The organism is Mesorhizobium sp. B1-1-7, assembly GCF_006442705.1.
GTDB lineage: Bacteria > Pseudomonadota > Alphaproteobacteria > Rhizobiales > Rhizobiaceae > Mesorhizobium > Mesorhizobium opportunistum.
On sequence record NZ_VFWQ01000022.1, the window covers coordinates 1 to 54,977 of the forward strand.

The 54,977-nt window shown below is 63.8% G+C and carries 57 protein-coding genes and 1 pseudogene (1 of these 58 running past the window's edge); 26 read left to right on the top strand and 32 right to left on the bottom strand.

The annotated features are described in order from the left end of the window. Together FJ978_RS32985 and FJ978_RS28595 are read left to right on the top strand one after the other, a co-directional pair. Window positions 1-189: hypothetical protein (locus FJ978_RS32985; protein ID WP_140576012.1), on the top strand; the 189-nt coding region annotated here is incomplete at its 5' end. Window positions 190-227: 38 nt separating this feature from the next. Further along, the gene (locus FJ978_RS28595) at window positions 228-1,187 is read left to right on the top strand and encodes an EamA family transporter (RefSeq protein ID WP_013894379.1); all 960 of its coding nucleotides are present in this window, start codon (window positions 228-230) and stop codon (window positions 1,185-1,187) included. Between the two features lie 96 nt (window positions 1,188-1,283). Here FJ978_RS28595 and FJ978_RS28600 read toward each other — a convergent pair whose 3' ends face one another. The 8 genes from FJ978_RS28600 to FJ978_RS28635 all read right to left on the bottom strand — a co-directional run bounded on the left by FJ978_RS28600 (window position 1,284) and on the right by FJ978_RS28635 (window position 5,803). Further along, entirely contained in the window at window positions 1,284-1,433 is a 150-nt protein-coding gene (locus FJ978_RS28600; protein ID WP_013894378.1) for a hypothetical protein, read from the bottom strand. Beyond that, the gene (locus FJ978_RS28605; protein WP_013894377.1) at window positions 1,430-1,759 is read right to left on the bottom strand and encodes a DUF2934 domain-containing protein; all 330 of its coding nucleotides are present in this window, start codon (window positions 1,757-1,759) and stop codon (window positions 1,430-1,432) included. Before FJ978_RS28605 ends, FJ978_RS28600 begins: the two co-directional genes overlap by 4 nt. Before the next feature lie 103 nt (window positions 1,760-1,862). Next, on the bottom strand, window positions 1,863-2,450 hold the full coding sequence (locus tag FJ978_RS28610; RefSeq protein ID WP_013894376.1) for a BA14K family protein: 588 nt from the start codon (window positions 2,448-2,450) through the stop codon (window positions 1,863-1,865). Between the two features lie 180 nt (window positions 2,451-2,630). Continuing rightward, the gene (locus FJ978_RS28615) at window positions 2,631-2,885 is read right to left on the bottom strand and encodes a DUF680 domain-containing protein (protein ID WP_013894375.1); all 255 of its coding nucleotides are present in this window, start codon (window positions 2,883-2,885) and stop codon (window positions 2,631-2,633) included. A gap of 307 nt (window positions 2,886-3,192) precedes the next feature. Next, window positions 3,193-3,717: a DoxX family protein gene (locus FJ978_RS28620; protein ID WP_013894374.1), complete on the bottom strand. Its 525-nt coding sequence runs from the start codon at window positions 3,715-3,717 to the stop codon at window positions 3,193-3,195. Between the two features lie 262 nt (window positions 3,718-3,979). Beyond that, window positions 3,980-4,459 carry a tetratricopeptide repeat protein gene (locus tag FJ978_RS28625; RefSeq protein WP_013894373.1) on the bottom strand — a complete coding sequence of 160 codons (480 nt, stop codon included), beginning with the start codon at window positions 4,457-4,459 and terminating at the stop codon, window positions 3,980-3,982. A gap of 28 nt (window positions 4,460-4,487) precedes the next feature. Beyond that, a complete protein-coding gene (locus FJ978_RS28630; protein ID WP_013894372.1) occupies window positions 4,488-5,459 on the bottom strand; it encodes an MBL fold metallo-hydrolase in 972 nt (323 codons plus the stop codon). Between the two features lie 128 nt (window positions 5,460-5,587). Beyond that, window positions 5,588-5,803: a DUF680 domain-containing protein gene (locus tag FJ978_RS28635; protein ID WP_013894371.1), complete on the bottom strand. Its 216-nt coding sequence runs from the start codon at window positions 5,801-5,803 to the stop codon at window positions 5,588-5,590. Between the two features lie 464 nt (window positions 5,804-6,267). On the opposite strand from FJ978_RS28635, the gene FJ978_RS28640 reads away from it, so the two are divergent. Genes FJ978_RS28640 through FJ978_RS28650 form a run of 3 tightly spaced genes read left to right on the top strand, consistent with a single transcriptional unit; the run spans window position 6,268 to window position 11,514 of the window. After that, a complete protein-coding gene (locus FJ978_RS28640) occupies window positions 6,268-10,374 on the top strand; it encodes a Pls/PosA family non-ribosomal peptide synthetase (RefSeq protein WP_041164153.1) in 4,107 nt (1,368 codons plus the stop codon). After that, entirely contained in the window at window positions 10,361-10,849 is a 489-nt protein-coding gene (locus tag FJ978_RS28645) for a GNAT family N-acetyltransferase (protein WP_224731689.1), read from the top strand. Before FJ978_RS28640 ends, FJ978_RS28645 begins: the two co-directional genes overlap by 14 nt. Then, window positions 10,846-11,514 (top strand): 4'-phosphopantetheinyl transferase superfamily protein, encoded by a 669-nt coding sequence (locus tag FJ978_RS28650; protein WP_013894368.1) that lies wholly within the window; start codon window positions 10,846-10,848, stop codon window positions 11,512-11,514. Before FJ978_RS28645 ends, FJ978_RS28650 begins: the two co-directional genes overlap by 4 nt. 27 nt (window positions 11,515-11,541) lie before the next feature. Here the strand turns inward: FJ978_RS28650 and FJ978_RS28655 are convergent, their stop codons facing one another. The 3 genes from FJ978_RS28655 to FJ978_RS28665 all read right to left on the bottom strand — a co-directional run bounded on the left by FJ978_RS28655 (window position 11,542) and on the right by FJ978_RS28665 (window position 13,873). Then, complete coding sequence (locus FJ978_RS28655) at window positions 11,542-12,642, bottom strand: KamA family radical SAM protein (protein WP_013894367.1); 1,101 nt, start codon at window positions 12,640-12,642, stop codon at window positions 11,542-11,544. Between the two features lie 161 nt (window positions 12,643-12,803). Continuing rightward, window positions 12,804-13,700 (bottom strand): NmrA family NAD(P)-binding protein, encoded by an 897-nt coding sequence (locus FJ978_RS28660; RefSeq protein ID WP_013894366.1) that lies wholly within the window; start codon window positions 13,698-13,700, stop codon window positions 12,804-12,806. After that, entirely contained in the window at window positions 13,697-13,873 is a 177-nt protein-coding gene (locus tag FJ978_RS28665) for a DUF1127 domain-containing protein (RefSeq protein ID WP_013894365.1), read from the bottom strand. Before FJ978_RS28665 ends, FJ978_RS28660 begins: the two co-directional genes overlap by 4 nt. A 216-nt stretch (window positions 13,874-14,089) precedes the next feature. Between FJ978_RS28665 and FJ978_RS28670 the strand changes: the two genes are divergently transcribed. Further along, window positions 14,090-15,001, top strand: coding sequence for a transcriptional regulator GcvA (locus FJ978_RS28670; RefSeq protein WP_140576015.1), 912 nt, complete (start codon window positions 14,090-14,092; stop codon window positions 14,999-15,001). Between the two features lie 204 nt (window positions 15,002-15,205). Here FJ978_RS28670 and FJ978_RS28675 read toward each other — a convergent pair whose 3' ends face one another. Further along, window positions 15,206-15,418 carry a 4-oxalocrotonate tautomerase family protein gene (locus tag FJ978_RS28675; RefSeq protein ID WP_127263805.1) on the bottom strand — a complete coding sequence of 71 codons (213 nt, stop codon included), beginning with the start codon at window positions 15,416-15,418 and terminating at the stop codon, window positions 15,206-15,208. 87 nt (window positions 15,419-15,505) lie between these two features. Further along, window positions 15,506-16,246, bottom strand: a complete 741-nt coding sequence (locus FJ978_RS28680) for an SDR family oxidoreductase (protein WP_140576016.1) — start codon at window positions 16,244-16,246, stop codon at window positions 15,506-15,508. A gap of 104 nt (window positions 16,247-16,350) precedes the next feature. Here FJ978_RS28680 and FJ978_RS28685 point away from each other — a divergent pair, with 104 nt between their 5' ends. Next, window positions 16,351-17,244 (top strand): LysR family transcriptional regulator, encoded by an 894-nt coding sequence (locus FJ978_RS28685; RefSeq protein WP_140576018.1) that lies wholly within the window; start codon window positions 16,351-16,353, stop codon window positions 17,242-17,244. Window positions 17,245-17,430: 186 nt separating this feature from the next. On the opposite strand, the gene FJ978_RS28690 is transcribed toward FJ978_RS28685, so the two are convergent. Then, window positions 17,431-18,264, bottom strand: a complete 834-nt coding sequence (locus FJ978_RS28690; RefSeq protein ID WP_013894359.1) for an inositol monophosphatase — start codon at window positions 18,262-18,264, stop codon at window positions 17,431-17,433. 206 nt (window positions 18,265-18,470) lie between these two features. On the opposite strand from FJ978_RS28690, the gene FJ978_RS28695 reads away from it, so the two are divergent. From FJ978_RS28695 to htpG, 5 genes are all read left to right on the top strand, one after another. Next, window positions 18,471-19,496 carry a substrate-binding domain-containing protein gene (locus FJ978_RS28695; RefSeq protein ID WP_140576020.1) on the top strand — a complete coding sequence of 342 codons (1,026 nt, stop codon included), beginning with the start codon at window positions 18,471-18,473 and terminating at the stop codon, window positions 19,494-19,496. Window positions 19,497-19,533: 37 nt separating this feature from the next. Next, on the top strand, window positions 19,534-19,719 hold the full coding sequence (locus tag FJ978_RS28700) for a cytidylate kinase-like family protein (RefSeq protein WP_140576022.1): 186 nt from the start codon (window positions 19,534-19,536) through the stop codon (window positions 19,717-19,719). Between the two features lie 124 nt (window positions 19,720-19,843). Next, complete coding sequence (locus tag FJ978_RS28705) at window positions 19,844-21,499, top strand: acyl-CoA synthetase (protein WP_140576024.1); 1,656 nt, start codon at window positions 19,844-19,846, stop codon at window positions 21,497-21,499. Window positions 21,500-21,568: 69 nt separating this feature from the next. Then, window positions 21,569-22,456 carry a hypothetical protein gene (locus FJ978_RS28710; RefSeq protein WP_140576025.1) on the top strand — a complete coding sequence of 296 codons (888 nt, stop codon included), beginning with the start codon at window positions 21,569-21,571 and terminating at the stop codon, window positions 22,454-22,456. 427 nt (window positions 22,457-22,883) lie between these two features. Next, a complete protein-coding gene (htpG, locus tag FJ978_RS28715; RefSeq protein WP_140576026.1) occupies window positions 22,884-24,770 on the top strand; it encodes a molecular chaperone HtpG in 1,887 nt (628 codons plus the stop codon). A gap of 42 nt (window positions 24,771-24,812) precedes the next feature. On the opposite strand, the gene FJ978_RS28720 is transcribed toward htpG, so the two are convergent. Then, the gene (locus FJ978_RS28720) at window positions 24,813-25,352 is read right to left on the bottom strand and encodes a class I SAM-dependent methyltransferase (protein ID WP_246678219.1); all 540 of its coding nucleotides are present in this window, start codon (window positions 25,350-25,352) and stop codon (window positions 24,813-24,815) included. Between the two features lie 314 nt (window positions 25,353-25,666). Between FJ978_RS28720 and FJ978_RS28725 the strand changes: the two genes are divergently transcribed. Then, a complete protein-coding gene (locus FJ978_RS28725) occupies window positions 25,667-27,205 on the top strand; it encodes an alpha/beta hydrolase (RefSeq protein ID WP_140576030.1) in 1,539 nt (512 codons plus the stop codon). Between the two features lie 36 nt (window positions 27,206-27,241). On the opposite strand, the gene plsY is transcribed toward FJ978_RS28725, so the two are convergent. Next, window positions 27,242-27,934: a glycerol-3-phosphate 1-O-acyltransferase PlsY gene (gene plsY, locus FJ978_RS28730; protein ID WP_140576098.1), complete on the bottom strand. Its 693-nt coding sequence runs from the start codon at window positions 27,932-27,934 to the stop codon at window positions 27,242-27,244. 227 nt (window positions 27,935-28,161) lie between these two features. On the opposite strand from plsY, the gene FJ978_RS28735 reads away from it, so the two are divergent. Both FJ978_RS28735 and FJ978_RS28740 read left to right on the top strand, forming a co-directional pair. Continuing rightward, complete coding sequence (locus FJ978_RS28735) at window positions 28,162-29,706, top strand: FAD-dependent monooxygenase (RefSeq protein WP_140576032.1); 1,545 nt, start codon at window positions 28,162-28,164, stop codon at window positions 29,704-29,706. A gap of 286 nt (window positions 29,707-29,992) precedes the next feature. After that, on the top strand, window positions 29,993-30,679 hold the full coding sequence (locus FJ978_RS28740; protein WP_181176876.1) for a glutathione S-transferase family protein: 687 nt from the start codon (window positions 29,993-29,995) through the stop codon (window positions 30,677-30,679). Window positions 30,680-30,806: 127 nt separating this feature from the next. On the opposite strand, the gene FJ978_RS28745 is transcribed toward FJ978_RS28740, so the two are convergent. Continuing rightward, the gene (locus FJ978_RS28745; protein WP_041164152.1) at window positions 30,807-31,169 is read right to left on the bottom strand and encodes a hypothetical protein; all 363 of its coding nucleotides are present in this window, start codon (window positions 31,167-31,169) and stop codon (window positions 30,807-30,809) included. Between the two features lie 276 nt (window positions 31,170-31,445). Here FJ978_RS28745 and FJ978_RS28750 point away from each other — a divergent pair, with 276 nt between their 5' ends. Then, window positions 31,446-31,886 (top strand): hypothetical protein, encoded by a 441-nt coding sequence (locus FJ978_RS28750; RefSeq protein WP_140576034.1) that lies wholly within the window; start codon window positions 31,446-31,448, stop codon window positions 31,884-31,886. Between the two features lie 4 nt (window positions 31,887-31,890). Here the strand turns inward: FJ978_RS28750 and FJ978_RS28755 are convergent, their stop codons facing one another. Beyond that, window positions 31,891-33,513 carry an ABC-F family ATP-binding cassette domain-containing protein gene (locus FJ978_RS28755; protein ID WP_140576036.1) on the bottom strand — a complete coding sequence of 541 codons (1,623 nt, stop codon included), beginning with the start codon at window positions 33,511-33,513 and terminating at the stop codon, window positions 31,891-31,893. Window positions 33,514-33,823: 310 nt separating this feature from the next. Between FJ978_RS28755 and FJ978_RS28760 the strand changes: the two genes are divergently transcribed. Next, on the top strand, window positions 33,824-34,081 hold the full coding sequence (locus FJ978_RS28760) for a hypothetical protein (RefSeq protein WP_318013303.1): 258 nt from the start codon (window positions 33,824-33,826) through the stop codon (window positions 34,079-34,081). Window positions 34,082-34,166: 85 nt separating this feature from the next. On the opposite strand, the gene FJ978_RS28765 is transcribed toward FJ978_RS28760, so the two are convergent. Continuing rightward, window positions 34,167-35,258, bottom strand: a complete 1,092-nt coding sequence (locus FJ978_RS28765; protein WP_140576038.1) for a transporter substrate-binding domain-containing protein — start codon at window positions 35,256-35,258, stop codon at window positions 34,167-34,169. Window positions 35,259-35,542: 284 nt separating this feature from the next. Then, entirely contained in the window at window positions 35,543-36,142 is a 600-nt protein-coding gene (locus FJ978_RS28770; RefSeq protein ID WP_140576039.1) for a YdeI family protein, read from the bottom strand. 196 nt (window positions 36,143-36,338) lie between these two features. Here FJ978_RS28770 and FJ978_RS28775 point away from each other — a divergent pair, with 196 nt between their 5' ends. From FJ978_RS28775 to FJ978_RS28790, 4 genes and pseudogenes are all read left to right on the top strand, one after another. Continuing rightward, complete coding sequence (locus FJ978_RS28775) at window positions 36,339-36,683, top strand: VOC family protein (protein ID WP_140576041.1); 345 nt, start codon at window positions 36,339-36,341, stop codon at window positions 36,681-36,683. Between the two features lie 91 nt (window positions 36,684-36,774). Continuing rightward, on the top strand, window positions 36,775-37,386 hold the full coding sequence (locus tag FJ978_RS28780; RefSeq protein WP_140576043.1) for a hypothetical protein: 612 nt from the start codon (window positions 36,775-36,777) through the stop codon (window positions 37,384-37,386). Between the two features lie 115 nt (window positions 37,387-37,501). Then, window positions 37,502-38,113, top strand: a complete 612-nt coding sequence (locus tag FJ978_RS28785) for a hypothetical protein (RefSeq protein WP_140576045.1) — start codon at window positions 37,502-37,504, stop codon at window positions 38,111-38,113. A 206-nt stretch (window positions 38,114-38,319) separates the two neighbouring features. Beyond that, a pseudogene (locus FJ978_RS28790) lies at window positions 38,320-39,037 on the top strand (SDR family oxidoreductase). 119 nt (window positions 39,038-39,156) lie between these two features. Here the strand turns inward: FJ978_RS28790 and FJ978_RS28795 are convergent. The 4 genes from FJ978_RS28795 to FJ978_RS28810 all read right to left on the bottom strand — a co-directional run bounded on the left by FJ978_RS28795 (window position 39,157) and on the right by FJ978_RS28810 (window position 43,178). Next, window positions 39,157-39,627: a cupin domain-containing protein gene (locus FJ978_RS28795; protein WP_140576047.1), complete on the bottom strand. Its 471-nt coding sequence runs from the start codon at window positions 39,625-39,627 to the stop codon at window positions 39,157-39,159. Window positions 39,628-39,841: 214 nt separating this feature from the next. Next, window positions 39,842-40,972 carry a sulfite oxidase gene (locus tag FJ978_RS28800; protein WP_246678220.1) on the bottom strand — a complete coding sequence of 377 codons (1,131 nt, stop codon included), beginning with the start codon at window positions 40,970-40,972 and terminating at the stop codon, window positions 39,842-39,844. A 318-nt stretch (window positions 40,973-41,290) separates the two neighbouring features. Beyond that, window positions 41,291-42,250, bottom strand: coding sequence for a LysR family transcriptional regulator (locus FJ978_RS28805; RefSeq protein ID WP_140576049.1), 960 nt, complete (start codon window positions 42,248-42,250; stop codon window positions 41,291-41,293). A gap of 22 nt (window positions 42,251-42,272) precedes the next feature. Beyond that, a complete protein-coding gene (locus tag FJ978_RS28810; RefSeq protein ID WP_023780715.1) occupies window positions 42,273-43,178 on the bottom strand; it encodes a S1C family serine protease in 906 nt (301 codons plus the stop codon). A 428-nt stretch (window positions 43,179-43,606) separates the two neighbouring features. On the opposite strand from FJ978_RS28810, the gene yghU reads away from it, so the two are divergent. Beyond that, window positions 43,607-44,473 (top strand): glutathione-dependent disulfide-bond oxidoreductase, encoded by an 867-nt coding sequence (yghU, locus tag FJ978_RS28815; RefSeq protein ID WP_140576051.1) that lies wholly within the window; start codon window positions 43,607-43,609, stop codon window positions 44,471-44,473. A gap of 116 nt (window positions 44,474-44,589) precedes the next feature. Here yghU and FJ978_RS28820 read toward each other — a convergent pair whose 3' ends face one another. Together FJ978_RS28820 and FJ978_RS28825 are read right to left on the bottom strand one after the other, a co-directional pair. Further along, the gene (locus FJ978_RS28820) at window positions 44,590-44,892 is read right to left on the bottom strand and encodes a DUF1236 domain-containing protein (protein ID WP_013894334.1); all 303 of its coding nucleotides are present in this window, start codon (window positions 44,890-44,892) and stop codon (window positions 44,590-44,592) included. Window positions 44,893-45,489: 597 nt separating this feature from the next. Further along, window positions 45,490-45,708, bottom strand: a complete 219-nt coding sequence (locus tag FJ978_RS28825) for an exopolysaccharide production repressor protein (protein WP_246678221.1) — start codon at window positions 45,706-45,708, stop codon at window positions 45,490-45,492. Window positions 45,709-45,952: 244 nt separating this feature from the next. Between FJ978_RS28825 and FJ978_RS28830 the strand changes: the two genes are divergently transcribed. The 4 genes from FJ978_RS28830 to FJ978_RS32995 all read left to right on the top strand — a co-directional run bounded on the left by FJ978_RS28830 (window position 45,953) and on the right by FJ978_RS32995 (window position 48,721). Beyond that, a complete protein-coding gene (locus FJ978_RS28830) occupies window positions 45,953-46,693 on the top strand; it encodes a sulfotransferase family protein (RefSeq protein WP_013894332.1) in 741 nt (246 codons plus the stop codon). A 109-nt stretch (window positions 46,694-46,802) separates the two neighbouring features. Continuing rightward, window positions 46,803-47,090, top strand: coding sequence for a hypothetical protein (locus FJ978_RS28835; protein WP_140576055.1), 288 nt, complete (start codon window positions 46,803-46,805; stop codon window positions 47,088-47,090). Window positions 47,091-48,464: 1,374 nt separating this feature from the next. After that, on the top strand, window positions 48,465-48,563 hold the full coding sequence (locus FJ978_RS32990; RefSeq protein WP_210160833.1) for a putative RiPP precursor: 99 nt from the start codon (window positions 48,465-48,467) through the stop codon (window positions 48,561-48,563). 50 nt (window positions 48,564-48,613) lie between these two features. Further along, window positions 48,614-48,721: a putative RiPP precursor gene (locus tag FJ978_RS32995; protein WP_210241452.1), complete on the top strand. Its 108-nt coding sequence runs from the start codon at window positions 48,614-48,616 to the stop codon at window positions 48,719-48,721. A 1-nt stretch (window position 48,722) separates the two neighbouring features. Here FJ978_RS32995 and FJ978_RS28845 read toward each other — a convergent pair whose 3' ends face one another. The 6 genes from FJ978_RS28845 to ligD all read right to left on the bottom strand — a co-directional run. After that, window positions 48,723-49,916, bottom strand: a complete 1,194-nt coding sequence (locus FJ978_RS28845) for a hypothetical protein (protein ID WP_140576057.1) — start codon at window positions 49,914-49,916, stop codon at window positions 48,723-48,725. A gap of 140 nt (window positions 49,917-50,056) precedes the next feature. After that, entirely contained in the window at window positions 50,057-50,827 is a 771-nt protein-coding gene (locus tag FJ978_RS28850) for an exodeoxyribonuclease III (protein WP_140576058.1), read from the bottom strand. Between the two features lie 427 nt (window positions 50,828-51,254). Next, window positions 51,255-51,938: an alpha/beta fold hydrolase gene (locus tag FJ978_RS28855; RefSeq protein ID WP_140576060.1), complete on the bottom strand. Its 684-nt coding sequence runs from the start codon at window positions 51,936-51,938 to the stop codon at window positions 51,255-51,257. A gap of 88 nt (window positions 51,939-52,026) precedes the next feature. Further along, window positions 52,027-53,151: a tetratricopeptide repeat protein gene (locus tag FJ978_RS28860; protein ID WP_140576061.1), complete on the bottom strand. Its 1,125-nt coding sequence runs from the start codon at window positions 53,149-53,151 to the stop codon at window positions 52,027-52,029. Further along, the gene (locus tag FJ978_RS28865; RefSeq protein WP_140576063.1) at window positions 53,148-54,053 is read right to left on the bottom strand and encodes a Ku protein; all 906 of its coding nucleotides are present in this window, start codon (window positions 54,051-54,053) and stop codon (window positions 53,148-53,150) included. The genes FJ978_RS28860 and FJ978_RS28865 overlap by 4 nt, the downstream gene beginning before the upstream one ends. Before the next feature lie 419 nt (window positions 54,054-54,472). Beyond that, window positions 54,473-54,977: the final stretch of a DNA ligase D gene (ligD, locus tag FJ978_RS28870; protein WP_140576064.1), read on the bottom strand. Its footprint extends 1,994 nt past the window's final position; only the last 505 of its 2,499 coding nucleotides appear in the window; its start codon lies off the right edge, out of view; its stop codon occupies window positions 54,473-54,475.

Here is a 54,977-nt window from a genome sequence, read left to right on the forward strand (position 1 = left end):
GCCGATCCCGCCGACCGGATGGACGAGATCAGCGAGAAGTATGACGAGGCGCAGCACCGGTTCGAGGAGCTCGACGGATACGAGCGGCGACAGCCACGATGCTGTTCTCGTCAGGCGACGGGACAGCTACCTTTAACGGCCGAAATGAGGCGCAAAGCCGCCATTGTACTCGGCGGAGATGGCCATTAGGAGTAGTACGGCCGAGGTCATCGAAGGGGAGGCATGACATGCAGGCAATGCCGATAGCGCATCAAGCCGCGCAACCCGTGCTCGGCCCCATATCCTCCATGACCGGCTATCCGGCCGCAGTCCTGTGCTGGCTGCTTTCGGCTGGCGTCTATATCGCGGCCAAATGGGTGGCGCCTGAAATGCCGCCCTGGGGCCTCTGCTTCTGGCGGCTGACGCTTGCTTGCGCCATCCTGCTGCCGATCGTGCACCGTCATCACGACGCGATGATCGGCCTTTTGCGAACGCGCGCCGTGGAGGTCGTCGCCGTCGGGGCGATCGGCCTGACGCTCTGCCAGGGCATGATCTACCATGGCCTCAGCCACACCGACGCCACCACGGCGGGCATCATCATGGCGCTGTCGCCTGTCATGACGATGGTGCTCGCCCGTTTCGTGCTTGGCGAGCCGCTCGGGCTGTGGAAGTCGCTTGGCGCCCTGGTTGCGCTTGCCGGGATGATTTTCATCGTTGCCCACGGCAACCTGGCGGCGCTGCTGCAACTCAAGGTCAACGCCGGCGAGTTGTGGATCGTCGGCAGCGCGTTCTGCTGGGGTCTGTACACCGTGCTTTTGCGCCGTGCCAAATTCGGCATCGAACTCCTGCCGATGGTCGTGCTGCTGCTCGGCGCCGGTGCGCTGGTCGCCTTGCCTTTCCATGTGTGGGAATTGTTCAACGACGAACGCTCCGCCATGGACATCGACAGCGTCCTCGCGCTCGCCTATCTGGCAGGCCCCGGCGGCGCCTTGATGTACTATCTCTACAACAAAAGCGTGGAAACGCTCGGCGCGAGCCGGGCGAGCATGCTGCTCTACCTGCAGACGGTGTTCGTCGCCATGCTCGCCTATCTGCTGCTTGGCGAGGGCTTGCACGATTACGATCTGGTCGGTGCTGCCTTCATTGTCGCCGGCATCGTACTCGCCACCGTGGTCAAATCCAGGCCAGCTCAACCCCGCGTGGCGTAGAAATCCTGACGGGATCAGGCGCAAAGCCGCCTTTGTATTCAGCGGAAGTAACCAGTCTCAGTGGTGCGTCACCGTCGCGACAGTCAGAGGTACCCCTCAATGCCGCTTGAAATACTGCACCTCCCGCTCATGCTTCTCCGCCGCCTCGCGCGTCTCGAATGTGCCCAGGTTCCGCCGCTTCCCGGTCTTCTCATCCTTCTTGCGCGAATAGAGCCGGTATTTCCCGTCCTTGAGTTTCCTGATCATTTCGCCTGGCCCTCCTGAGGCGTGCGCCGCCTTTTGAGACTGCGCGCGGCTTGTTCAAGGGCGGCGCGGTCGGTGCCCAGGCGATCGATCAGGTCCTGCGCCTCGTCGCCCGATATGCCGGTGCGCACCGCCAGTTCCTCCACCGTCAGCACGTCGGCGCTGGCGATCTCACGCGGCAACGCGTCACCGGCCGTCAACGGCAGTGCCGCCTCGCGATCGATCTCGGCTTCGGCCCGGTGCCAGTGATCCTCGGGATCGCCGCCGCCTTCACGCTGCCAGATCTGGTATGCGCGCTGCTGGATCTTCTCGTGCCGGTCATCGTCCATGGTCGTTCCTCCTCTGGGCATTGAGGCCGATCCGAACGATCCCAGAAATCGCGCGGTCGCAGTCGCTCCCGGCGGCCTTCGTCGTGTGCCAGCCCGCTGCCGGCTACTCGCATTGGCGTCTCGGCCCGCCGGAATAGGGCTGGTAGCTGTTGTCTTCCGGCCGATAGGAGCGGTAGCGGCTGAAGCAGGAGGCAACATGGTCGTCGTCGCCGGCGGCCGCGTAAGCGCCCAGCCCCGGGCCCTCGGCATAGCTGGCCTCGGCGGCGGGCGGCGCGGTGCGGTCGGCGGCGAGATAGGGCGAGACGCAGGTGCGCTGCTGCCCGCTATAGGACATGTAGCTGTTGTCGTCGGGATTGTAGGAGCGGTAACGGTTGGCGCACCAGGCGAGATGCGGCGGCGGCAGTTCGGCCGGCGCGATAGCGCCGGTGACGGTGGGATCTGGCTGCTGCTTGGTTGGTTCCTTGGCGGCGATGTCGGCAGGCGCGGGCTGCTCGGCCGGCACGCGTTCGAGGTTCTGTGCCGCCTTGTTCACCGGCCGCGCCTTCTTGGTCCACAGCTCCGCCACGCTGACGGTGGGCCTTGCTTCGCGCGCGGGTTTGGCGGCGAGCAGCCAGGCTGCGAAAACCAACCCGCTGCCGAACACCGCAAGGGTCAGCACGAAGCCACAGACCAGTCCCAAAAATGCTTTCACGCCACGCTCCTTGCGCCCCTGCTAATAGAATGCGGGACGTCAAGGCTTGTTCCAGAAAAGCACGCGCGGCGGGCGCATCGCTGATCGGTCCGCTGGAGCAGGAATGGAGCGAGCCATTCAGGCAGAGAAACGATCCAGGCGGCGACCGCCGCCTGGATGCCGGCCATGGCGGCCGGTTTGTTATCGGTTGCCCCAGATGCCCTGGCCATAGCCCGGTGCGGGCATGCTGGAGTTCGCACTTCCCTCAACCGCGCTGCCGGTGATGCCCTTGGTGCCGCTCATGTCGGGCGCACCGCCGGACATCATCGAATGGGTCGTCGTGGTCGGATAGCTGCCGGCGGCCGGGACATAGTCCGTGCCGAAGTGGTCGCTGCCGGCAAAAGCCGTGCCGGAGGCAAACAGAACCGCGGCAATGGTAAGAACGATCTTCTTCATTTCAATTCTCCATCTTTCTAAAGTTGATGACAGGACCTCAACGCGCCGCCCGCACCGCGTTCCCGAGGCTGTCTCTACATTTTCATCAGGCGAAACCGGCCAGCCGCTATCCCCACGGGGTCCGCGGCGGCAGGTTGCTCAGCGCATGATCGTCTTGGGTTCGTCGTGCGCTGTTGGCCGCTTTATAGGGCCGTGGTGTGTGCGCAAGCGTGGTAGCCGGCGTGGTAGGAACCGCCGCAACAGTGGAATTTTGCGTGGAATGCAGCAGACAAGTGCTGCGCCTGGGCCGCGAGGGTTCGGGCGCCCCTCAAATCGGCAGCTTCACCTCGCCCACCCACATGTGGTTCTCCACCGCCAGCAGCGCCGCCGCCATCTCCTTGTCGCGCTGTCGCTTGTGCAAATAGAGCGCCACCAGCCGGTCCAGCGAGAACCTGCCGGCACCGACGGCGGCCAGCACGAACATGCCGCCGGATATGGCCAGGTCCTTTTCGAAATGCAGTAGCTCGTTCTGGCTGGCGAAGTTGGTGTGGAACAGCATGGCCGTCGCCAGGCAGAACAGGCCGAGCCCGATGGCGCCCAACCGCGTCAGCAGGCCGGATGCGATCGAGAGCCCTGCCCCCAGTTGCAGCGCGATGGTGGCGACGAACAGCGGCAGGCCGACGCCCAATGCCGCCATCGCCTTTGCGGCGGCATCGAAATGGGTGGCGAGCGTTGCGCCCTCATGCAGGAAGATGAGGGACAGAAGCAGGCGGCCGGCAAGCAGGGTCACATCCCCAGCGTGGTATTTCGTGGCGAGCGCGTGCAACCGGGCGATACGTTCGGTCAATGTCATGGTCGGTCTCCGATATTTTGATACAGGCAGGCGCCCGCTCTGCAAGGGCGCTTGCCAGCGTGCGATGTTCGAAAGGGCCGGAGCCGGCTCGAGGGAGAGGCGCCGGCTCCGGCAACGGGCGTCAGCCACGAGCGCCCAAACTGCCCCCGAGGGGAGATGTGGGAAGCGTCAACGTTGGCCCCTCCTCTCCCCTCGGGGAGAGGTCGGATTGCCCCGAATTGTTCTTGGCAATTCGGTCTTGGCAATCCGGGTGAGGGGGAACTTACTGCGTCACCTTGGTGTCGATGGCTTTCTGCAGGTCGGAAAGCTCCTCGCAGCCGGCGGGGCACAGTTTCTGCAGCGACGCCAGTTGCTCCTGCGCCTTGGCCATGTCGCCGGTCTCGACATAGAGCTCGCCCAGATATTCGCGGGCGGCCTTGTGGTCGGGCTTCAGCTCCAGCGCCTTGTTGTAGTAGGTCAGCGCGGTGGTGAAGTCGCCGGTCTTGCGCAGCGTGAAGCCGAGCAGGTTGTAGACATCGGCCTGCTGGTTGTCCTGCGCGAGATCGCGCAAATCGGCCAGCGCGCCCTTGTAGTCCTTGGCGGCGATCTTGGCCTGCACGGCGGTGAGATCGGGCGCATCGGTGCCCTCGATGTCATCGACGGCATAGGCCGGCATGATCGTCGCGACGGGAACCACGGTCAGCACGGCAATGGCGCCGAGCAGACCGTACAGGGCGTGTCTGCCCAAGAAGGATTGTTTCATTGTCTTTCTCGCTTGTCGGTTACCGTGATCAAATCTGCACGGGCGTGAAAGCGTAAGCGCTGCCATCCTTCACGAAGACGCCGGTGCCGGGGAATGGGAAATGCGACCCGGAAATGCGGATGTTGTCCGCGATCACCCGGTCGACGATCTTGTGGCGCGTGGCGATCGCGGTCGGCCCGTCCTGGTCGTAGGCGCCCTGCCACTCCGGATGCGGCGCCAGAAGGGCCGGCACATACATGGTGTCGGCCGAGATCATCAGCTGCTCCCCACCGGAATTGGCGAGGTAGACCGAGTGGCCGGGCGTGTGGCCGGGTGCGGCGATGATCTGGATGCCGGGCGCGACTTCGGCGCCGTCCTCGACCAGCTTCCAGTTCTTCCATTTCGAAAAATTCTCGGCGATGCGCTTGCCCGCCGGCTTGCGGCCCTCGGGCAGCTTGGCCAGCCGGCTGGGGTCGGTCCACCAATTGTATTCGGTGGCGTTGACGATCAGCTCGGCATTGGGGAACACCGGCGTGTTGGTGCCCTTCTCCATCAGGCCCCAGACATGATCGGGGTGGAAATGCGAGATCATGATGGTGTCGATCGCCTTGTAGTCGATGCCGGCGGCGGCCATGTTGGCCGGCAAATGCGTGGCGTTGGCCTGCCACTGGCCGACACCCGAGCCGGCATCCATCATGATCAGCCGACCGCCCATCTTGAGCACGACGACGGTGAGCGGGATGGGCATGAACTCGGTGGGCAGCCCGGCTTTGGCAAGAGCCGCCTTGGTGTCGTCGACCGATACATCCTTGATGAAGGCCGGGTCGTGCGGCTTGCGCCAGATGCCGTCATAGACGGCGGTGACCTCGATATCGCCGACCTTGTATTTGTAGAAGCCTACGGTCGGCTCAACCGGTGTTTGCGCGAAAGCCGGGCGTATGAATTCCAGCTTTCCGGCAAGGCCGAAAGCGGCGGCGGCGGCTGCTGATTGAAGCACTGTGCGACGTGTCATGCTGAACATGGTGGTCTCTCCTTTGGGTTGCGTGGCGGAAGGCAAAAATCGGAAGAAATGACGGAGGGCCAAGCCCCTGGCCCTCCGTCCTGATGCGGTGAGGCGCGCCGTCGGGATCCGGCGCGACGCTCATGAACTCAGCGGCCCCAGATGCCCTGGCCGGGTTCTTCCGCATCGGATTTCATCGACGCCTGCGTGTCGTGCCGAACCATGTCCGCCTCGCGAGTGGAGGCAGTGTAGGTGTTGTCGGTGGTTGCGGTGGCCTGGGTGCTCGTGCCGAAATGGTCGCTGCCGGCAAAGGCAGAACTCGAGGCAAGCAACATCGCAGCCACGCTGAGAGCGAGCTTGGTCATTTCCGATAAATCCTTGTTCCGTTTCTTCAGGTCGCGGGCCGCTGGATTGGCCCCGCTGAAATGAAGACCCGGAAGGGCGGCGCTTTATTCCCGGGCCTCGCAAGATTCTTTGGGAGGAAGGAATCCGGGGCAAAAAAGAGCACCGAGACACAATCCAGAAACAATATTCAACAGTTCGGAAAAACTGGCGAAAAGATCGGATGGCATAAGCGTGTCCCAGCGACCGGGAATCGGCCGCACAGCGCATCGGATTGGGCACGGGCAATGCAACGCGGTTCGAACGGATGGATGTCGCTCGCCGCCAGCGGTGCGTCTGCCTCCGCCCCGCGCCCTGCGCGCCGGTCATTCCACCTTCACCAACAACGTCAAATTGCAGCGGCCGCACAGCCGACAATGCCTGCTTGAGCGGCGGCACGATCGACATGTGCCTGGCACGGTTCGGCTAGGATAAGAAAGTTTTGGAAATGGACCACGGTGTCGATATCGCCGAACTGGACAGGGAAGCGGCAAGATCGGGCGGAGAGCCCGATCGGGCGGGCCTGGATAGCATCGAAGCTCTTGTAAGGATCGCCCCGCGGACAGTGGCGCGCAGCCAGATCCTGGCGGGCGCCGATTTCGCCCGGGCAGGTCAGCCAGATGAGCGGCTCGATGCGGTCTTCGAGCAGCTCGCCGAAAGCTTCGCCACGCTGCCGGCGGTGATCAGCGAGGGACGTGTCTGGACCTATCGCGAGCTCGACAGGCGGGCCAACCAGTTCGCCCGCCTACTGGTCGAGCGTGGCGTGCGGCCGGGTCACCGGGTCGGTCTCATCCTCGACCGGTCGGCGGAGACCTATGTCGCGGTGCTCGCCGTAACGAAGGCCGGAGCCGCCTTCGTGCCGCTGGCCACCGCCTTCCCGCAAGAGCGCATGACCCTCATCATCGAAGACGCCGGCGTGAGCCTGATCGTCACCATCGCCGCCTATGCGGAGCGAGCCGGTCTGCTGCCGGTTCCCCATGTGCTGATCGACAGCGCCGCCACCGACATCTCCGCACGCTCCGACGCAACGCTGCGGCTCGACGCGGCGCCCGCCGACGACATCTGCTACATCCTCTACACGTCGGGCACGACAGGCAGGCCGAAGGGCGTCGCCATCCGGCACCAGAGCTTCGTCAATTTCATCCGCGTCGCCGCCGCATCCTACGGATACCGGCCGGGCGATCGCGTCTACCAGGGCATGACCATCGCCTTCGACTTTTCCTCCGAGGAGATCTGGGTGCCCTTCGTCGCCGGCGCGACGGTGGTGCCGGCACCCGGCCCGCTAACGCTGGTCGGCGAGGAGCTGGCCGATTTCCTGCGCCACCATGAGATCACCTGCATGGCCTGCAGCCCGACCCTGCTGTCGTCCATGGCGAGCGACGTGCCGAGCCTGCGCACGCTGCTGGTGGGCGGCGAGGCCTGCCCGCACAATCTGGTGGTGCGCTGGTCCAGGCCCGGCCGGAAGATCCTCAACACCTATGGCCCGACCGAGGCGACCGTCACCGCGACGATGGGTGAACTGACCCCCGATAAGCCCGTGACCATCGGCGCGCCGCTGCCCACTTATTCCATCGTCATCCTCGACCCCGAAGTGCCGGCACTGGCCGAGCCGGGCGAACTGGGCGAGATCGGCATTGCCGGCATCGGCCTTGCCGTGGGCTACCTCAACAGGCCCGACCTCACCGAACAGAAATTCATCGCCGATTTCCTCGATTTGCCCAACAACCCATCGCGGCGCATCTACCGGACGGGCGACCTTGGCCGGATCAACGACGACGGCGAGATCGAGTATGCCGGCCGCATCGACACCCAGGTGAAGATCCGCGGCTACCGCATCGAGCTGGGCGAGATCGAGGCGGTGCTGCTGGACCAGCCGGAGATCGCGCAGGCCGCCGTCACCACCTGGGAGATCGAGCCCGGCCGCGTCGAACTCGTCGCCTATTTCGCGCCAAAGGCCGGCCTGCCGCCGCTGTCGCGCGCCGATATTGCCAGCACGATGAAGCGGCGCCTGCCGGATTACATGGTGCCCTCCTATCTGGAGGAACTGCCGGCGATCCCGATGACGGTTTCCAACAAGGTCGACCTTCGCCAGCTTCCGAAGCCGACCAGCATCAGGCTTTCCGCCGACCGCGAGATGGTGGCGCCCGGGAATGACGACGAGCGCTTTCTCGCCGAGGCGCTGGCCGCGGTGCTGAAATTCGACGCAGTGTCCGTCGAGGACAATTTCTTCGACGACCTCGGCGCCAACTCCCTGCTGATGGCCCATTTCTGCGCGCGCGTGCGCACCCGGAAGGAATGGGCGACGGCCTCCATGCGCGACATCTATCTCTATCCGACCGTGGCGCGCCTGGCCAAGCACCTGCGCGTGGCCGAAGAGATGACGACCGCCACCAACGAACCTGTCCTCACCCGCCAGGCGTCGAGCCTTGTCTACTGGACTTGCGGTGCCGCGCAGCTCGCCTTCTACGGCCTCTACAGCTATGTCGCGCTATGGGCGGTCAATGACGGCCTCAACTGGGTCTATGACGCGCTCGACGAGCCGCTGCAGCTCTATATCCGGTGCGTGGCGCTCTCGGCCGGCGTGTTCTTCGGCATGTCGGGCTTTGCCGTCGCCGCCAAATGGCTGCTTGTGGGCCGCTGGAAGGCCGAAACGTTCCCCATCTGGGGCCTGCGCTATTATCGCTTCTGGGTCGTCAAGACCTTGATCCGCACCGCGCCCGTGGTCCTGTTCCGCGGCAGCCCGCTCTACAGCATCTACCTGCAGCTGCTTGGAACCAGGATCGGCAAGAACGCGGTCATCGAATCCAAGTCCGTGCCCGTCTGCACCGATCTCATTTCGATCGGCGCCCAGACGATCCTGCGCAAGGAATCGATGATCCTCGGCTATCGGGCCCAGGCCGGCTATATCCACACCGGGCCGCTGACCATCGGCCGCGACGCTTTCGTCGGTGTTGGCTGCACCATCGACATCGACACCAAGATCGGCGACGGCGGCCAGCTCGGCCACTCGTCCTCGCTGCAGCGCGGGCAAAGCATCCCGGACGGCGAACACTGGCATGGATCGCCGGCGGTGCCGACCACGGCGGACTATTGCAAGGTACGCGCCGTCGATCCGTCCAATGTCCGGCGCGTCCTCTACGAAGCGGTTCAGTTGATCGGGTTGTTCGCCATCGTCACCCCGCTGCCGCTCCTGTTCCACAGCTATTGGGAAAATGTCGGCGACGACTATCAGGAGACGATCGGCCTGGTCGCGATCGGCACCACGGTCACGCTTCTCGGATACATCGCCGCGGCCTTCCTCGCCGCGACGGTCGTGCCGCGCCTGATAAGCCTGGTGCTGAAGCCCGGCCGCACCTACTCGCTCTATGGTTTCCGCTACTGGCTGCAGACCGTCGCCGAATTCTCGAGCAACTCGCGCGTGCTCGGCCTGCTGTTCGGCGACAGTTCGGCAATCGTCCACTACATGCGCGCCATCGGCTGGAATCTCAACAAGGTGGTGCAGACGGGTTCCAATTTCGGCTCCAACCAGCAGCACGAAAACCCTCTCCTGTGCGAGATCGGCACCGAGACCATGGTCTCGGACGGGCTTTTCATGATCAATATGCACAAGTCCGCCACCGCCTTCAGGCTCGAGCCGACGCGCATCGGCGAACGCAACTATCTCGGCAACAACATCTACTATCCGCCGGATGGACGCACGGGCGACAACGTGCTGCTCGGCACCAAGGTGATGGTCCCCGTCGATGGACCGTTACGCGAGAATGTCGGGCTTCTGGGCTCTCCGGCTTTCGAGATCCCGCGCATAGTGAACCGCGACAAGGAACTCATCGCCGGCGTCGACGAGGCCGACCGCCGACAGCGCATCCCGCACAAGAACCGCCACAATCTGGTGACCATCCTGCTGTTCGTGGCAACGCAATGGGTGATGCTGTTCGCCACGCTGGCGATCTGGGACCGGGCGCTGAACTACTACAGCGAGTGGGCGGAGGTCGCGCTTTTCGTGGCCGTGCTCCTGACCTCGGCCATCACCATCCCGTTCTACATCCTGGTCGAGCGGGCAAGCCTTGGCTTTGGCAGGCTCAAGCCCCAGATCACGACGATCTACGACGTCGCCTTCTGGCGCCACGAACGCCACTGGAAGCTTGCCGATTCACCGATCGTGCGCCTGTTCGCCGGCACGCCGTTCCGGCCGGTGATCCTGCGCCTGCTCGGCGTCAAGGTCGGCAAGCGCGTCTATGATGGCGGCAGCAACCTGACCGAACGTTCCCTGGTGGAGATCGGCGACGACGTCACCCTCAACGAGGGCTGCGTCATCCAGGCCCATTCGCTCGAAGAAGGTGCGTTCAAGTCCGATTACATCCGCATCGGCAATGGCTGCACGCTCGGGCCCTCCGCCTTCGTCCACTATGGGGTGGTGATGGGCGAAGGCTCGGTGGCCGACACCGATTCCTTCGTGATGAAGGGCGAGGAGTTGGAGCCCAACTCGATCTGGCGCGGCAACCCGGCCAAGCTGCATCGGTTCGTGACTCCGGTCGCCGACGATGGCGAAAAGTGACGGAACGTCCCGCGAGATGGTGGAAATCCGTCTCGTCCCGGTGACCAGGGCCAACCGGGCCCTGGTCACGTCCCTGCGACTGGCGCCGGAGCAGATCGATTTCGTCGCCGGCAATGCGGACTCCCTGGATGAAGCCAGATCCGACAGGGATGCACGGCCACGCGCGGTGATCGCCGGCGACCGTGTCGTCGGATTTCTGATGTACGAGGCGCCGCGCGATGACGACGAGGCGCGCATCTATCGCTTCATGATCGACCGCTCCAGCCAGGGTAAAGGCTACGGCAAGGCCGCGCTGCGTGAAGTGCTGGGCGAAATCCGGGGGCTCGGCCACGTCAGGCACGTCTCGATTTGCTATGAACCGGAGAATGAGGCCGCGCGCCGGCTCTACCGCGCCGCCGGTTTCGTCGAGGAAGGCCTCGACGAGGACGGGGAAATGATCGCCGAGCTCGTGCTGCCCGCATCGAGCGGCCGATGACACTTCCCGCAATTCCGTCCGCCCTGGAGCAGCTTGAGGAAATCTCACTCGCGCGGGCGCTGGCCGCCATCGCCCCCAACGGCGTCCGCACCGGATGCCGGATGATCCGTGGAGGCGACGAGGCGCACCTCTTGCCCGCGGAGGCGCAATCCATTCCGGCGCGCCAGCCGGCCATGCGACGCGCCAGCGGCGCGGCGCGGTGGATCGCGCACCGGCTGCTGGCGGATCTCGGCGTCAACGACCTCGCCATCCCGCGCGGCACCTCCGGCGCGCCGGTCTGGCCCGGCGAGATAGTTGGTTCGCTCGCCCATGACGACGAGATGGCCGTGGCCGCGGTCGCGCCGCTTGGCCACATCGCCTCGCTCGGCATCGACGTCGAGCCGGCATTGCCCCTGCCCGACGAGCTCCTGGCGATTGTTCAAACCCCAGCGGATGAAACCGGTGCGGCGCCCCTGCATCTTGCCGGCCGTATCCTCTTTTCAGCCAAGGAGGCGGTCTACAAGGCGGCATATGCGCTCGACCGCAATGTGCTAGGCTATGAGGATATCACTGTCGACCTCAACGCAGGTCGCGCGGTGACGAAGACGGGCCGCAGCGTCCGCCTCGCATACCGCATAGCGCCGCGCGTGGTCGTGCTGGCGTTTGTCGAGGCCGGTGCGGACTAGCTGATCCGGCGCCGGCGCACCTGCTTCTCACGCTTCGGTGATCTCCGTATATCCCCTCACCGCGCCATCCTGCCCGCGTATCCGCCAGCTCTCCCCATCGCGTCCCTCGATAGAGCACGGCCCGAGCGGCACCTTGCCGCCGCCTTCCGGGAGGTCCAGCACATAGACGGGATTACAGATGCCCGACAGCCGCGCCCTCAGCGCTTCCACCAGCGCCTGGCCCTGCGCAATCGTGGTGCGCCTGTGCGCCATGCCGCGCGCGAGGTCGCCATGGTGCAGGTAATAGGGTTTTACCCCCAACCGGTACATCAACTCGCGGCAGAGCTCTTCCAGCACTTCGACGCTGTCGTTGACGCCCTTGAGCAGAACGCTCTGGTTGAGCAGCACGAAGCCCGCCTGGCGCATTGTCCGGCAAGCCGCCTCGGCAGCGTCGGTGATCTCGCGTGCATGGTTGAAATGGGTGACGACGGTGACCATCAGCCGGCCTTGCAGCGCTTCGACCAGCCCTGGCGTGATGCGTGACGGCAGCGCCACCGGCACGCGGGTGTGGATACGCAGCAGCCGCACATGGGGGATAGCCTCGATGCGCATGAAGATTTCGGCCAGTGCCTTGTCCGACAGCGACAGCGGATCGCCGCCGGTCAGGATCACCTCGCGTATCTCGGAGTGGTCGGCGATATAGGCCAGCGCCGGCTCCAGCGCCTCGCGCGTGTAGCCGCGGCCGATCGAGGTCAGGGATTCCTTGCGGAAGCAGAACCGGCAATAAACAGCGCATTGATAGGTCGGGAACAACAGCACCCGGTCGCCATGGCGGTGCGTCAGCCTGGGCACCGGGCTGAAGTCGTGATCGGCGATCGGGTCGCCAAGCTCACCCTCCGCTTCCACCAGTTCGTCCGGCGACGGGATCACCTGTGCCCGGATAGGGTCGGCCGGGTCGTTCCAGTCGATCAGGTCGAGATAGGTTTTTGGCACGCGCACCTTGTGAAGCGTCGCGGCTTGCTGGGCGGCTTGGCGCTCGGCGGGCGACAGCGGCAAGGCGGCCAGATCGCGGACATGCCGCACGCCCTGGCGGACATCGTCCTGCCAGGTGGCGTCGGTGGCACGGGTTGCATCTTTGAGGTCGGTCATTGCGGGTCTCGGGCTGTTCGCGCGGACCTATCGGCCGGATGGGCGGTTGGGTCAACCGCCATGGACGCCAAACGATGTCTGCCCCGCCCTACGACGCCCCCCTCTGTCCTGCCGGACAGAGGGGGCGTCGTAGCGCACCAACCTCGCAAGGCATCCAACCTTCACACCGTCCGCCCGCCTCCTGCAGCCATCTCCACAAAGGCGCTCTCGATCGTCTCGAACCTCAACTCCGGATAAAGCGCACCGGCCTCGGGAGTGGCCGTCTCCAGCGCGGTCTCGCCGCGGATCCAGAATGCGCGCAGCAATGCGAGGCCAGGGACGGCCGCGATCAGCGCCTCCAGCTCGTCGGCGTTCATGTGCTTGATGCCAGGCGAGCGGCCGCTCACCTTGCGCCACAGCTCGATCATCTCGTTCTGCGTGATCCTGTTCTGCGCGATGCGGATTTCGCGGCGGACGGCACCCGGATCCTCCAGCGCACGCAGGGTGACGGCGGCGATGTCCTTTTCGCTGACGAAGGTCGCCGGCACATTGCCATCGCCGTAGAGCGTGACCTCATCCGGCGGCAGGGACGTCGAGCCGAACCGCGTCAGGTCGCCTAGCGTGGCCACCCAGGTCGAGAAGAAGCCATTGGTATATATCACCGTATAGGGCAGATCGGCTTGCCTGACCGCATCGAACACGGCTCGCTTGATGTCGAGCGGTTCGATCGAGCCGGGTGCGGCGGCGGCAAAGTCGAGGCCGAAGCCGGCGGAGGGCACATAGCGCGAGACGCCGGCATCCTTGATGGCGCGCACCAGCGTCATCTCGCTGGCCGAGCCAACATGCACCGAGCTGATGACGCGATCGACCTTGCCGACGGCGCGGACAAGGCTGTCATAGTCGTCGAGATCGCCGACATGGACCATGGCGCCGAGGTCTCGCAGCGGGCGCATCCGCTCCTCATTGCCTGCGGTTGCCGGCCGGACAAGGACATGCAGGCTGTCGCCGTTGCGCGCACTCGCCTTCGCCATTTCGCTGCCCAGAAGTCCCGTCGCGCCGATGATCAAGGTGCTGGTCATATTCCCCTCCCGTTGCCAAGAATGGAACCGTCCCAGTCGCGCTCCAGGCCGATGTCGCGCAGGCGTCGGTCCGAGAGGCGTGAAACCTGACGCAGGGTGCGGCGGTGCTCGAATGCTGCTACGCTTCGCATGGCAAGGCCACCTATCGCGGCGCCGATATATCCAAGGGTCATTGTTCGTCTCCTGTGTTCGTTTGGGCGCAAGGATGCCGGTGCCGCCCAGCGGGCGAGCATGACGATCGCTCACACTCATGTCTGGTCTTCAGCGCATCGGCGAGCCGGAAAGCTCGATGTGGATGCGCGGTACGCCTTGAATATTGGCCATCTTTGGGCTGGACGACAAACGACTCTTTGTGCAGGATTTGTGAGCAATGCTCACAGGTCGAGACCATGCCGCGCAGACTGCCACCCCTCACCGCTTTGCCCGCCTTCGACGCCGCCGCCCGGCATTTGAGTTTCTCCAAGGCGGCGGAAGAGCTCAACGTCACCCATGGCGCGGTCAGCCGCGCCATCCGCAACATCGAGGACAGGCTGGGCATCCAGCTGTTCGATCGCGGGACAAGGTCGGTGCGCCTGACGCCGGTAGGCGCGGCCTATGCGGCGGAGGTCGGCAAGGCGCTGGACCAGATCGCCGCCGCCACCATCGCCGCAACGCCGGACCGCTCGACGCGCGTCCTGAACGTCAGCACCTCGGACGGCTTCGCCGGTCGCTGGCTGGTGCCGAGGCTGCATCGCTTCCACCGCGCCAACGCCGATATCGACGTGCGGTTGTCGACCTCGGGCGTGTTTGCCGATTTCGTCAGCGACGGCATCGACATCGCCATCCGCTATGGCCGGGGCGACTACAGCGGGGTGACCGCCGAGTTTCTCGCCGATGAGGAGGTCTTCCCGGTCTGCAGCCCGGAACTCCTGGCGGGTGAACATCCGCTGCGCCGGCCCGAGGATCTCAGGCATCACAAGCTGATCCACGACGCTTTCCGCATCGACTGGGCGACATGGCTGGACCAAGCGGGCGTCACGGACGTCGACGCCAAGCGCGGCGTGCGCTTCGATTCCGCGACCTTCGCCGTCGAGGCGGCGGTGCATGGCGAAGGCGTGCTGCTCGGCCGCAGTGCGCTGGTCTCGGCCGACCTTGCGGCGGGGCGCCTGGTGCGGCCTTTCGACCTCGCGCTGAAATCGGCGGCTCGCTACTACGTCGTCTATCCCGAAGGCGCACTGCGCCAGAAAAAGGTCCGGGCGTTCCGCGACTGGCTGTTCGCCGAAATCGCGGCCGACTGGGTCGGGATGCCCAGGAGTGATTGAGCGGCGCCGCGCAGCCCTCACCCCGCTGCTTCGCAGCGACTTTCCCCACAAGGGGGAGGGTTAGGAAGCGCCTTGTCCACCTATGCGACCGTGCTTTTGTGGAAATGCAGAAAAGCTCGGCTCCCACCTCCCCCTTGTGGGGCCCTTGAGGGGAGGTCGGACCGAAGGTCCGGGTGGGGGTACTGGCGCAAACCTTTCCCTGAGCTACTCCTTGGCGCGGTAGGCTTCCGGCACGACGAACACTTCGTCGGCGCGACCATAGCCGCCGTCGGCGACCTCCTCGACCAGCACCATCGTGTAGGGCCGTACGCCCTCGCCGAAAAAGTCGACGAACATGGCGGTGGTCCGATGGATGAGGTCTTCCTTCTGTGCCTTGGAGAGGGCCGCCTGCGGCATCTTGATGTTGGCGAATGGCATGATCGTTTCCTTTTGTGTTGAAGTTGGATTTCAGGCTTTGGGATGGAGCAGCCGTCCGGCGGCTGGAGACGCCGTCGACAGCCTCCTTCAGATCACGCCGCCATTGGCGCGGATGATTTGCCCGTTGACCCAGAAGCTGTCCGGCCCGGCCAGGAACGAGACCACACCGGCGATATCGACGGGCTGGCCGAGCCGGCCGAGCGGGATCATCTTGCCGATCGCCTCGATCTGCGCCGCGCTCTTGCCGTCCGTGAACAGCGCCGTCTCGACCGGTCCGGGCGCCACCGCGTTGACGGTGATACGGCGCGCGCCAAGCTCCTTGGCCAGAATGTGCGTCATCGCCTCGACCGCTGCCTTGGTGCCAGCGTAGACACCATAACCCGGCTGATAGAGGCCGACGACGCTGCTGGAGAATGAGATGATGCGGCCACCATCACGAAGCCGGCGCGCGCCTTCGCGCATTCCACGGAACACGCCGCCGAGATTGGTGGCGACCTGGTGGTCGAAGGAGGCATCATCGGTCTCGGCGACCGGCGAAAGCTTCATGATGCCGGCATTGTTGACGAGAATGTCGACGCCCCCAAACGCCTGCTCACCGGCATCGAAAAGCATGGCGATACCAGCCGGATCGGCGATGTTGGCCTGTATGGCAACCGCCTTGCCGCCTTCGGCTTCGATCGTGCGGACAAGCTCTTCGGCCTCCGCACGGCCTCGTGAATAATTGACGACAACGGCGACGCCGTCACGGGCAAGCCGCCGCGCGATTGCCGCACCGATGCCCTTGGAAGCACCGGTCACGATCGCAGCTCTGGTCGGAATGGATGTCATGGAAGTCTCTCCGTGTTATCGGTGACACGGGATATAGGCCATGCCATCTTCCGGATAATCAGCCTCCCATTGACATCACTATTCGGAAACTGCGAACAAAGACCATGGATCGCCTGGACACGATGCGGCTCTTCGTTCGCGTTCTCGAGCGGCGCAGCTTCACCGCTGCTGCCGCCGATCTCGGCCTGCCGCGCTCAACCGCGACGGAAGCGATCCGCCGGCTGGAAGAACATCTCGGCGCGCGGCTCCTGGAACGCACGACACGGCAGGTGAACGCCACGCAGGATGGCGAGGCCTATTACCGGCGCTGCCTGTCGATCCTGGCCGAAATCGAGGATGCGGAAGCCGCCTTCCGCAATGCCGAGCCATTCGGCCTGCTGCGCATCGACGCCAGCACGCTGCTCACCCGCACCTTCCTGTTGCCGCGCCTGCCGGAATTCCTTGCCCGCCATCCCCGCATCGACCTGCAGATCGGCCAGAGCGACCGGCTGGTCGATCTGGTGCGCGAGGGCGTCGATTGCGTTATCCCCGTCGGCGAGCCGCCCGACAGCGGCATGATCATGCGGCGGCTGGCCATGATCCGCGAGATGACCTGCGCCAGCCCCGCCTATCTCGAACGCCACGGCACGCCCGCCTCCCCCGACGCGCTCGACGGCCACCAGGCGGTCGGCTTCGTCTCGTCGCGCACCGGCGAGGTGCTGCCCTTCGAATTCACCGTCGGCGGCAAGACCCGCGAAGTCAGGCTGCCGGGCCGCGTCGCCGCCAACAATTCCGACACCGCCGCCGACCTGGCCAGGCTTGGCCTCGGCCTCATCCAGGCCCCACGTTATCGCTTCGAAAAGGATCTTGCCGACGGCACGCTCATCGAGGTGCTGGCCGACTATCCGCCCTCTCCGACGCCACTCTCGGCGCTTTACCCGCAGAACCGGCAGCTTTCGCCCCGGCTGCGCGTCTTCCTCGACTGGGCCGCGCGCATCTTCGCCGAGGCGAACCTCTAGGGGTGAGATCCAGCCCTATTCGCCGGCGATCAGCACGATCTTTGCCGGGTCGAAATCGATGCCGACGACGGTTCCTTCCGCCACGGCGGGCGAATGGCGAGTGCCGCGAGACCAAGCCATGCCCTGCCCCGCCTGCGAACAAATGGACCTTTCATCGATATTCCTCCCTTTAACTGCTCTTGAAATTCAACCGTCGTCGAGCGGCACTCCGATCACCTGGGACAGTGTCGCCGCCACGCCTGGTGCTGCGGCAAGCACGGGATTGCCCTTCGTCATGCCCTCGCCGTCGAGGAACCGGTTCACCCGGCCCCCGGCCTCCTCCACCAGAAGCAATCCGGCCAGGCAGTCCCAAGAATTGATGTGAAGCTCGGCATAAGCATCCGAGCGGCCGTCGGCGACATAGGCCAGCCCAAGCGCTCCCGAGCCGGAGCGCCGCACATTGGCGCCGAGTGACCAGACCAGCGCGACCTTGTCCAGATAGTCGCGGTTCGGGATCCTGGGCGACCAGCCGAACTCGACAAAGGCGCGGTCGAAAGCTTGCGTCGGCGAAACATGGATCGCCGCGCCGTTGCGCGTCGCGCCGCGTCCGCGGCGGGCAAAATACGTCTCGCCGACGGCCGGATTGGAGATGCCGCCGATCTCGCTGCGGCCGTCCTGGACGAAGGCGATGGAGATGCAGAAATGCGGAATGCCGCGCATGAAATTGGCGGTGCCGTCGATCGGGTCGACGACCCACATGCGGACCGAGCCGGTGCCGCCGGTCTCCTCGCCCAGGAACCCGTCCTGCGGAAAGGCCGCGGCCAGCGTCGCACGGATGTGCTCCTCGACCTTGCCGTCGGTTTCGGTGAGAAAATCCTGCGGTCCCTTCATCGCCACCGGCTGGGTGGCGTCGAGCCTGGAGTATCCCTCCATCGCCAATTCTCCCGCCGAGGCGAGCAACTTGCGGCAGACATCGGCACGCCTGTCCATTTCGGCATCGGACAGCCGGTCCGCCCCGGGATGCGCCACTGCTGTGCTCATGCAGCCGGTCCGGACAATCGCGCCCTCGATGCCGTCGTCGCTGAAATGGACAGGATAATCCTCCAGCGCCGCATTTGTTGCACGGCTGTGCAAAGCTGTTTCATTCAGGCGCGAGTGTCAAGTGGGGCAGTAGCAATAGCTCAGAACTTGCGCTATGTTGCACTGCCGTGCAAGGAATCACGAGAAACAGCAGCGAGACATTTCGCTTGACCGTCCAGAGAGCCCGCAACGGTTTTTCCAGCGCCCAGCAGGTCGCCGACCTCGCCGGTGTTTCGCGTTCGGCCGTGTCGCGAACCTTCACCCCCGGCGCCAGCGTCTCGGAAGAAACCCGCGAGCGTGTGCTGCTGGCGGCCGAGCAGCTCGGTTATCACGTCAACCATCTGGCACGCGGCCTGATGCGGGCCTCCACGGGCATCGTCTGCCTTATCGTCGCCGACGGCGACACGCCCTATCACGCCCGGCTGCAGCGGATGCTGACGCAGCATCTGCGGGATGCCGGCAAGGTGGCCATGGTGTTCAACACCTCCGGCCCCAGCCACCATGTCGATCAGGCATTGCGCAACACGCTGAATTATCGCGCCGATGCGAGCATCGTGCTGTCCGGTTCGCCGCCGCAAGTCCTGATCCGCACCTGTCTCGAAAACGGCCAGCGGCTGATCCTGATCAATCGCGACGATCGCTTCGACGGGCCGCACAACATCGGCGTCGACAACGCCGCAGCCGCCGAGGCGGCATTGCACGCGTTCATCCGCGCCGGTTGCACGAGGCCTGCCCTGGTCACGTCGGCCGCCCGCACACCCAGCCTCCTGGCCCGCGAGACGGCTTTCATCGCCGCCGCGCGGAAGGAAGGGCTGGAAGTGATCCTGTGGCGCGAAGGGCGCACCGGCTACGCAACCGGCGTCGAGGGCGCCAGGCGCCTGTTTTCCGGCCGGCAGCGGCCGGATGCGGCGTTCTGCGTCACCGACCTCATCGCCTGCGGCTTCCTGGACGCGGCGCGTCATGAGTTCGGCATCAGCGTGCCGCGCGATCTTTGCGTCATCGGCTTCGACGATATCGAACAGGCCGACTGGGCGTCATACCGGCTGACGACGTTCGCACCGCCCATCGAGGAGATCGCCACGCACGCCGTGCGGCTGGCCACCGGTGCGCGGGACGAAGGCGGTGCCGGCAGCCGTATGATCTACCATGCCCCGATGATCTGGCGTGGCACCGTAAGGCCGGGGCAGAGCTGATGCGAAGCATGCCCGGACCAGATTGGGATGCGCACTGATGCCAAAGAAGAAGGCCAGGAAGACGCGTCATGCGGCAAGACCGGTCGAGGTCTCGGTGAGTCCCGAAATCCGGCGGATGATGCGCAAGTTCGGCCTGACCGAGGAAGAAGCGCTGCGCATGATGCGCGAGTGCAGCGCCACACTCTACGGCTCCAGCGCCGGACACAGCCGGCAAGGATCCTAGCTCCGCCCGCCGGTTCTTCTGCCTGCGCGACCGGCTTCCTTCATTGCCCATCCACGCCATCTGATGTCATTGTCGCCGCGACGGCGCTCCGTGGGGAGATGTGGCGCCGCCAGGGAGGACTGCCATGACCAGGACCGGCTTGCCGCGCTACGAGGACGCTGTTCAGCACTTTCGCATCGAAGATGAGATCGCCAGGCTCGACGGCGACCCGGCGACCGGCATCAATGCCTATGTCGAATGCTGCGGCCGCCATACCGGCCATGGACGTCTGGCGTTGCGCGCGATCTCGGCCGGCGGCGAACTCAGGCAATTCAGCTTCGACGATCTGGCCGATATGTCGGGCCGCGTCGGCGACCTGCTCAAGCAACTGGGCGTCGGCCCCGGCGATGTCGTCGCCGGCATGCTGCCGCGCATTCCCGAACTGGTGGCGTTGATCCTCGGCACCTGGCGCGTCGGCGCCGTCTACCAGCCGCTGTTCACCGCTTTCGGCCCAAAAGCGATCGAACACCGGCTCGGCTACAGCGGCGCGAAATTGGTGGTGACCAATCCGGCCAATCGCGGCAAGCTCGACGAGATCGAGACCTGCCCGCGCGTGGCAACCATTCTCGACCCAGGCGATACCCTGCCCCAAGGCGACATCGATTTTCGTGCCACCATTGCCGCCGTCTCTCCCGACTGTGAGCCGGTGATGCGCAAAGGTTCCGACCTGTTCATGATGATGTCTACCTCGGGCACGACAGGCCTGCCCAAGGGCGTGCCGGTGCCGCTCAGTGCGCTGCTGGCCTTCGGCGCCTATATGCGTGACGCGATCGGACTTCGTCCAGACGATGTCTTCTGGAACATCGCCGATCCCGGCTGGGCCTATGGCCTCTATTACGCCATCACCGGCCCCCTGCAGCTCGGCATCGCCACGACCTTCAACGAAGGACCTTTCAATGCCAGGAGCACCTATGACGTCATCGAGCGGCTCGGCGTCACCAGCCTGGCCGGTTCGCCCACCGCCTTCCGCCTGCTGCTCGCCGAAGGTCCCGACGCCGCCGCCCGCGTCAAGGGCCGGCTGCGCGTGGTGAGCAGCGCCGGCGAGCCGCTAAACCCGGAGGTGATCCGCTGGTTCGACGCCCACCTCGGTGCGCCCATCCACGATCATTACGGCCAGACCGAGAACGGAATGATGGTCAACAATCACCACGGCCTCGCGCATCCTGTCCGCGCGGGCTCCGCCGGCTTTGCCATGCCCGGCTACCGCATGGTGGTGCTGGACGAGGCCGGCAACGAGCTCGGCCCCAACCAGCCTGGCATCCTTGCCGTCGACATCGCCAACTCGCCGCTGCGCTGGTTCGATGGCTACCACCAGGCCGAAACGCCGGCGATCGCGGGCGGCTACTACCGCACCGGCGACACGGTGGAATACGAGCCGGACGGCTCGGTCTCCTTCATCGGCCGCGCCGACGACGTCATCACCTCATCGGGTTACCGCATCGGCCCCTTCGATGTCGAAAGCGCGCTGATCGAACATCTCGCGGTCAACGAGGCCGCCGTGGTTGGTGTGCCCGATCCGCAGCGCACCGAGATCGTCAAGGCCTTCGTAATCCTGGCGCCCGCTTACAAGGGCAGCGAGGCGCTCGCCGAGGAACTGGCGCAGCATGTCCGCAAGCGGCTGTCGGCCCACGCCTATCCGCGCGAGATCGATTTCGTGACGGAATTGCCGAAGACGCCGAGCGGCAAGATCCAGCGCTTCCTGCTGAGGAAGGCGGAGGTGGAGAAGCGAAAGCAAACCTGACCATGTTTTCACCACGCTCGTTGCACAATGTCTCCAGCACAACACCCTGGAACTGGAGAGATTCCCATCATGCGGCTGGTCTGGACGGTCATGTTCGCGCTGGCGAGCAGCGCGGCTTTCGCGGCATCGCCGGAGGACGACTATATTGCGGCGCGCGATAAGGCGATTGCAGCCATCGCGGCGCTCAACAGCGCGAACGCTCCCGTGGAAGACCTCGATGCCGCCGATGCCAAGGCGCGGACCGATCTCCAAGGGCGCCTCTCCGCACTTCTCGGCCCCCTGGCGGTCAAGGATTTCCCGGCAACCGGCACCATCAATCTGGAAAGCCTGAGCGACGCCGATGTCGGATATGGCATGCTCGACGGGCTGCGATACACCAAGAGCGATGACGGCCCGAGCCTCTTGGCAACGACGCGGGGTCTGCTCGACCGCTGGCTTCAGGCCCGGTCCGCCGAGACCGACGCCGCGCTCAAACTGCCCGCCGATATCAACGAAGCGCTGAAGCTCGACGCCTTCTACACCCAGGCGATCAACAGCGACGCCGCCTTCCTGGGCACGCTCGATTTTCCGCTGAAGAAGCCTGATGGCGCCGACATCGCCATTGCGCGGCTCGGCGGCTGGACGCAGGATGTCGGCCCGATCTACGAGCAGCAGGTCGTCGTCACGCTGGTCAAGGGCAGTAGCGTCATGATCGCCTCGGCGCCCGCCACACCACCTGTTCCCAAGATCGCGGCCTGCGAAGCGTTGTGGACCGCGGCCGACGAAGCCGCCCAGAAACTCGCCGCGCAGGCGTCCGGGCAGCAGGACGAAACGGCCTATGATGCCGCCAACGCCGCCTGGGAAAAAGGCGACGGCGACTATCGCAAATGCATGGGCGAACAGTTGCCGAAAGACGCGGCCTTCCCGGCTCTGGTTGGCGAGGCGCAGGCGCTTGCCGACCAGATGGCGGGGAAGTAGCGCGCGGCACGGACGCTGCCAATCTCCCCACTCGTGGGGGGTGAGGAGCGGCCCGCGCAGCGGACGGAAAGCCAATTGCTGGGCTTTCCGAGCGACGAACGCCGGCAGGCCAGAGGGGGCGCCGTAGGGCGCCAACCCCGCTCTTCTGTCGATACGAGAGAACACATCGCGATTAGCGAACGGACTGGAAGAGTCGGCGGGACAGCGCCCCCCTCTGCCTTGCCGGGCATCTCCCCCACAAGTGGGGAGATTGGCAGTTTTGCCGCCGGCGCCCAGTTTCTCAGCCTCTTGTCACTCTTCCATTCCATCACGATATTGTCGTGGCGCTGGCAACTGCCGAGTTGCCAGCGTTATTGAAAATGGTTGAAAGGGACATCCCGAACGCGGTACCGCGCGGCGGGCAAAAGGACAGCGTGGGAAAATCTGAATGACGACGGATACGAAAGCGACGGAAACCAGGGCGTTCGAGGCGGATGTTTCGCGGCTGCTGCACATGATGGTGCATTCGGTCTATTCCGATAAGGACGTCTTCCTGCGCGAGCTGATTTCCAATGCCGCCGACGCCTGCGAGAAGCTGCGCTTCGAGGCCGTCAGCCGGCCTGAGTTGCTGGCCGATGACCCCAAGCCACGCATCTCGATTTCGGCCGATCCCGACAACAAGCAGATCACCGTCGAGGACAACGGCATCGGCATGAGCCGCGACGACATGGCCGAGGCCCTTGGCACGATCGCGCGGTCGGGCACGCGCGCTTTCATCGAGCGGGTCGGTTCCAGCACCGAAGACACCCAGCTTATCGGCCAGTTCGGCGTCGGCTTCTACTCCGCTTTCATGGTGGCCGACCGGGTCGACGTCGTCAGCCGGCTGGCGGGAAGCGAGGAAGCCTGGCGCTGGTCGTCCGATGGCAAAGGCTCCTACGAGATCGCGCCCGCCCCGCTCGAAGCCGCACCCAGGCGCGGCACCCGCGTCATGCTGCATCTGATGGACGATGCCGTCTCCTACACCGGCTCCTATCGGCTCGAGCAACTGGCCAAATCGCAATCGGGCCATGTGCCGGTGCCGATCACGCTCGTCGAAAAACCTGGCGCCGAGGCGCGCGACATCGCCGATGGTACGGCTCTCTGGGTCAGGCCGAAGAGCGAGATCAAGCCCGAGGAATACACCGACTTCTATCGCGGCGTCGCCGGCCAGTATGACGAGCCGGCCGCCACCATCCACTTCCGCGCCGAAGGCCGGCAGGAATACTCGGTGCTTGCCTTCGTGCCCGGATCGCGCCCGTTCGATCTCTTCGACCAGGACCGCAAGGGCCGCATGAAGCTCTATGTGCGCCGCGTCTTCATCACCGACGATGCCGACCTCCTGCCGCGCTATTTGCGCTTCGTGCGCGGGCTGGTCGATTCCGCCGATCTGCCGCTCAACGTTTCGCGCGAGATGATCCAGGAAAGCCCGCTGCTGGCCGCGATCCGCAAGGGCCTGACCAATCGCGTGCTCGGCGATCTCGTCAAGCTGGCCGAGAATGAAGCCGAGGCCTATGCGAAAATCTGGGAGAATTTCGGCGTCGTCCTCAAGGAAGGGCTCTACGAGGACCATGAGCGCCGCGAGCAATTGCTGAAGCTTGCCCGCTTCCGCTCGACCGGCTCGGGCGAAGGCTGGCGCGGGCTTGCAGACTATGTCGCGGCGATGAAGGAAGGCCAGAAGGCGATCTTCTTCATGGCCGGCGACGACCGCGCGCGGCTCGAAGCCTCGCCGCAGCTCGAAGGTTTCAAGGCACGCGGCATCGAGGTGCTGTTGCTTACCGACCCGGTCGACAGCTTCTGGGTGACGATGGCGCCGGACTTCGACGGCAAGCCGTTCAAGTCCGTGACCCAGGACGTGGCGGAATTGTCGGACATCCCGCTGCCCGACAGCGCCGCCAAGCCGGACACGGCGACGACACCGGAAGTCGACGGCTTCCTGGCCTTCGTCAAGGCGGCGCTCGGCGATGCCGTCTCGGACGTCAAGGCATCAGATCGCCTGACCGAAAGCGCCGTCTGCCTGGTCGCACCCGAACATGGCCCCGACCGTCAGTTCGAGCGGCTGCTCAACGCCGCCGGCCGCCTCGACAAGGCGGCGAAGCCGATCCTGGAAATCAATCCGCGGCACCAGCGCGTGCTGGCGCTCGCCGGCCTTGGCGAGGAGGAACAGGCCTTCAAGGACGACGCGGCCCATCTCCTCTATGACGAGGCGCGCGTGCTCGACGGCGACAAGCCGGCCGACGCCAGGGCGTTTTCCGATCGCCTTGCCCGGCTGATCGCACGCGGCATTTCGAAGGGCTGAGCCCACGCTCAGCCCGAGTTGATTGCCAAGCTTCGGCGGCGATCAACCTGTCGGCGCCGCCACGCCGGCGTGGTGGCTCCCCAATTGCCAGAAGGGCAGCGGAAACCGCCTGCGCTCTTCTTCGACCAGGTGGAAGCCCGCCCCCCGGATCAGGCCCAACGGATCGCGGTTGAGGTGACAGCCGCCGGCGAGCCGCCCCCACAGGCGGTTCAGGCGCTCCTGCCACCTGCGGCAGCGCGGCCCCTCGGCCTGGCCGTGCTCGATGAAGATCAGCCGGCCCGTGGGCTTCAGGACGCGCCGGATTTCGCTCAGCGCCGCCTCGGGGTCCGGAATGGTGCAAAAGGCATAGGTGACGACGACCGTGTCGGCACAGGCATCGGCCAATGGCAGGCTTTCGCCGCCGGCCCGCAGGCATTCGACATCGAATGGCGAGGAGCGGCACTTCGGTCCGGCCAGGCCGAGCATCGTGCCGTCGGGATCGACGCCGACCAGCCGCTTCACCCGGGCAGCGTCGTAATAGGGAAGGTTCAAGCCCGACCCGAAGCCGACTTCGACGACGATGCCCTCTGCCCTCGGGATCATGCGCCTTCGCATATGCGCGAACGCATTCGCCGAACAGCCGGCGTGGACGAAGTAGGGAGCAACGCAGCGTGCGTACCAGGAAAGACAGGATTGGCACATGTGTCAGCCTCCCTGCCGTGTGGTTGCGGCACGAACAAGGGTGCCGGCATCGATCTCGAACGTAGAGTGATGGGCGGACGTATTGACCAGTGGCATTTCTCGCTCCAAGGGAGTCTCCTGATCGGGCCCAATCGGCCCGGCGTCGTGGGGTAGATAGAAGGCCGGCGTCCCCTCAACGTCCTCTCAAACCCCTTCGGCGGCCGCACACGGTTTCGATGGAACGATTGACGTTCCGACTTCTGGGGTTTCCGGAGTTCCGCCTGAACGGGCGGCGGGTGGAGCTTGCCTTGCGCAAGGCGGCTGCGCTCCTGGTCTATCTCGCAGAGGCCGGCGGACCTGTGGCGCGCGACGTCGCCGCCACGCTTCTGTGGCCTGAAACCGACGAAGAATCCGCACGGGCACGCCTTCGCCGCATACTGTATAAAATCCGCATCGCTTTCGGCAGCGATGTCATCGCCGCCACCGGAGCATCGCTCGTCCTGCACCCTGAGCTGTCGGTCCAGGTCGACTCCAGCTTTTTCGAACATGCCTGCAATGTCGGTCCCCTCGACGCGGCGGCCGATACATACCAGAGCGACTTTCTCGCCGGCTTCTCAGTCCCGGATTGTCCGGAATTCGAGGAGTGGATCTTCTTCAGGCGCGAGGCCTTGCGCAGCCGCCTGGTGCAGGTGCTGGAACGGCTGGTCGAAGCCAATATCGCCGATGGCGAGCCCCGTGCTGCCGTCGTGAGCGCGACACGCCTGGCCGGACTGGATCCCCTGAGCGAAAGCGCGCACCGTCACCTGATCCGTGCCCATCTGGCGGCCGGAGACAGGGCTGCGGCCGAGCGCCAGGTCGAATCCTGCGTGCGGCTGCTGAGGGATGAACTCGGCGTAGCGCCGGACCCCGCCACCCTTGCCCTGCTGCAGCAGTCAACGCACGATGCCGCCGTCCCCGCAACGCGCTACGTCGAAGTCGACGGCATTCATATCGCCTACCAGATCGTCGGCAGCGGCCCGATCGACATCGTGCTTGTTCCCGGCTTCATTTCGCATGTCGAGCGCGTGTGGGAAGACGGCCGCTGTCGCGCCTGGCTCACTGCGGTTTCGCAGATGGGCCGCCTGATCCTATTCGACCGGCGCGGCATGGGGCTTTCCGACCGCGTCGGCGCCCGCCCCACCGTCGAAGCGACGGCGCAGGATATTCTGGCGGTCATGAATGCGGCCGAAAGCCGCCGGGCCCTGCTCATCGGCGCGTCGGAGGGTGGGCCGGGTTGTATCCGTTTTGCCGTGGATCACCCCGATCGCCTCAGCGGCCTTGTCCTTTGGGGCTCGCTCGCGAAAGGCAGCCACGCGCCCGACTATCCCTTCGCCCTGACCGCCGCGCAATATGATCTGTGGAAGCGAGGCCTGCTCGCCGGCTGGGGTGGTCCGGCGGAGATCGAAACCTTCGCGCCGAGTCTCGCCAGTGACCTCCAGGTTCGGACCTGGTGGGCCGGACTGCTCAGGGCTGCCTCCAGTCCCGGCGCGGTCGCGGGCCTGTTGGAGGCGCTGCGCGATACCGATGTCCGTCATCTCCTGGCAAAGGTTTCGGCTCGGACGATGGTGCTGCACCGCGCCGGCGACCGCGCCGTGCGCGTCGAGGCCGGGCGGTTCCTCGCCGCCAGGATCCCGGGCGCACGGTTCATCGAGGTCGCCGGTCACGACCACTGGTTCTGGGTCGGCGACCAACAGCCACTGCTCGACAGCATCGCTGCGTTTGCGCGAAGCGGCTGATTGGCAAAGTCGCGCATTCGTTCGCCGTCGTAACCCCTAGCTGTTGTTGTTCGGAAGCGTCTCTTCGCCCTGTATGGAGGTCAGGCTGCTTTGCCCAAGGCGAGGCTCCGTCCCGTCAAGCAGCCGCCGGATGTTGGCGCGATGGCGTGCGATCACGTAGAGGCCGCCCGCGATCACCAGCAGCCGATAGGCCAAGGGCTGCTCCATGCCGCAGACAAGCGCGATCGCGGTCAACGCCGCCAGCATCGAACTCAGCGAGACAATCCTGGAAATAGCCAGTACCGCGCCAAACACCGTCGCGGCACCCAGACCGATCGGCCAGGACAACGCCAAGAGCACGCCCAGGCCCGTCGCGGCGGATTTGCCGCCGGTGAAATTCAACCAGATCGAACGGCCATGCCCCAGCAGCACGGCAAGTCCGGCAAGGCAGACGGCCCAGGGCACGAAGCTCCGCGGATCAAGCTCCGCCGGAGGTGTCAGGAGCGGCAATGTATAAAGCCAGCGGGCAAAGGCGATCGCCGCCACGCCTTTCAGCACATCGACCAGCAGCACCACCAAGGCGGGCCCTTTTCCCAACATTCGCAACACGTTGGTCGCGCCGGTTGATCTGGAGCCATGCTCGCGTATGTCGATCCCCTTGAGCAGCTTCCCCGCCAGGTAGCCCGTGGGTATGGACCCGAAGAGATAAGCGATCGCCAATCCAGCCACGCTCGCTATCCAGAAAACCATCGTCTCATCCTGTTGCGTATCGATCACGTCACCCTTATACAGCCGCTGTCGGAAAAGGCAGGGTTGGTTTGGTAAGCCCAACTCCTCTCGGTGACGAGAGCTCTGGTCTTTGGCTTCGTGCACGAGATCCCCGCGACGAACATCGGACGCTATTGCGCCCCATCGTTCGTCCGTGTGGAACTCAACTCGAGGAACGCTCCGGTCGAACATCGACCAAGGAGCAGTTCATGCACAGCCACCACTCGAATCCCTATGATGTCGTGATTGCCGGCGCCGGTCCGGTCGGTCTTTTTCTCGCCTGCGAGCTTCGCCTCGCGAGCCTCTCTGTCCTTGTGCTGGAGCAGGCCGAGGATCCCGGCTCTGCGTTGAAGCGGCTCCCCTTCGGTATGCGCGGCCTGACGGTGCCCACCATCGAGGCGTTTCACCGTCGCGGCCTGCTGGAAGACATTGCGCCGCCCACCAATGATGGCTCCGGCGGCGGCAAATTGGCCGACGCGCACTGGATGCAGCAGCAGCGCCGACCCGGCGGCCACTTCGCCGGCATCCAGTTCTACCTCGACGCCATCGACAGCTCGAAATGGCCATACCGCCTGCCCGGCTCGGCGGGCACCAGCATGGCCGTCGAGATGGAGCATCTCGAAACCGCGCTTGCCGCACGCGCAAGCGCGATGGGCGTCGAGATCAGGCGTGGCCTCGGCGTCGAAGCCCTTGAGCAGTCGGACGAACATCTGACCATCCGCGCCGGCGGCGAGACCTTTCGAGCATGCTGGCTCGTCGGTTGCGATGGCGGCCGCAGCACGGTTCGCAAGCTTGGCGGCTTTGCCTTCACCGGCACCGATCCCGAATTCACCGGTTATTCCCTTGAGGTCGAAATGGTCGACCCGGACAGGCTGAGCCTTGGCCGCCATTACACGCCGACGGGCATGTACACCTACTCGCGGCCAGGCACCATCGCGATGGTCGAGTTCGACGGCGGTGCCTTCCACCGGACGGAGCCGATCACCCTCGAGCATGTGCAGGCAGTGCTGCGCCGCGTGTCCGGCACGGACGTCACCTTGACGGCGCTGCGGCTCGCCACCACCTGGACCGATCGCGCCTACCAGGCGACCGCCTACCGCAACGGCCGGGTGCTGCTTGCCGGCGACGCCGCGCACATCCATTCCCCGCTGGGCGGCCAGGGCCTCAATCTCGGACTTGGCGATGCCATGAACCTCGGCTGGAAGCTTGGCGCCACCCTTCGCGGCGACGCGCCGGTCGGCCTGCTCGACAGCTATTTCGATGAGCGGCATCCGGTTGGCGCGCAGGTTCTCGACTGGTCGCGCGCCCAGGTCGCACTGATGCGGCCAAGCCGCAGTTCGCGCGCGCTTGAAGCCATTATCCGCGATCTCATCGACACGCGCGACGGCGCGACCTATTTCGCCGAGCGCGTGTGGGGTATTTCGCTGCGCTACGACCTCGGCGGCAACCATCCGCTGGTCGGCCGCAGCGCACCAGACTTCGAACTGGCCGACGGGACGAAGCTCGGCGAACGCTTGAGAAGCGGGCGAGGCCTGCTTCTGGACTTCGATGCCCACCCTGCCCTGCAATCGCTTGCGAACCGCTGGAGCGGGCGCATCACCTATGTCGCCGTCGACGCCAGGGAGCGACTGGGCCTGAGCGCCCTGCTCGTGCGCCCGGATGGCTTCGTCGCCTGGGCCGCAGATGCAGAGCCCGACCTTGAGGAGCTGAGCCGGACCGCGTCACGATGGTTTGGCGACGCGGCGACACCGTAATCTCCCCCCTCGTGGGGGAGATGGCCGGCAGGCCAGAGGGGGGCGCGAAGGAACGTCAACCTCTCTTTGCCGGGCACTGCGTTCGCATGTGGCAGACCCGACGAAGCAAGCGTGAGAGCATTGCAGATTGGGGACAGGATCGCGGGGCAGCGCCCCCCTCTGTCCTGCCGGACATCTCCCCCACAAGAGGGGAGATCGGCAGCTTCGGTGCCGCCCTTCACCCCATGGCTGAAAAACGAGGATGGCCTGTCGGAAGTGACATCGCTCGTTCGTCCTTTGGGTACGAGTGACAGAAGCATACCCGACCAACCTCCCGGAGCCTGCCAATGACCCCACCATCACAGCCTTTGAACGATCGCCCGATGGCGGCAAGGGACTGGCGCGCGATACGCGCGTTCGCTGGGCGCTCGAAGAGGTGGGGCAGCCCTATGAGGTTCGTCTCGTTTCCTTCGCGCAGATGAAGGCACCCGAGCATCTGGCCATCCATCCCTTCGGCCAGATCCCCACCTATGAGGAAGGACCTCTGCGCCTGTTCGAGACCGGTTCGATCGTCTTTCATCTTGCCGAGCGGCATGCCGGTCTGCTGCCTGGGGATGGCGATGCCCGCGCGCGTGCCATCACCTGGATGTTTGCCGCGCTCAACACCGTCGAGCCGCCGATCCTCGAATTGATGACGGCAAGAATATTCGAACGTGACAAGCCTTGGAGCGAAGAGCGCCTGCCGCTGGTAAAGGACCGTGTTCGCGCGACGCTGGACAAGCTCTCTGTTCACCTGGGCGCCGCCGACTGGCTCGATGGTGCGTTCAGCGCCGGCGATCTGTTGATGGTATCGGTGCTGCTGCGACTGAGAATGTCAGGCATTTTGGACGAGTATCAAAACCTGGCCGCCTATGTGGCGCGCGGGGAAGCTCGGCCCGCTTACATCAGGGCTTTCGCCGCGCAATTTGCGGTCAACGCCCCGTCAATCAGCTGAAACACCAATGCCCGGTGCTTCCAGCTTGACCGCTTTTGGCGTCAACCTCCCTCCCAGGCTGACCAGATGTCCGCAACGAACGACGCGCCGTCAACAGCCGCCTTCGTGCTCCGCGATGAAAGTGTGTCTATGGATATTTCGTCTGTGCGCTCGCGGGGCTGAAATCGCCTTCCAATTCCTTCGGCAGCGGAAGGCTTGAGCATTGTAGGTGCACCTCGCGGGCGAACAGCTTCCGTTGCTTCTGTTCGTGCTCCTTGGTGGCCGCGATGATTCCCAACCCGTACGGGCCAAGCGCGACGAATTCCCAGCCCGGATGGAGCTTTTCACGCGCCTGATAGTCCGAAGCCGCCGCCCGCGCCTGCTGGCATTGCGGCGACGCCCATTTCTGGTCCTGCTGAGAAAGCGACGCCCCGTAGTCAACCGGCGAGGTCGCGCATCCAGCCAGCGTCGCGGCCAATGCGGACGTCGCAATACCCATCGCAATTCTCATCCTGAAGCTCTTCCCCTGAATCGCACCTTGAATCGCATCATCTTAAATTCCGCGCGATCGTGGCTGGCCGGCGCCTCCGCCTTGCCAATCACGTATACGCGAAGTCCCGCCCTGGCGCTTGCCATAGACCTCGCTTCGTGTCGATCTTCTAGCAGCCAGATTCAGGCCGTGTGCTTGGAACCAAATGACGGGCGAGACTGTTCAGTTGTAACTTTGATATGACGCTGACAGCCCCGCCGGTTGGGCCAAGCGGCGGCCTTCTGAGGAGCTTTCATCATGAACATTTCGTCCGGATTGCGTTCCATCGCGGTTGCCGCCATCGCCACCGCGGGCATCAGCTTTGCCAGTGCCGCGCATGCCGACAGCGGCACGATCCGCTTCGCCGTCTACAAGGCCGCCATCTTCATCGGCGGCTCTGGCGGCGAAGGCACGCTGACCTTCCATGGCAAAAGCTATCCCATCTCGGTCGGCGCCGTCTCGGGCGGCCTCGCCTTCGGCGTTTCCAAGACCTATTTCCGAGGCACCGTGCGCCATATCCGGCGCGCCCGGGATGTGACCGGGGTCTATGGTGCGGCGGGCGGTGGCGGCGCGATCGGCAAAGGCGCCCAGGTGATCGTCATGACCAATGACAAGGGCGCCCAGCTCGAACTCACAGGCAGGCAGGTGGGCATGCAGGTCAACGCCGATCTCAGCGGCATGAGCATCTCGCTGAAGTAGCGGCCTACCCCCTCAGCCCGGGCGCCTCCTGCCCCGTGCGCTCGACATATTCGGTGTAGCCGCCACCATAGGTGTGGATGCCCTCGGGCGTCAGCTCCAGCACCCGGTTGGACAGGGCCGCGAGAAAATGGCGGTCGTGCGAGACGAACAGCATGGTGCCTTCATACTGCGACAGCGCCTCGATCAGCATCTGCTTGGTGGCGATGTCGAGGTGGTTGGTCGGCTCGTCCAGCACCAGGAGGTTGGGCGGATCGAACAGCATCAGCGCCATCACCAGCCGCGCCTTCTCGCCGCCTGACAGCACCCGGCACTTCTTCTCGATCTCGTCGCCCGAAAAGCCGAAACAGCCGGCGAGCGCGCGGAGCGGCGCCTGTCCGGCCTGCGGGAAATTGTCTTCCAGCGTCTGGAACACGGTGCGCTCGCCTTCGAGCAGCTCCATGGCGTGCTGGGCGAAATAACCCATTTTCACGCTAGGCCCCCGCGCCACCGTGCCCGTGTCGGGATCCGAAGCGCCCGCCACCAGCTTCAGCAGCGTCGACTTGCCGGCGCCGTTGACACCCATGATGCACCAGCGCTCGCGGCGGCGGACCTGGAAGTCGAGCCCGTCATAGATGGTACGACTGCCATACGCCTTGTGCACGTTCTTCAAGGTCACGACGTCCTCGCCGCAGCGCGGCGCCGGCTGGAATTCGAAATTCACGATCTGGCGGCGCTTGGGCGGCTCGACGCGGTCGATCTTGTCGAGCTTCTTCACGCGGCTCTGCACCTGTGCGGCATGGGAAGCGCGCGCCTTGAAGCGTTCGATGAAGGCGATCTCCTTGGCCAGCATCGCCTGCTGGCGCTCGAACTGCGCCTGCTGCTGCTTGTCGGCGATGGCACGCTGCTGCTGGTAGAACTCATAGTTTCCCGAATAAGCGGTCAGCGAACCGGCATCGATCTCGACGATCTTGTTGACGATGCGGTTCATGAACTCGCGGTCATGCGAAGTCATCAGCAGCGCGCCGTCGTAGCCCTTCAGGAATTGTTCCAGCCAGATCAGGCTTTCCAGGTCGAGATGGTTCGACGGCTCGTCAAGCAGCATGACGTCGGGCCGCATCAACAGGATACGCGCCAGCGCGACGCGCATCTTCCAGCCGCCGGACAGCTTGCCGACATCGCCGTCCATCATCTCCTGGGAAAAGCCGAGGCCGTCGAGCACCTCACGCGCCCGGCCGTCGAGCGCATAGCCGTCGAGCTCCTCGAAGCGATGCTGCGCCTCTCCGTACTTCTCGATGATCTCGTCCATCCGGTCGGCCTGGTCGGGATCGGCCATGGCAGCCTCGAGTTCCGCCATTTCGGCCGCCACGTCGCTCACCGGCCCGGCGCCGTTCATCACTTCGGCGACAGCACTATGGCCCGCCATGTCGCCGACATCCTGGCTGAAATAGCCGATGGTGACGCCGCGATCGACCTGCACCTGGCCCTCGTCCGGCTGCTCCTGGCTGGTGATCATGCGAAACAGCGTCGTCTTGCCGGCGCCATTGGGCCCGACAAGACCGATCTTCTCGCCCTTCTGCAGGGAGGCCGACGCCTCGATGAAGACAAGCTGACGGCCATTCTGCTTGCTGATGCTTTCAAGTCTGATCATGCGGGTTTCCGGACTGTGCCTGCGCTGAAAGGATTTGCCCGGCGCCTTACGCGAAGGATAGCGGCAAAGGAAGAGGCAGAAGCGCCGCATACAGCCGATCTCCCCCCTTGTGGGGGAGATCGGCGGCTTCACGCCAGAAACACTCCAGAAACAAGATTCAACACGCCGGAAAAACTGGCGAAAAGATCGTCTGCGATAACCATCCCGTGGCAGCCGGACAGCGGCCGCCACTCGGCGCAATGAGATGATCCCGAAAATGCAACGACGTTCAACCCGATGGATGGTTGCCCTCGCGGGCGTTTCGCTCACCATGCTTGTGGTCGCACAGTCGGGTGCGGAAGCGGCGGTGACCCGGAGCGAATATTGCAGCCGGCTCGGTCTTCAACTCGACAGCGCCATCCAGACCCAAGCCGAACCCGGCGCCAATGCCAGTGAGATCGCCGAGGCAACGGCGCTCCAGGACAAGGCGAACCGGTTCTGTGCCGAGCGCAAGCAGGCGCAAGGCATTCGGGCCTATGCCAACGCCCTGAAACTTCTTGGCGTGACACCGGTCGACCTCAACCAGTGACAGCATCCTCCCGGGAAAAGGCCGCCACGCGCAGAACGCGAGGGCGGCTTTTTCTTGGGCAATGCCCGGTGTCGGTTCCTCCCGGCTATTTCTCGCCCAGATACTGGAAGACGGCCTGCTTCCACCAATCGCTCTCCATGGTCTGCAGCAGGGTGACATCGAGAGGCTTGCGCAATTTGCTGCCGAGCGGCAGCGCGATGGCATATTGCTGCTGGTCGAAGGTCGCGTCGAGAACCTGCAGGCTCGTCGCGTAGTTCTGCCCGACCAGCCAGCCGAGCAGCGGCTTGTCGTGGACCAGCGCATCGACCTTGCCGGCGCGCAGCGCGTCGAGCCCTTGCTGGATGGTGGCGAAGTCCTGATGGCGGATCTGCGTCGAATCCAGGTAGGACGCCGTCGAGGAGTTCTGCACGGCACCCACCCTGACCGCGGCGAGGTCGCTTTCGCCCTGCACCATCCCTTCCATCTGCGTCACCGTCAGCACCGACGTGACGCCAGCGGTGAACACCGCGATCACGATGATCGATCCCATCATCCAGAGTGCGGCCAGCACGCGCCCCGGCACGATTCGCGGGCCGAAGTCGCCGGTGCTGGCCTGCGTCGCGGCGATGGTCGACCACCACATGCTGGAAAACAGGCCCTTTGCGACGCCACCGCCGAAATCATCATTGTGGCGGCGCTCGAACATCCAGATCAGCACGCCGACCACGACGGAGATGACGATCAGCGCCAGCACCGCCTGCAGGAAGCCGAACGAGGTCAGCGCGCGCATCACCGGCCGCCATGAAGGCTGGTTGTTGAGCGGCGTCGCGATGCCGAGCCCGGTCGTGAAAAAGGGCTGCGTGAAATCGACCGCCTTTTCGCGGTCGGCCGTGACCGTGATCGCCGCCATCGCCGCATCGAACTTGCCGCTGACGACGCCATCGATCTGATCCTGCACGGTCGGCACTTCGACATAGCGGAAACGAAGCTTGAGCCGCCCGGCTATTTTCTGCCAGAGGTCGATGCTCAATCCGGACCAGGTGCCGTCCTGCAGCTTGAAGGCGAAGGGCGGCGCGGCCTTTATCCCAATCGATATCTCTTTCGTCGACAGGTCGGCGGGCAAGGATAGGTCGGGGGACGTCTGGGCGGCGGCGCCGGTTCCGACGCAGGCGACGATGGCCATGAGAAACAACGCCATCGTCCACGAAGCAACTCTTCTCAACGGCAACGACTCCAGGCAACCGCCGCACGATCGTCGCGGCGCTGGAAAAGGTAACGGCCACGCCGCCCTTCGTCCACCGGCCATGTCGGTGTCACCAGTCGGCGATGTGCAATGGCCTGTCAGCGATCCGGGGGCCTGGCAGCGATCCGGGCAAAAACAGGCAGTTAGGGCGGTTTCGCGATTCAAATGGTGAACCGCCCCCCACAAAGCCGGGCCGCATCGGTACCACCGGCTTTGCCCGCATCCAGATGCCTGAACGCCTATTTCTTGCCCTGCGGATGGATCGTCTCGCCACGCTTCAGCATCGCGACGAAGGTCTCGATCTTCTTTTTGCGGCCAGCCTCGGTCTTCATGTTGTGGGTGCGGAAGGCGAGCGCGAAGCGGTTCTGCGCGCTGAGTTTTTCCAGCATCGCCTTCGCGGCCGGCTCGGCGTCGATCGCCGCCCGCAGATCGTCGGGGATCTTCATCTCCCGGCTGCCGCCATAGGCCCGCGCCCAGCGCCCATCGGCCTTGGCTGCCTCGACCTGTTTCAGCCCATGCTCTGTCATGCGACCCTCCTCGATGAGCCGTGCGACATTGTCGATGTTGATCTTGCTCCAGATGCTCTTCCTGCCACGCGGCGTATAGCGCTGCAGGAAGCTTTTCTCATCCAGCCCCTTGCGCACCGCGTCGACCCAGCCGAAGCACAGCACGACATCGATGGCTTCCTTCGGCGTGATCGACCTCAGCCCCGAACCCACCTTGTGCACCTTTATCCACACCTCGGTTTCCGTGGCATGGTGCTGGCCGAGCCAGGCGTAGAAGCTGGCCGCGTCGGGGAACTCCCGGACCTTGTCCGGATCGACCTTGACCGGCGCCATCAGCGGGCCTGTCCATTCAATGCGAATGTCATTTGTGCCACCATGTCGCCTGCCACCATCGTCACCTCATCGGCCAGCATCATGGCACAACCCACGGCCAGTTTTCGTCAGCAGCCGACGCATCGGCGCCAGTCAGCGGAACGCACCACCCATCGCCGCGTTCCGGCATCAGTGCAACCGCCGGATGGAGGTTCCAATGGCGATCCAGACGATTTTCGCCCATGTCAGCTGCTCCAATCTCGAGGCCAGCATCGAATGGTACGAAAAACTCTTCGGCAAGGCGCCACAGCGCCGGCCGATGCCTGGGCTGGCCGAGTGGCAGTTCAGCGACAGCGCCGAGGTGCAGCTCTTCGAGGACAAGCACAAGGCCGGCACCTCGACGCTGACGCTCGGTGTGCTGCCGCTGGCGCCCGAACGGCTGAGGCTGGTGGATGCGGGCCTCGAACCCGGTCCTATCGAGAAAGCCGACCATTTCTGGATCATGCGCATTCGCGACCCCGACGGGAACCTGATGGTGTTTGCCAGCGCGGAACGCGACTAGCACACTTGCCATCCTTCCAGGGGAAAGGGGGCGCTGGCGCCTCCTCGCGCTGTGCTGTACCAAAGCGGGTATCACTGTCGGGGAACGCGCCATGAAATGTCTGCTCCTCGCTTTTGTCCTCGCGCTCCCCGCAACTGCCCTCGCCGAACCGATCGAAACCCAAAAAATCATCACCGCGGCCACCGGCGACTGGAACGGCGACGGCGCCATCGACCTGGCGATGATCGTCGAGACGGAACCCGGCGCTGCCATGGACATGCATTTTTTCCTCAGGGACAAGGAACACAATTTTCTCAAACCTGCCGGCATCGTGCAGGAGCAGATGTATGGCGAATGGAACGGCTACGACCGGCCAGGCTATGAGGCGTCCTACATCGAGCCGGAGCTGACCGCGCTGCCAAACGGCTCGATCAAGCTCGACATACCGGGGATACCGTCCAACGGCGCGCGGACCGACCAGACGCTGACGATCGCCTGGCGCAACAATGGCTTCGTCGTCGCCGGCTTTGCCTATGACTATCATGACTACATGAAGGACAATGTCGCCAGCGACTGCGACTACAATCTGCTGACCGGCAAGGGCAAAAGCAGCAAGATGCAGCCGGATGGCACCCGTATGCACAGGACCGTGGCGGTGGAAGGAAAGGTGGTGCCATTCGCCGAGTGGGATAGCGGGGCCAGCTTTACCGATTGCGGAGAATGAGCAGCCTTGCGCTTCGTTGCGCAAGGCAACGCATGACCGCCGCCCTGCTGTAAAATCCCGCAAGACCTGCGATGGTCCTCTTGGACGCGTCTCCCTCCCACCCTCGGAACACGCCATGCGATACCTGCTCTTCGCTCTTGCTTTCCTGCTCCCCACTACGGCGCTGGCCGAACCGATCGAAACCCAGAAGATCATCACCGCGCTGACCGGTGACTTCAACGGCGACGGTGCGCCGGACCTTGCCATGGTGATCGAGACCGAGCCCTCCGATCCGATGGACATCCATTTCTTCCTCAGGGACAAGGAGCACAATTACCTCAAGCCGGTCGAAACCGTGCACGAACAGATCGGTGGCGAGTGGAACGGTTACGACCGGCCGGGCTACGAGAACTCCGACACCGAGCCGGAACTGACGATGCTGCCCAACGGCTCGATCAAATTCTATCTGCCGGCACCGCCAGTCGGCAGCGAACGCACCAACCAGGCGCTGACCATCGCCTACCGCAACGGCACCTTCATCGTTGCCGGCTTCGCCTACGATTCGCAGGATTACCTCAAGGAGAATGTCGCCAGCGCCTATGACTACAATGTGCTGACCGGCGAGGGCGCCTGCTCGAAGCAGCAGCCGGACGGCAGCACGAAGCACAAGACCGTGTCGGCCGAAGGCCGGATCGTCGCCTTCAAGGACTGGAATTCGGGCGACGCCTTCACCGCCTGCCAGGAATAAGCGGCGCCCCGCCCTCCGGCCGGGGTCAGACCGGTGGCAGCGCTGCGGTGTTTGTCGTCTGGGACAGCCCTGGTGCGCTGAACGAGACCGCTGCGCGGCTGGCATTATCGGCATCTCCGATAACACCATCGGTTTCTTCCGTTTCCCCTTGGCGCCCTGGCCTGCCAATCCCCTGCCCTTGTCCCTCCAAGCAAAGGCAGAGCGAAATGAGCATTCCGAACCAGAAAATCCTGATCGTCGGCGGCGGCTCCGGCATGGGCTTGGCACTGGCCAGGCGTTGTGTTGAGGCCGGTGCGGAAGTCGTCATCGCCGGACGAGGTGAGCAGAGATTGCAAGAGGCGCGCCAGGCGTTGGGCGGCCCCGCCAATCTGGATGTGGCCGCTGTCGACCTCACGCAGGAAGACCAGGTCACAGCCCTTTTCCAGCGCGTCGGCGGGCTCGACCACATCGTCAGCACCGCCGCCGACATCGAAGGCGCCTACCGTCTGCTGCCGGAGCTTGACCTAGAGGCGGCGCTACGCGTGGTCGAGAGCAAGCTCTTCGGTCCGCTGCTGCTGGCCAAGCATGGTGCGCCACAACTTACACCTGCCGGCTCGATGACTTTCGTTTCCGGCATCGCCGCCTACCGCCCGGCCGCACGCGGCTCGGTCGTTGCCGCTGTCAATGCCGCGCTCGAAGGGCTGGTGCGGGCGCTGGCGGTGGAACTCGCGCCCATCCGCGTCAACGCCGTGTCGCCCGGCTGGGTCGACACCACGATCTGGACGCAGGTCGCCGGCGACAACAAGGCCGAAATGCTTGGTGCGATGGCCGAGCGGCTGCCCGTCGGGCGGATCGGCCAGCCCGAATGCCATCGCCTTCCTGATCGGCAACGGCTTCACGACGGGAACGACGCTGCATGTCGAGGGCGGGCATCGGCTGGTTTAGTTTGAAAATCCGCTCGGACCCACAGCCTGAGTCCCACTTTGGGTATCCACTTCAACCTGCCTCGGCTATGGCACCCCGCCGCCGAGCGCGGCGGGGGTAGTTCGATCTAAGCCCTCGAACTATTTCGTCTTTCGAGGATCGTCGGCTGGATTAATGTACTTTATGCCCCACGGGCCATTAGTGGTGAGCTGGAGTACCGTCTCTTCGTCGAAATAAGCAAAATGCGCCATGCCCGGCGGCAAAGCGAAATAGCTGCCCGCAGGAATTGCTTTGGCGGTGCTCCGGTCGGCGGTCTCGCCCATGCCAAGATTAACGGTTCCCGATATTACTGTGTCAACTTCAAGCCCTGGATGCGTGTGGGGCGCGATCGCATACCCAGCCGGCAATTTAAGCCGAAGGGCAAACGGACCTTCTTTGGTCGGATCGCCGTACAGGATTGCCAACTGTGCTCCAGCAGGGAGCGTTTTGGGTCCAGGACCCCACTTAACCTCGCTGGGAGTGATCACAGTGCGCGCGTCCTCTGCCGAAGCAAAGGGGGCGATTGCGCAGGATACGATCCAGCCGACTGCAAGTAGCGATGCAACTTTCATGGTAGCCTCCCGTCTAAGCGGGCTACCCATTCCGGCGGCGTGCCGGGTTGGGCTCGCCAAAACTGTTCAGAGTAGGTCCGCGCGCCACGCCTACGCAAGCGATTTGTCGGCTCAGTATCGCCGCTGCCCTCGGCGAAAGCGCACGCGAGTCTCGCGCATGCGCTTCGCCCAAGAATCTCGAGCACGGCTTCTCAAACGATGTTGACGTGCCGCGTTACCTGGCCATTGCTTTCCCAGTACGCTTCTTGGCGATGATGGGATCGTCCATTGCGGGTTGGACCTGCCCTCCAGTGCTAACCGCACGCGAGGTGACGGTGTGCTCCCCGGCAGAGGGCTTGGGCCAGTCGACGGACCACATCTTCCAGGCGAAGTCCGCCTTGTCGGTGTCGTCGATTGTCGCTCGCATCCACGGCCCGTCGTCGACTTTCACCTCGACCCGGTCGATGGGCCCGCCCCAGGCGGCGCCGACAATACGATAGTCATTGCTGATATGAGTGACCCGGGCCGGTGCCGATTTCAACCGCGCCCGCCCGACAGAAGTTTCCACCCATACTGTCTCTCCGTTGTGATCTTCCTCGCGGAGCGTGACGTAGTCGCGTCCCATGAAACGGTTCTCGAAGCGCTGGTCGCGCACGTCGATACGCTGAAGCCATTTCGCGTTCGCGATCCCATACCAGCCGGGCGCTATCAGCCGCAACGGGAAGCCATTGTCAGGGGGCAAGGGAGTACCGTTCATCTCATAACAAAGGATGTTTTTGGGATCCATGGCGTCGGCGAGCGACATGCTGCGGGCGAAATTCTGCGTGAACTTGACATCGTCGGCTCGCTTGATTTCCCCTTTATCAGCACCCCAAAAAACAACCTCGATACCACTGTCAAGGACCCCCGCCTCGTTAAGGATCGGGGCCAGCGGCGTGCCGGCCCAGCGCGCATTGCCGATGCCGCCGTTGAAAAACGGCAGGCCGGTATTACCCGAACACTCGACCGTGAACGTAACTTCCTGACGTGGGCGAGCCTTAATGTCGGCGAGTGTTAGCGCTGTCGGCTTGTTGACCAGACCACTGATTTCGAGTTTCCACTTGCTTTCGTCGATGACCGGACGGTTGAAATGCGCGATTGAAAAGAACCTGTCGTTGGGCGTCACCCAGGAATCGAGATCCTCCCAGACAAGCTGATTTTTGATGACCTCTGGAACCGGGTTTGGCGGGAGCTGATCGAGCCATTTGATGACTTTCTCGCCGGCCCGAGTTGGAAAAGCGTGGGCAACCCGTGATTGAAAGAACGCCAATGCCGCGAGAGCCGCGCCGCCTTGACCGATGAATTCACGTCTCGGAAGATGATGCATGATGACTTCTCCTCCAGTGAAAAGTTTGAGATCTCCTTCAGTGATGAATGCAATAGCGGCCGAAGTCGCGCTAGGAGAGGCCGGCCGAGGTGGCAATTGTGTGAGAGCGCACGGAATAGACCTAGAAGCGCGCTTTGGTTAAAGCGGAGTCTTCCTCTCATTCGCCAGCTAAGGTCCAGCAAGCGATCGGGAACCATATTCCCTATCTGTCCTTGTGGCGAGGGTTGCGGCTTGGAATCTTCCGAATCACCGCACCTTCAATCCAACTCCGCAGCACGCGAAATGCTTTGGCAGATTTCGAACTAGCATGGCCCGACATCAGGAACTGTTTGCAAACAAGGCATTGGAGTGTTTCGTCGATTCAGCTCCTGAACGCTCAGTTGGCATAAGCGTATCGCGAGCGGCGGCAAGCAATTGCCGGAGCGCCGCCGGCTGGACGCGCCGGCGTCGCCAGATCATCGTCAGCGGCGCCGCCCGCGCCGAACCGGGCCATGGCAGTTCGACGATGTCGCCACGTGCGATCGCATCGCTGACAACAATGCGTGGAACGAGGCCGAAACCCGCGCCGGCGGCCACCAACCGCGCAATGACGCCGATGCTGCCGACTTCGGCGGCAATTTCTGGCGCATCGACACCCGCCTCGACAAAGGCAGTGTCGACCATGTGCCGGTAGATGCATCCGGGCTCGGTCGCCACGAACCGCAGTTTGGCGAGCGCGGCAATGTCGCCTGGGGCGGTGCCCTGCCCCGGAGCCGCGACCAGTACCAGCGGTTCGGCTATTATCGTACGCCTGGCGAAACGCTGATCGGAAGCGTCCTTCGCGAAATGGCGAGGCTCGAAGCAGAAGACGACATCGATATCGCCGTCCTCCAGCTGGCGCAGCAGCGCGCCGCTGCCTGCCACCTTCATCCGCACGATGATGCCGGGGTGGCGGGCCTGGAACCCGGGCAGCCACGGCGCCAGCCGAGCCGAGGCGATCGTCTCCAGCGCACCGACGGTCACCTGCCCGCTCGTCTGCCCGGCCGCCGCCTGCACAGCCGCACGCGCCTCTGCGTCGAGCCGCAACAGCTCTTCGGCGACGGGCTTCAACGCCAGTCCCGCCGGGGTCAGCTCCAGGCCGGCCTTCGAACGCGTGAACAAGGCAGCGCCAAGCTCGGCCTCGAGCGACTGGACCTGGTCGCTGACGCTCGACTGCGCGAGATGGACGGCCTCGGCGGCGCGTGTAACGTTGCGGGTTCGCGCCACGGCGAGAAAGGTCTTGAGCAGTCTTGGATGCATCGCCTGGCCGAAATGGTAAGGCCTACTGCAGCTGCGGCTTTTTCAGGAAACTGCCACGGTCGGCGGATTTGACGCGCAGCCAGGTCTCGCGGCCGTCGCGCACCACCCGCATCGGGATCTCGGCGCCCGCAGAGCCGCTGTCCCACAGCTTGCGATAGAAATCGGCGAGCCCATCGACCGCGCCGTCGCGAACCTCGGAGATGACGTCGCCCTCGCGCAGGCCGGCCTTGGCGGCCGGGCCGCCTTCGGTCACGCTCATCACCACCACCTGGCCGTCGCTTTCGGCCGACAGGGCGCCAAGCCAGGGCCGCGGCGGCTTGGCCACCTGGCCGCGCGTCAAGAGATCGTCGAGGATCGGCGGCAAAAGATCGATCGGCACGATCATGTTTATATCGGCGACCTCGCCGGCGCGGCTCATCTGCAGGCGCAACGAGCCGATGCCGAGCAGCGCGCCATCGGCTCCGAACAGCGGCGCACCGCCCCAGGACGGATGCGCGGGCGCGATGAAGATCGCCTCGTCGAGCAGATACTCCCAATAGCCGGCGAATTCCTGCTTGGTGACGATCCTGGCCTCGACAGCTCGGCCGATGCCGTCGGCAAGCACGACCGCATCGCCGATCCTGGCCTTGCCGGCGTCGCCCAGCGCCACCGCTGGCAGGCCGGTCGGCGCCAGCGCCTGGACCAGGCCGAAGCCCGATTCCTGGTCGTATGCCAGCGCATGCGCGGGGACGACACGGCCGTCATGCGTGGTCAGCCAGACCTCCTCGGCCTCGGTGATGAGATAGCCGATGGTCAGCACCAGCCCATCGTCGCGGATGACGACGCCGCTGCCTTCCCTGAGCGTGCCCAGCGCGCCCGCCGTGAAGGCGTCTTCCGGAACGGTGGCGCGCACGGCAACGACGGAGCGCGGATTGGGATTGGCGGTCATGATTTTGTCCTGCGATGCGAATGCCCTGGCGGCTTGTTCTATAGGTATGCCTTGGAGGGGATGGTGCAAGGGGTGAGAAGCGGTCCGCGCAGCGGACAAAAAGCCAATTGCCTGGCTTTTCGAGCTTCGAATGGTGAAGATCCGGTTCGCCTTCGGGCGGATCAAAGGTCCAATGGACCGTTTGAAGGGGCTGAACACCTGAAGAGCGGGGAGCCCGGATCAAAAGGTCCAGTGGACCTTTTGAAGGGGCTGAACACCTGAAGAGCTGTGAGCCTGCGAAGAGCGGGCCTCCGGGGAGAAGGAAGGAGCCGGCGCTCTATATTGACAATAGTTCAACGCAAGTTGAACTTCCCGCTCCGCAGCCCTAGCTGTAGGTGGATCCGCCCCCGATCCCGTTCTGTCTCCCCCATCACGCCACGAGGCCCGACATGACCGACTATACCCCGCCGAAAGTATGGACCTGGAACAAGCCGAGTGGCGGCGCCTTCGCCAGCATCAACCGGCCGATCGCCGGGCCGACGCATGACAAAGAGCTGCCCTTCGGCAAGCACCCGCTGCAGCTTTATTCGCTGGCGACGCCGAACGGCGTCAAGGTGACGGTCATGCTGGAGGAGCTTCTGGCGCGCGGCCACGAAGGCGCCGAATACGATGCATGGCTGATCCGCATCAACGATGGCGACCAGTTCGGCAGCGGTTTCGTCGAGGTCAACCCCAACTCCAAAATCCCGGCCTTGATGGATCGCAGCGGCGCCACGCCGGTGCGCGTCTTCGAATCCGGTTCGATCCTCGTCTATCTCGCCGAAAAGTTCGGCGAATTCCTGCCCACCGAACAGCCGGCGCGGGCGGAGGTGCTGTCCTGGCTGTTCTGGCAGATGGGCTCGGCGCCGTATCTGGGCGGCGGCTTCGGCCATTTCTACGCCTATGCGCCGGAAAAATTCGAATACGCCATCGACCGTTTCTCGATGGAGGTGAAGCGCCAGATGGACGTGCTCGACCGCCGGCTGGCCGAAACGGAGTATCTCGGCGGCAAGGATTACTCGATCGCCGACATGGCGGTTTGGCCCTGGTATGGCGGGCTGGCGCTTGGCCGCATGTACAATGATTCCGCCGAATTCCTCTCGGTGCACGAATACAAGCACGTGCAGCGCTGGGCGAAGGCGATCGACGAGCGGCCGGCGGTCAGGCGCGGCCGCATGGTCAACCGCGCCTTCGGCGAACCGGCTCTGCAGTTGCACGAGCGCCATGACGCCAGCGATTTCGACACGGAGACGCAGGACAAGCTCGCCGCCGAATAGGCGGCAAGGCCCGCTTCAAAAGAAAGCCCGCCACGAAGCCGCGGCGGGCTTTTCCCAAGAGTTGGGCCGGTATCAGTTAGTCGGTGTCGCACCCTCTTTCATGGCCAGGCCACGGATCAGTGCAGCACTTCGACGATTTCGCGCGTGTCGGGGTCGACCAGGACGGTCTGGTCGTTGATCACGGCGACGCGGTACCTGACGTTGGGTACCTCGCGCAATTCAACCCTGTCCGGCACAGGCGAGCCGAGCTTGAGCTCGACGCCCAAAAGGTTCACCGACGCCAGCGGCTCCTTCTTCACGTATTCGCGGACGACTGTCTCATCCTGTGGCTGCACGACGACGGTTTCCGCCAAGGCCGTGCCAATACCACCCATCAGGACGATCGCAGCAGCCGCACTCGTAGCAAGATAGTGTTTCATAACAAACCTCCATGGTTGGATATCTCAAACCCGCCCTGCAGGAAAACTCCGCCACCGTCGCGAGGTTCCATCTCGATTTTTGGAATAAATGCGCCATTCAGGCAAACTGATGAGAATTTCCGCCGTTGACAACATTGTGATTATATATGGATCACGCAGACCTCAGAGGTTATTTTCAGAGATTACATTTTTCGTGAAAAATATAAGCGAAAAATACTTTCACCGTGAAGCGCGCCGGGCCGTACTTCTTCACGGAGTGAATTCGATCTGGTCTGCCTATTGCCTTAGCTACAGCTAACGTGGAGCGCGCCGCGTCGTTCCCGGATACCCCTTCGCCGCACCCGAAAAAGGCCCGCCCTGCCGGGAGCAGGACGAGCCTTTAACGGCGCCGGCGGAGGTGGCAGCCTCACCGGTCACATCAGGGAAACGCCGGCTCTGGCACCTTGGTTCCAGCAATCGGACGGCGTGGCTGACGTTTGCCGTTCTCTCGCTGATGGCGCCCTTTGCCGGCTTGCCCTGTGCACGCGCGAATGGATGGGCCGGTAGCGAAAAGCACTCCTGATCCACCCGGACATCATCGATCCCGGATGTCGGCCTTCAGAACCAGACACCATCCCGATGCAGCGGCGGAACAGCGTTCACCGTATCCTCGCTTGTCGCGGCATGATGCGCGCGCCTGTAGATCAGCCGCACGACGAGCATGAAGTATCCAACCTGCAGGACAAGCAATGTCACGACCGTCCAGGCGAGTGCCTCCCAGAAAGAACCGGTGGCCAGATAGGTCCAGACCGCGATAACGACGGTCGTGACTGACATCCCTACGAGAAAATGTCCAAAATACATCGATCCCAAAATCGCTCAAACCGCCCCGGTTCAAACGACTCCCCTGCCTGAATTCCCATTACCCGCCCACAACGTTTCATTATTTTAGCGACTTCGCAACTATGTGATCGCCCGATCCGGAACAGCTCGCGAAATTTCTTGCGCGACCGCCCGGTCGGGAGCAATTTAATGCTCACGGACCGGGGTAATGGAGAAAACAAGTCCGAGGGATGGGGAAATGACGCTCAAACTGATCGGGGCCGGTTTCGGCCGCACTGGCACGTGGTCGACCTTTGCCGCGCTCAATAGGCTCGGCCTGCCTTCCTACCACATGCAGGAAGTAATCCTGAACAAGGCCAACAAAGGTCATCTCGATTTCTGGCGCAAGGTGGCCAACAGTGCGCCCGGCAGCCAGCACGACTGGAACCGTGTGTTCGCCAACTATACAGCCACCGTGGACAATCCCGGCTGCTGCGTGTGGAAGGAACTGATGGTTGCCTACCCCGATGCCAAGGTACTGCTGACGCTCCACCCGCGCGGCGCCGAAGCCTGGTACGAGAGCACGATCGACACAATCTACTTCACGGAGAATGTCTGGCAGTTCAAGATCCTGGAATGGCTGACGCCGTTCGGCCGGAAATTCGGCGATATGTCGAGGAAACTGGTGTGGGGTCGCACGCTGAACGGTGTAATGGAGGACCGCGCCAAGGCTGTGGCGCGCTACAACGCCTATGTCGAGGAGGTCATGGCAGCGGTGCCGCCGCAGAAGCTGCTGGTCTACAAGGTGACCGAAGGCTGGGCTCCGCTTTGCGAATTCCTCGGCGTGGCGCTGCCCAACGAGCCGTTCCCCAACCTCAACGACCGCGAGACGATCAAGAAGATCATCCGCGATATCGTCAAGGGCTCCTACATCATGCTGGGGCTGACGATCGCGGCGATCGTGGCGGTGGTCGCAGCGCTCTGGTGGTGGCTGGGCTGACGCGCAAGCCTTCGGTGGTCATTAGGCGCAACCCCTACCGCTATCAGGCGGGAACAAATGGCGGCACGCCGAGTTTCGCTTGCACTCCTTTCAAGGATTGGAGGCTGGCATGGCACCGCGCGAAAAACCACGCACCGACATGGAAGAAGACGGTCCCGAGGCCGATGGCCCGACCATCGAGCAGCAGGACTGGGACGCGGTCAAGGGCGGCCAGATCCTGCCTGACTCAGTGCCGGAAAATGGCGACATGCGCTACGGAACAGAGCAAGAGGGCGAACTGCCCGAGGAAGACGATGACAACGCCTATCAGGACAGCGACGACGCCCTCCCGGACGACGAGGAAGAAGCCGCGATCAGGCGTGATTTGAACCGCGAGGGAGGGTTCGACGAGACGTGAGCCGTGACTTGATCCGATCAGCCGTTGGTGATTTGCCGCGTCTCGACGACGTTGTTTTTCGCCTCGCAAGTGCCGGCAAAAAAGCTTCGTCGGCTATTTTTTTGACGCTTTCCTACCTCCGGCAGCGCCGCACCATTATATCTCGTTTGACTAAAATAGCGGAACGTCCAATGGACATTGCCGGAACCGAACAGGGCCCCTCGGACCTTTGCGTTCGGCCGTTAAGACCTTGGTCCTACAGGGAAACGCAAACGGCCGAATAAGGCCTCCTCCGGGAACATCTGGCCCTTGCCGCCGTTTTGCGGCGAGGTCTCCGGACCCGCCTCATCTCGGAGGAAACGAGCGGTGCCCCATCGGTCCATCATCATCAACACAGGCCACGGTCCGGGTACGGCGATTGCCGTATTGACGGTCGGATTGGTGGCGGTGGGGATTGTTTTCCTCATCCTGGGCGGGGCGCTCTATCTTGGCGAGCAGCCGTCCAGTCAACATGTTCTCTCTTCCGCGCCAGCCCGATCGATCCAGGCGGCCGACCGAGGGGCGAACCGATGAAGGGCGTGGCTTGTCGTCTCAGAACTTGCAGTTGATCTTACCGACGACGATTTTTTCCGTGTCGTGGTTGTCGACGAAGAAGCCAGGGCTTACGTCGCTTTCTGCCGCCGAACGATTGCTGGCGTCGCCATAGATAAGGCGACGGCCAACAGACGTCCACGCGCCGAAGCCAGATAGTCCTGCTTGGTCTCATGGCTCAAATGCAACAGGCAGGAAAAACTGTTTCGCGCCATTGCCCCGCGAAGCAGAGCGCTGAATCCGCGCCGCAGCTCCTGCCTATTCCGCTTTCGCGGAAGTTTCGAGCGCCCCGCAATGTGTCATGTTGCAGTCGCGGCGGTACGAGCCGCCCTGGTTGACGCGGACGCCCGAGCCATCCCAACAATGCGCCCCCCCGTCCGCGTCGGCCATGGCAAACGATTGGGACGCGATCACGACTTTCCTGCCAGCCGGCAAAAGCCAGCAATGGGCCGATATTCTGCCGGTCGGCCATTTCAATGCCAAGATACAAGATGCCGCGCGGCTGCCTCTACGGTCCATGTGTGCCCTGGTCCATCAATAGAATGCGTCATCCAGAGCCGCGTGCAATTGCACCCCCGATGGCAAAGCGAAAAACAACCTTGCGCGGGCCAGGCCTGCGCTGTCCTGCATCTCCGCCGCACGGCCGAACAGGGATGCGCCCTGTCCGACCAGATTATCAGTGACATCAACGCATCGCAAAAAATGGCGGGAAAGCCCCACGGCGGCGGCCTTCAGGCGAGCATGATTGACACCAGTCGGCGATGTGGCACACTTCTAGAGGGAATATTCTGGAGAGTACAAGCCTTGAAGAAGATTTATGAGCGGCCTGCTCTGGTCAAGAAAGGCAATTTGAAGTTGATCACCGCCTCGGTCAACGGCGGCGTGGTGGTTTCCGGGCGGTGACTTCGGAACGCATCTGATTTTTTGTGGCGAAATATTGGGGAGACGGAACCATGAAGAAGACCTACGCGCGGCCTGCTCTGATCAAGAAGGGCAATTTGAAACTGATCACGGCCGGGACTAACGGCACGGTCGTGACTTCGAACCCGGGCCCGCAATAGTTCAGCGCGTCAGCACCAGATCGTCCAGCACCATCTGCCAATGATGTTTCGTAGAAAGACGGACACGCGTTATTTTTCTGAGCATCGGGGCGTAGTGCAGCGGTGAAAGCGCCGACAGTGCCAGCTCATCGCTGGCCACCAGTTGCTCACCCAGCCAACACTCGATCAGCGCCATCTCCCCTTCCGATTTTAGCCATGCAGCGCTCAAAAGCACGGAGTGGAACCCGAACGGCGTCTCGCTCCAGAACTCGGCCGGGTAGCCGCTGCTGGTATAAGCCACGTGGTCGCCCGAGACATTGCCGTTGACATAGCCTTCGCTGCCCTTGGTGTGATCCTGCGCCATGGCGTTCAGGTTGCGCCATTGCAGCCCGGCATGGCCGCATGGGATCTTGCGGAAGCCTCGCCCGGTGACGTCGTCGAAGCCGATCGTGCGCAACGCCGACTTGCCAGGCAGCGTTTGCGGCGACATCAGCCCGAGATCGGTCGGATAGGGCGAAAGCGCAAGCTGCCGGTCGAGGCCGCCGCCGGCGATCACCACTGCGTCGGCCTCGTCGGCAAGCTCGAGCCGGAAGGCCGTGTCCGGCGCCAGCGCCCGCCTCTCCAGCTCTTGCCCGCTCGCCATCACCGACAGTGTCGCGGCGCCGTCCGCCGCCATCCTGCCGGCCAGGCTGCGCGGCGGCGCCAGGCCGACCGGCCTCGGCAGGTCCTGCGACACCAGACCGGTGGGCGAGCCCGGCTCCAGCCAGAAACGCTGCGATTGCGTCACGTTGGCACTGGGCGACCGCCATCCCGGTGGCACCGAAACCGAGAACCCGTAGGTGCCGGGTAAGCGGATCGCGGCATTGGCCGAAGATGTCGACATGGCAAAATTGGCAAAGCCAACGTTGTTTGTCCTGGCGGAAGCCACAAAGCCACCCTGCTCGTCGAACAGCCGCACCATGATACCGGCCATCGGCCGGTCGCCCACACCATATTTGCCGTCGCGGTCGACATCGAAATAGACAAAGGACGAGTAGTTGACGGTGCCGGTGCTGCGCCCCCAATCGCCGCGCACGGCATAATCGTTGGCCGGATCGGCCCGGCGAGCCGTGCGGCGACGGGACCGCGCTTGCCGCAACAGCCAGACGACGCAGGCCGCGACCGCGATGATGGCAGCGGCCGAGAGCATGATTTCGACGAGGCCGAAATCATGCATGGCAGATACGCTTCGGTCGGCGATTGCTGTCGATGTTCATGGACAACCCGGCTGCAAGAGTAGGCAACCTAGCTTGCGACACCGCCGCTGCACAGATGGTGCCGGCAGGGACGGCGTGGTGATGCCGCAAGGCGCGTGCTTCACTTCACCTCCACCCACACCGGCGCATGATCGCTGGCGCCGTCTTGGCCGCGCACGTCGCGGTCGATGCCGGCCCCTTTCAATCGGCGCGCCAGTGTCTTCGACAAGAGGATGTGATCCAGCCGCAGGCCCGCATCGCGCGGCCAGCGGTTCCGCCGGTAATCCCAGAACGTATAGAGCGTCTCATTCGGGCGCTTCTTGCGCAACGCATCGGTCCAGCCTTGCTCGAGAAGTGCGGCAAAGGCAGCCCGGCTTTCCGGCTGCACCAGCGCGTTGTCGTCATAGGAGCGGGTGGCGTAGATGTCGCGCGGCTCGGGCACGATGTTGTAGTCGCCGGCCAGCACCACAGGCAGGCCGGTGTCGATGAGTTGTTCGGCATGTGCGTTGAGCCGCTCGTGCCAGGCGAGTTTGTACTGAAATTTTGGTCCCGGCCGCGGATTGCCGTTCGGCGCGTAGAGGCAGGCAATGACGATGCCGTTCACCGCCGCCTCGATGTAGCGGCTCTGCTTGTCCCCATCATCGCCCGGCAAGGCATCGCGGGTCAGGATGGGCTCAGCGCCCCGCGCCAGGATGGCCACACCGTTCCAGGTCGGCTCGCCCTTCCACACCGCACCATAGCCGGCATCGGCAAGCACGGTGCGCGGAAACTGCATGTCGCGCGCCTTCAATTCCTGCAGGCAGACGACATCGGGTTTTGCGGCAGCCAGCCACGCCAGCAGGTTCTCGAGCCGGCTGTTGATGTTGTTGATGTTGAAGGTGGCGATCTTCATTGGGAATTTAAATGAGGTCGATGGGAACCCTTCATAAAAAGAATAATATCGGGGAAAATTAGAGCTTCAAAAAGAAGAATTATCGAATATACCGCAGATTCAAATACTCCGTATGACTTGTCGAACATGACAAATACCGATGATACCCCGATAAAATAAACCACAACAGAGAACCGCTTGAACCGAATTATCTGATTTGAATCAGACATAAACCAAAAATAATTCCTATATTCTTCTGAGTTATTCATTACAATATAAATGTATATAAGTGACAAAATGAATGATGCGTATTCGATAAATAGTAAATGACTTACGTCTAAATAGGACATCGCCGCAAGGAAGACGCAACATAAAATTAACAACGCCATTGCAAAGAAGGCGCTACCTGTTTGCAGCCTGCCTTTCCCATATACTATGTAGAGCAAAATTACCTCTTCTGATCTCTACCTGTACGAAAATCCGCTCGGTTAGCCAATGCGCGCGTCTCCCAATCCCTCACTGTCTCCGCCAGCGTCCTCAAATGATCGGCTGTCGAAAGTCCCGAAACACTCTTGCGCGGCTTCAGATCGTGGTCGCCATCCTCCAGCCAGACGACCTCGATGCTGTCGGAAAGCCCATAGCCCGCCACCTCGTCCGGCGTGCCGAACTCGTCGCGCGTGCCCTGGAAGATCAGCGTCGGTGTCTTCAGCCCGATGAGATGCTTTGTCCGCAACTGCTCGGGCTTGCCAGGCGGATGGAAGGGATAGCCGAGACAAACCAACCCGACGATCTCGCCCTTGGCGAACATCTCGTCGGCGACCATCGAGGCGACCCGCCCGCCCATCGACTTGCCGCCGATGATCAGCGGCCCAGTCACACCCCTGGCGCGAAGATCGGCGATCGCCTTGATGTATTCCGGGTTGACCGTCTCGGCGCGCGGCGGTGGCTTGCGATGACCGTAGCGGCGGGCCGCCATATAGTGGAACTCGAAGCGCACGACCTGGAAGCCAGCGGTGGCAAGAGCCTTGGCGGTGGCGGTCATCGAGGGAGAATCCATCGACGCGCCGGCGCCATGGGCGAGCAGGATGGTGACGGGGGCGGTGTCGTAGCCGTCGAAGAGGAAGCTGGTCATGGGGTCAGGTCCAGCGCGACGGCGACGCTGCCGATCTCCCCCGCAAGGGGGGGAGATTGGCTGCTATCGCGGCCTTCGCCAATCATGATCATCCCGCCGTCCGCGCCAGCTGCATATCCACGAACTGCACCCCCTTGGCCGCCACCCCAGCCCATTCCGACACCGCATCAAGCTCCAGATAGCGCACCCAGAGCCGCCGCGCTTCCAGCAGATTGCCGGCGTCGAATTCCAGCCGGGCGAGGTTGAACACCGGGTCGGCATAAGTCTTGTCGAGCGCGATCGCCTTCTGCAAATGCCTTCGCGCCGAGGCCTCGCGGCCCTGCTCGCTCATCAGCCCCGCGAGGTTAAACCAGGCTTCGACGAAGGCCGGGTCGAGTTTTATGGCCCGGGCGTAGTCATGTGCGGCCTCCGCCGCGTGGCCGCCGGCGCGCAGGCAGTTGGCGCGGTTGAAGGCAGCGATGGCATCGCTCGGGTCGATGGTGAGGCAGCGCTGGTAGAGCGCTGCAGCACCATCATGGTCGCCGCCCTCCTCCGCCATTTCGGCCTCGGTGAACAGTTCCTCCAGCATGTCGTCGCCACTGGCGGCAGCGCCGAGATCGAACAGCAACTGCCCGTCGAGTTCGCTCTGGCCGCCTTCGAGATAGATCGCGTCGGGTCGGCCGTGCTGTGAACCGACATTGAGCGACTTGGCGGTCAGCGAAGCGACCGGACCGGATCGGTGCACGGAGCGCGCGATCGCTCCCCAGGTCGCGCCGCCGGCCACCAGCCCGGCATATTTGCGCGCCAGGATCAGGTCGCGGAAGGAATAGGGTTCCGCATCATGCTCGAAGGCATCGAACAGCGAGAGCAGGTGAAGATCGGCGCCGGACAGCCTCGATTGCTCGATCAGCGATTGCCGCGACAGGGAAGATGCCTCCGGCGCCTTCATCAGCCCGAGCCGGCGCAGGAAACCGTTCTCGCTGAGAAGCATGCGCCCAGCCACGCGCTCGGCGGCGACACGGCGCTCGATCTCGGCATCGCCGCCTTTCGTCAATCCGGCCTTGGCAAGAAGTGTACGGCCAAACACGACATGCGTGGTGCGCCGGGTGATGCCGCGCCTGAGCTGGCCGTGCTGGCGCTCGACCTCGCGCGCGGCGAGCCGGAGCGGAAACGCCGCCAGCGCGCCAACGGTGCCGAAGACGGCGCCTGGAACCGAAACGGCGGGTGCCGTCATTTCTTGCTCTTGCCGACCGCCTTCAGCAGATTGGCCTTCAGCGGATTTTCGGCCGCACCGCCCGCTACCGCTTTCTTGGCGGCCGGCTTGGCGACTTCATCGGCCTTGCTCTTCGACTTGGCCGGCGGCTTCGACTGCGAAAGGCTGGCCTTCAGCGCATCCATCAGGTTGATGACATTGCCACGCTCGGGGGCTGCCGCGATGATCGGCTTGTGCCCTTTGAGCTTCTCGCGGATCATGCCCATCAGGGCGATCTCGTAGCGGTCCTCGTAATTCTTCGGATCGAAGGTGGTTTCCTTCTGCTTGATCAGCGCTTCGGCGAGCTCGAGCATTTCCGGGTCGGGCTTGCCCTCCGGGATATTGCCGAAATATTCAGCCGTGCCGCGCACTTCGTTCGGGTTCCTCAACGTGCACACGAACATGCCGTTCTCGCGCGCGCCAATCGTCACCACCCGCTCGCGGCTGGATAGAACCAGCCGCGCGATGGCGAGCTTGCCGGACTTGCGCATGGCTTCGCGCAGCACCGCGAAGGTTTCCTCCGCCATCGCGCCATCCGGCGCCAGATAATAGGGCGCATCCTGGTAGATGACATCGACCTCGTCCTCGTCGACAAAAGCCTCGATGTTCATCGTGTGGTTGGATTCGATCCTGACCGCATCGAGGTCGGCGTCATCGATGATGATGTACTGCTTGTCCTCGTACTCGTAACCCTTGACCAGGTCCGAGCGCTCGACGAGCCCCAGTTCCGGGTCGACCGGCTTCATGTTGATGCGGTTGTGGGTCTTCTTGTGCAGTTGGTTGAACGAGATGCGTTCGCTGGCACTGGTAGCGGGATACAGCCGCACCGGACAGCTCACCAGACTGAGCTTGAGATAACCCTTCCAACTTGCCCTGGGCGCCATGATACACTCCTACGCGGCCATGCACTGACAAAGAACTGCAGCGCTTTCCGTCCGAAGGACGGTTGGCGCCGTGGAAATCCTACACCGACCCCGCACGATACCGGCAAATCCCTGACGAAATCTTCCGGGACGTCTTTGAGGTCGTTGGGGAGAGAATAATTCAAATTGTCGGAACCGTCGATGGACTGGGCGAAACCATGCTCTGCTGGAGGGACAGCACCCCCCTCTGCCCTGCCGGGCATCTCCCCCGCAAGGGGGGAGATTGGATGTCGCGAATGCCTTCGCCAATCTCCAACATTGAAAAACTGGCACTACCGGCGACGCTGCCGATCTCCCTCCTTGCGGGGGAGATGGCCGGCAGGCCAGAGGGGGGTGTGAAGGATCGCGACGCTTCTGACCTGCGCTCCTAGCTAGCAGCACTACCTTACCGGCTGGAACACCGGCAAATCCCGCGCGAACTCCTCGATCTCCGCCCAGGGATCACCCGACGTCTCCAACAACCCCGGCAGCGAGGAATAGTTCAGGTCCTGCGGCGCATCGATCGCCTCCAGGTCGCCCCAGCTCACCGGCGTCGAGGCCGGCAGGTTGGTGCGTGCCCGCAGCGAATAGGGGGCAGCGGAGGTGTGGCCGCGCGCGTTGCGGTGGTAGTCGATGAAGATGCGCTTCTTGCGGTTCTCCTTGCCCATGGTGGTGGTGAAGGTGTCGGGCGCCGTCGCCGCCAGATGGGTCGAGATGGCGCTGGTTGCCTGGTGCAGCTTCTTCCAGTTCTGCTTGCGCGTCACCGGAACCGTGATGTGGATGCCGTTGCCGCCCGACGTCTTGGCGAAGGGCACCAGTCCCAGCCGCTCCAGTTCGCCCTTGATGTGGACGGCGGCCTCGACCACCTCGCGCCAAGAAATCCCCTCGCCCGGGTCGAGGTCGAAG

Excerpts from the sequence above, each read along its gene's own strand:
- FJ978_RS28595 (WP_013894379.1), top strand. The coding sequence starts at position 228 with ATGCAGGCAATGCCGATAGCGCATCAAGCCGCGCAACCCGTGCTCGGC.
- FJ978_RS28600 (WP_013894378.1), bottom strand. The coding sequence starts at position 1,433 with ATGATCAGGAAACTCAAGGACGGGAAATACCGGCTCTATTCGCGCAAG.
- FJ978_RS28605 (WP_013894377.1), bottom strand. The coding sequence starts at position 1,759 with ATGGACGATGACCGGCACGAGAAGATCCAGCAGCGCGCATACCAGATC.
- FJ978_RS28615 (WP_013894375.1), bottom strand. The coding sequence starts at position 2,885 with ATGAAGAAGATCGTTCTTACCATTGCCGCGGTTCTGTTTGCCTCCGGC.
- FJ978_RS28620 (WP_013894374.1), bottom strand. The coding sequence starts at position 3,717 with ATGACATTGACCGAACGTATCGCCCGGTTGCACGCGCTCGCCACGAAA.
- FJ978_RS28625 (WP_013894373.1), bottom strand. The coding sequence starts at position 4,459 with ATGAAACAATCCTTCTTGGGCAGACACGCCCTGTACGGTCTGCTCGGC.
- FJ978_RS28630 (WP_013894372.1), bottom strand. The coding sequence starts at position 5,459 with ATGTTCAGCATGACACGTCGCACAGTGCTTCAATCAGCAGCCGCCGCC.
- FJ978_RS28635 (WP_013894371.1), bottom strand. The coding sequence starts at position 5,803 with ATGACCAAGCTCGCTCTCAGCGTGGCTGCGATGTTGCTTGCCTCGAGT.
- FJ978_RS28640 (WP_041164153.1), top strand. The coding sequence starts at position 6,268 with ATGGACCACGGTGTCGATATCGCCGAACTGGACAGGGAAGCGGCAAGA.
- FJ978_RS28645 (WP_224731689.1), top strand. The coding sequence starts at position 10,361 with ATGGCGAAAAGTGACGGAACGTCCCGCGAGATGGTGGAAATCCGTCTC.
- FJ978_RS28650 (WP_013894368.1), top strand. The coding sequence starts at position 10,846 with ATGACACTTCCCGCAATTCCGTCCGCCCTGGAGCAGCTTGAGGAAATC.
- FJ978_RS28655 (WP_013894367.1), bottom strand. The coding sequence starts at position 12,642 with ATGACCGACCTCAAAGATGCAACCCGTGCCACCGACGCCACCTGGCAG.
- FJ978_RS28660 (WP_013894366.1), bottom strand. The coding sequence starts at position 13,700 with ATGACCAGCACCTTGATCATCGGCGCGACGGGACTTCTGGGCAGCGAA.
- FJ978_RS28665 (WP_013894365.1), bottom strand. The coding sequence starts at position 13,873 with ATGACCCTTGGATATATCGGCGCCGCGATAGGTGGCCTTGCCATGCGA.
- FJ978_RS28670 (WP_140576015.1), top strand. The coding sequence starts at position 14,090 with ATGCCGCGCAGACTGCCACCCCTCACCGCTTTGCCCGCCTTCGACGCC.
- FJ978_RS28675 (WP_127263805.1), bottom strand. The coding sequence starts at position 15,418 with ATGCCATTCGCCAACATCAAGATGCCGCAGGCGGCCCTCTCCAAGGCA.
- FJ978_RS28680 (WP_140576016.1), bottom strand. The coding sequence starts at position 16,246 with ATGACATCCATTCCGACCAGAGCTGCGATCGTGACCGGTGCTTCCAAG.
- FJ978_RS28685 (WP_140576018.1), top strand. The coding sequence starts at position 16,351 with ATGGATCGCCTGGACACGATGCGGCTCTTCGTTCGCGTTCTCGAGCGG.
- FJ978_RS28690 (WP_013894359.1), bottom strand. The coding sequence starts at position 18,264 with ATGAGCACAGCAGTGGCGCATCCCGGGGCGGACCGGCTGTCCGATGCC.
- FJ978_RS28700 (WP_140576022.1), top strand. The coding sequence starts at position 19,534 with ATGCCAAAGAAGAAGGCCAGGAAGACGCGTCATGCGGCAAGACCGGTC.
- FJ978_RS28705 (WP_140576024.1), top strand. The coding sequence starts at position 19,844 with ATGACCAGGACCGGCTTGCCGCGCTACGAGGACGCTGTTCAGCACTTT.
- FJ978_RS28710 (WP_140576025.1), top strand. The coding sequence starts at position 21,569 with ATGCGGCTGGTCTGGACGGTCATGTTCGCGCTGGCGAGCAGCGCGGCT.
- htpG (WP_140576026.1), top strand. The coding sequence starts at position 22,884 with ATGACGACGGATACGAAAGCGACGGAAACCAGGGCGTTCGAGGCGGAT.
- FJ978_RS28720 (WP_246678219.1), bottom strand. The coding sequence starts at position 25,352 with ATGATCCCGAGGGCAGAGGGCATCGTCGTCGAAGTCGGCTTCGGGTCG.
- FJ978_RS28725 (WP_140576030.1), top strand. The coding sequence starts at position 25,667 with ATGGAACGATTGACGTTCCGACTTCTGGGGTTTCCGGAGTTCCGCCTG.
- plsY (WP_140576098.1), bottom strand. The coding sequence starts at position 27,934 with ATGGTTTTCTGGATAGCGAGCGTGGCTGGATTGGCGATCGCTTATCTC.
- FJ978_RS28735 (WP_140576032.1), top strand. The coding sequence starts at position 28,162 with ATGCACAGCCACCACTCGAATCCCTATGATGTCGTGATTGCCGGCGCC.
- FJ978_RS28745 (WP_041164152.1), bottom strand. The coding sequence starts at position 31,169 with ATGAGAATTGCGATGGGTATTGCGACGTCCGCATTGGCCGCGACGCTG.
- FJ978_RS28750 (WP_140576034.1), top strand. The coding sequence starts at position 31,446 with ATGAACATTTCGTCCGGATTGCGTTCCATCGCGGTTGCCGCCATCGCC.
- FJ978_RS28755 (WP_140576036.1), bottom strand. The coding sequence starts at position 33,513 with ATGATCAGACTTGAAAGCATCAGCAAGCAGAATGGCCGTCAGCTTGTC.
- FJ978_RS28760 (WP_318013303.1), top strand. The coding sequence starts at position 33,824 with ATGCTTGTGGTCGCACAGTCGGGTGCGGAAGCGGCGGTGACCCGGAGC.
- FJ978_RS28765 (WP_140576038.1), bottom strand. The coding sequence starts at position 35,258 with ATGGCGTTGTTTCTCATGGCCATCGTCGCCTGCGTCGGAACCGGCGCC.
- FJ978_RS28770 (WP_140576039.1), bottom strand. The coding sequence starts at position 36,142 with ATGGCGCCGGTCAAGGTCGATCCGGACAAGGTCCGGGAGTTCCCCGAC.
- FJ978_RS28775 (WP_140576041.1), top strand. The coding sequence starts at position 36,339 with ATGGCGATCCAGACGATTTTCGCCCATGTCAGCTGCTCCAATCTCGAG.
- FJ978_RS28780 (WP_140576043.1), top strand. The coding sequence starts at position 36,775 with ATGAAATGTCTGCTCCTCGCTTTTGTCCTCGCGCTCCCCGCAACTGCC.
- FJ978_RS28785 (WP_140576045.1), top strand. The coding sequence starts at position 37,502 with ATGCGATACCTGCTCTTCGCTCTTGCTTTCCTGCTCCCCACTACGGCG.
- FJ978_RS28795 (WP_140576047.1), bottom strand. The coding sequence starts at position 39,627 with ATGAAAGTTGCATCGCTACTTGCAGTCGGCTGGATCGTATCCTGCGCA.
- FJ978_RS28800 (WP_246678220.1), bottom strand. The coding sequence starts at position 40,972 with ATGCATCATCTTCCGAGACGTGAATTCATCGGTCAAGGCGGCGCGGCT.
- FJ978_RS28805 (WP_140576049.1), bottom strand. The coding sequence starts at position 42,250 with ATGCATCCAAGACTGCTCAAGACCTTTCTCGCCGTGGCGCGAACCCGC.
- FJ978_RS28810 (WP_023780715.1), bottom strand. The coding sequence starts at position 43,178 with ATGACCGCCAATCCCAATCCGCGCTCCGTCGTTGCCGTGCGCGCCACC.
- yghU (WP_140576051.1), top strand. The coding sequence starts at position 43,607 with ATGACCGACTATACCCCGCCGAAAGTATGGACCTGGAACAAGCCGAGT.
- FJ978_RS28820 (WP_013894334.1), bottom strand. The coding sequence starts at position 44,892 with ATGAAACACTATCTTGCTACGAGTGCGGCTGCTGCGATCGTCCTGATG.
- FJ978_RS28825 (WP_246678221.1), bottom strand. The coding sequence starts at position 45,708 with ATGTCAGTCACGACCGTCGTTATCGCGGTCTGGACCTATCTGGCCACC.
- FJ978_RS28830 (WP_013894332.1), top strand. The coding sequence starts at position 45,953 with ATGACGCTCAAACTGATCGGGGCCGGTTTCGGCCGCACTGGCACGTGG.
- FJ978_RS28835 (WP_140576055.1), top strand. The coding sequence starts at position 46,803 with ATGGCACCGCGCGAAAAACCACGCACCGACATGGAAGAAGACGGTCCC.
- FJ978_RS32995 (WP_210241452.1), top strand. The coding sequence starts at position 48,614 with ATGAAGAAGACCTACGCGCGGCCTGCTCTGATCAAGAAGGGCAATTTG.
- FJ978_RS28845 (WP_140576057.1), bottom strand. The coding sequence starts at position 49,916 with ATGCATGATTTCGGCCTCGTCGAAATCATGCTCTCGGCCGCTGCCATC.
- FJ978_RS28850 (WP_140576058.1), bottom strand. The coding sequence starts at position 50,827 with ATGAAGATCGCCACCTTCAACATCAACAACATCAACAGCCGGCTCGAG.
- FJ978_RS28855 (WP_140576060.1), bottom strand. The coding sequence starts at position 51,938 with ATGACCAGCTTCCTCTTCGACGGCTACGACACCGCCCCCGTCACCATC.
- FJ978_RS28860 (WP_140576061.1), bottom strand. The coding sequence starts at position 53,151 with ATGACGGCACCCGCCGTTTCGGTTCCAGGCGCCGTCTTCGGCACCGTT.
- FJ978_RS28865 (WP_140576063.1), bottom strand. The coding sequence starts at position 54,053 with ATGGCGCCCAGGGCAAGTTGGAAGGGTTATCTCAAGCTCAGTCTGGTG.